Raw genomic sequence first — 57,671 nt, forward strand, 5'->3', positions numbered from 1 at the left:
TCGAAGACATTTAAATACAGACATCACCATGCCCAAGATCACCATCATGCCGCACCCCGAACTCTGTCCCCAAGGTGCCGTGCTTGACGCGCCCAAGGGTCAGAACATCTGCCGCATCTTGCTGGACAACCACATCGACCTGGAGCACGCATGCGAGCTGTCGTGCGCATGCACAACCTGCCACGTTGTCGTGCGCGAGGGCTTCTCGTCGTTGGAAGCGGCCGACGACAACGAAGAAGACATGCTCGACAAAGCATGGGGCTTGTCCTCGACTTCGCGTCTGAGCTGCCAGGCAATCGTGCAAGACGCTGACCTGACCGTTGAAATTCCCAAGTACACGGTCAACCACGCGAGCGAGAAGCATTAAAACGTTTGTTGTCTGTGCCGGATAACGTTGGATCCGGTCAGAAAGTAAGCGTCAAACCTGTGTCATGCTTCATTGGTATGAATGATCAATCGGCTCTTATCGGGCCGATTTGTCGTTTTGGCTATATGAATTGACGCGCTGCCATAGACCAGTCTGTATCATTATGAAACTCCAGAGCCTTGACTGCGTTCCGCGTTTTCGGAACACCGGCATCTGAATCGAGAGGATCGTTTTGGCCAGAAAGAATAAACCCGCCGCAGCCATTGGCTTGGCGGTCATCGCCCTGTTGGGTTTGTTGGGCTTGGTGGCACTGCCTGTCTCGGACTGGTGGTGGTTCAGTATCGCCATTGCAGGGGCTGCCTGGTTGATCTATACGGTAGCAACCAGCATGGGCTCGGCGGCACCGGTTGCCACTGCTGCCAGAACTTCCGCTGCTGCAGGCGCAGCCAAGCCGGCAAGCGTCGGTCCGTCGACCATGCGGCCCGGCCCGTCGGTCAAGCGCCCAGCGGCAGTGCGTGCGCCCCTTGAAGGCTTTGGCCCCGGCATGTGGATTCCGCAAGGGCAGGCCGTGTCGGTCGCTGACGTGACAATTCCCGGCGGCCTGCTGTATTTCGGCACCTCGCTCAAAACCCACAACGGCAGCATCGATCCCTGCCTGATCGATCCGTCCAAGGAAGTTGCGGCCCGTGGCGACTACACCGCCCGCGATCTGGGGTCCTGGCCCAGCTATTCGAACATTTCTCCGATGGCGCGTCGTGCCTACCTGAATTGGCTGGCAGGTGGTCGTTCCGACCCCGCCGCCAACGTCGGCTACGTGTATCTGTTCTTCTACGGCCTGGAACGTCGAGCGCTCATCGACATTACCAACGAACCGGAAAGCCGCAACGACTGGCCGATCATCATCAAGGAAGTCTGGCGTCTGCTGGGCATCTACGGTGGCAAGTCGCCGGCGTTCAGTGCGTCTGCCAGCCAGTTGCTGAATTGGTTGCTGGTCTGCGAACGGCCGTCGAAGATTTACAAGAACCCGGTGCCGCCGTTCCCGAAGACGTCGGAATTGCCCTTGTATATCCGCTTTGCACTGGGCAATGCGGTGGTCGATGGCGTGCCGATCCCGGATCACCTGGCTCTGGCCTGGGCCAAGCTGGACCCGGACGTCCACCTGCGTACGCCGGCGATTCGCTGTGCAGACAAGTTCGATACGCTGTTCATGTCGCATTATTCGAAAGCCCACGGCTTTGGCATGACCGTTCGGCAAAACCGCACGACGCTGAAAAGCAGTTACCGCGCAGCGTCACCCGGTTTCCACGGACTGAGCGAATTCAAACTGAACTTCGGCGAGTTGCCTGACATCAGCGTGATGACAGCGCCACGCCAGAAGATCATCAACATCGTGGATGCCGTCACCAAGGAATTGGAACCGTACAGCCGCGCTATCGGCCGTAACCCCGAAGACTATGACTCGCTTGAAGGGCTGTTGCACCTGCCGGCCAATCTATGGCCAGAAAGCGCACGTAGTCTGCCTGCTCAGGTCGGTGAAGAATTCCTGGTCGCACCCTTCGAGGAATTGCTGGCTTGCCTGGAAGTGACCACTCCCTTCACCAGCGATCGCGGCCCCGCGTTGACGCGTGTGCTGCAAGCGCTGAATCTAGGCATGGCACCGGAAGTGGTGAACGGATCGGATGTCCCAGACGGCAAAGCGCCGATCGTGCTGTTTGCAATGCCCCCGGGCGAACAGATCGCAGCAGCGTCGCCCAACTTCCAGGCCGGGTTGCTGAGCCTGCAACTGGGCGTTGCCGCCGCACATGCCAATGGCAGCTTCGGGGACGCCGAGATCACGCATCTCAGCTCGCAGATCCATGCCTGGACGCAACTGAACGCCAATCACCAGCGTCGTCTGATGGCTTATCTGCGCCTGCTGATCGACGTGCCGGTCTCCCTGGAAAGCCTGAAGGCAAAGCTGTCGCAGCTAGATGCCGCATCCAAAGAGTTCCTGGCGGCGGTCATGAGCAGTCTGCTGCAGGTTGGCAGCACGCCCACGCCTGAAGAATCCAAGATGCTGGAAAAGATCTACGAGGCACTGGCAGTTCAATCCAAGCCAGACCCTGCACGTATTTCGGGTCTGCGCCGCGATACCTCCAAGGTGTCTGCCTTGCTGGCCACCATCTTCAGCGAAGAAGAGCCGCCACCAGTCGTGCGCGCACCTGTCGAACCCGAATACGAAGCGCCGGAACCCGAGCCTGGTCTGTTGGGCTTGGACGCCGAACACACCAGCGTGGCCCGCATGCTGCTGTCGCGCTCGCGCTGGCGTCGGGACGAATTGCACGATGTCGTCACCGACCTGGACATTCGCCTGGATGGCGCGCTGGAACGCCTGAACAACGCGTCCTTCAGCAAGTACGGCATGCGCTTCACTGAAGGGGATGACCCCATCGACGTCAGCCCGATGGTGCGTCAGAAGATCGAGGGCAACGCATCATCTTGATGCATTCCGTTATGGCGCGTCGATGCACTTGCCGGGCTTGCCTGTGCGTTTGGTGTTTCGGCGCGTCCTGAGTCGCATCTGAAAGGCGGGCGGATCAAGGGCGGGCTTCGTTGACCTGCAAAGTGGCCGTTTTCCTAAACTGCCACCGCACAGTTGCCAGCAAGGACGCCACCACAATCAACCCGCCTCCGAGCCATCCCAGTGCTGGAATACGTTCGCCCAGCCACAGGCTGGCGAACAAGGCCCCAAAAGCCGGCTCGCTGCCCATCAACAGCGCCACCCGCGTCGGGCTGCTGCGCTTGATCGCATAGTTCTGCGCGAAGAACGCGAACAGGGTGCAGGCCAGCACCAAGTACGCCACATAAGCCCAGAACGATTGATTGCCCGACCACGCTGGAATTGCCTGCCACTGCTGCGGGGCGAAGACCAGCATCACCAGCACACTGCCCAGCGTGACCACGCCCGCCTGCAGCGCCGTCACGGACAGTGCTGGCAGCGCAGACCCTTGCATTACCCGCTTGGCAACGCAGACCTGTATGGCGCGCAGCAGTGCGGCCAGCAGAATCAGCGCGTCGCCGCGATTGAAGACCAGTTCTCCATCCCCCGTCAGTAGGGCCGCGCCCAGCAGCGACAAGGCCACGGCCAGCCACTCGATGCGGCTGGGCCTGCGCTTGAGCATCGCCCACTCGGCAAGCGGTGTCAGCACCACGCACAGGCTGATCAGAAAGGCGGCGTTGGCTGCTCGGGTCAGCAGAATGCCAAAGGTCTCGGCAAGAAAGATTGCCAGCAGCAGCACCGACATGCCCAGCACCCCGCGCACATCGCGCCAATTGCTATGACGCAGCTGGCGCAGCGCGGGCAGCAATATCAGAAAGGTAATGCCAAAGCGCAAAGCAAGCAGCCCCAGCACCGAATACACCAGCAGCGCGGACTTCACCACGCCGTAGCTGGTGCCCCAGACGATTGCCGTGGCCAGCAGCATCAGGTCGGACACAAGCAGCAGGGATTTGACAGGAGAAGGTGAAGACATAGGGCCTCGCGTGGGTGGGCCGCTATTGTTCATCCGTGCGCACGCATTGATAATCAGGGTTGGCGGAACAACATTTATGCGTTGGGTGCATAACTGAATTTTCAGGACATCTCGTGGACCCCATCGCGCTTTTTGCGTTGTTGCCCGACATGGCGGTATTTGCACGCGTGGTCGACGCTGGCAATTTTTCCGTCGCGGCACGGCAGTTGGGCAGCACGCCATCGACCGTCAGCCGGCAGATCAAACGCCTGGAAGACGCGCTGGGCATCCGCTTGCTTGATCGATCCACACGCGCCGTGCGGATCACTGAATCCGGCAAGCAGGTCTACCAGCATTGCCGCGACATGCTGGCCGCGGCTTCTGCCGCCGTGGACATTGCTGGTCAGTCCGTGGGGCGACCGCAGGGCAAGGTCAGGCTCAGTGCCCCGATCTCGTTTGCCAAGTCAGTCATTCACCCCTTGATCCCGGCGTTTCTGCAGCGCTACGCCCAAGTGGACGTGCAACTGGTATTCACCGACGACGAACTGGATCCGCTGGCAGACAACATCGATCTGGTCATCCGCTTGACCGAGCACCCGCCACCTGGTTTTGCCGGCCGACAGTTGGGATCGGTGCGATGGCTGTTGTGCGCGTCCAAGGCCTATCTGGCGGCACGCGGCACGCCAGCCCACCCGCTGGATCTGGCCGCACACGATTGCATCTATCTGGGCGAGACGGCCGACGACCATCATTGGCGTTTCCGCCGTGGCAGCGAACACCTGGCGGTCGATGTTCGCGGGCGTTATATCGCCAACGACGTTGGAGCGCGGCTGGAAGCGGCAAGCGCCGGCTTAGGCATCGCCATCGTGCCGGAATTCGCCGCCGCCGAGGCCTTGCTGCAAGGTGAGTTGGTGCAGGTGCTGCCGGACTGGGAGCCAGAGGCGCTGGCCTATGTAGGTACCGTCTGGCTGCTGTACCCGCCGAACCGTTTCCTGCCGCCGAAGGTAAGGGTGCTGATTGATTATCTGGCGGAGCAGATGGGGTAAGAGCGGCTCGATACTGATACCGAAGCCGCCTATGAGGCGGCAGGCTTATTACCCCGCCCCATTGATGCTGTTCCCGCTTCAAATATTGAAGCCGCATTCGACGGCAAATTCGTTGTACATGTCGAAGCGCAGCAGCGCTTCTTCCCCCGCCATTACTCGGAAGTGGGCAACCTTGGCGTCGGTACATGCCTGTACCTCCGGGTCTTTGATATCCACAAACCCTTCTGAGATCGCTTGCAGCGCTGCGTTGGACAGTGGACGCTGCACGCGATTCGAACCTGTCGCCGCAACCGGGGCAAACGGCCTGGCGGTGCTTTGGGCTGGTGTTGCGCTTTGAACAGACGCCGTGTTCTGGGCAACAGTCGTGCTTGACGGAGCTGGTTGCGACCCCGTGTTGTAGGTCGGCCGATAATCCGCCACGCTTGCCGCTGGCTGCTCCCCAGTAGAGAAATAGGAAATCGTCTGGTAACCCAGAACCAGCAACAGTCCAATGACTGCCACGCCAATCACGATCTCTTTCGGCTTGGCCGCTGCGCGATCCGGGCTGATGCGCGGCTTTGCCGGTACTTTCTGTTTGCTCGCTGACTTTTTCTCGGCCAATTTCCTGACGTCGGCTGCCCACGTCAGGAAATCTTCAAAGCCGATCTTCCGCGCATATTCAGCCAGAACAGGCAGGTTCTGATCGCAGTCTGCTGGGGTGGCAAGCGGGTAGCTTGCCGCCTGTTTTTTGAAATCCTTCAGCTTCACTGCTTCTGACGCGGCAGCCAGATTCTCTTTGTAGCCAAGATAATTAATCTCTTTGGCATAGTCCCGAAGCGCAAGCAGATGCGATCGGAAGTCGGCCACGGTATTCAGATCAAGCGCCTCTATGCGTGCAGCAAATGCTTTTTCTGCGGCGTCTTCATGTAGAACCTTGGCTTCTTCTTCAAACGCAGTCATGCCAATATCCTGCGCATACTGCTTCAAGGCGGGCAGGTTGGCATTTAGCGCGGCCAATGTAGAAAGATCCACGCCATTGCGTTTCGCATCGAACAGGCGCTTTTTCTCCTCGTCTAGACTCGCCAAACCAAAGTAGCTGACCGCAGCATCAAGCCGGCCCTGATCACCTCCACCATGCTGCAACAGCAACACATAAATGCTGCGGTTGTAGGGGTAGAGCACCAGTGCCTTCAGCAAGGACGCAATGATGTTGGCTTCAGGAATGCGATCCTTCTGCACGTTCTGAACAATGGCCGTGGACTTCGATATGTCGTCGTCCGAATAGCTGTAGACCGCACCGGCTTTGAACACATGCAGCGCGTCTACCAGGGCTGCGAACGCCGCGTCCACGATTCTGGCCAGCCCGTTGCCTACCTGCGAAACCGTCACCGGGCTTTTGAATATCTCGTCTTTCTTGACGGTGTTTCCAATGGCGGTAATGCCCTTGGCCACCATGTTGAAGACGCCATGTCCCACGTTGGAAATCAGGTTCTTCGCATCGGCTTGGTGCACCGCCTGTTCGCTGAAGCCCACCCACTTGGCCCGGTTCTGGCGACGAGCCGTTCGTATGGCATCCAGTTCCTCGGTGCGTTCCACGATCGCCTCATACTTGGTGGCAATCGGCTCGAAGTCAGCATCCCAGGTGTCGTGCGGGTCCATGAAGCGATCAAAGAACGCTTGCTCGGTAAGCTCGTAGATTTCGAACGAAGCCAAGACCCGCATGGCCTGATCGATGCTCTCGCGCCGCAGCTCGTTCGCCACGTCGTCAGCACGCGCGTACACGTCGTCAAGGTTCGAGAATTTCTTGTTCAGCCCACCGCGCAATGCCCGGCGCTGCGCAGCAGCCATCTGCTCGAAGGTGATGCGGATCGCATTGGTACTGACTTTCTGGGCTGAAAACTCAATGCTGGTACCGTACAACTCCAAGTTTTCAACACCCATGGCACCCACTCTCAATTGATGAAGTCCAGCCACACACCGGCTATTTCCAATTGTAAGGGAGGGGCTCTGAATCGTCGTCTGCCGATTTCCCGATGTTGTGCCGGTCGCTTAATCAGTTGCCAATAACCCAGACGTAAAAAAACCCGCATCCGGCAGCGCCGAATACGGGTTTTCAGTTCCTGACATTACTTGGGCAATCCCCCAAGCAGTCAGAAAACTATCAGTCTTCCTTGCGCAGATGCGGGAACAGAATCACGTCACGAATGTTCGCGCTGTCCGTCAGCATCATCACCAGGCGGTCGATACCGATACCGCAGCCGCCCGTCGGGGGCAGGCCGTATTCCAGAGCGCGGATGTAGTCAGCGTCGTAGAACATTGCTTCATCATCGCCTGCGTCCTTGGCTTCAACCTGTGCCTTGAAGCGTTCGGCCTGGTCTTCCGGATCGTTCAATTCCGAGAAGCCATTGGCAATTTCACGACCGTTGATGAACAACTCGAAGCGTTCGGTAATGGCCGGATTTGCATCCGAGCCACGGGCCAGCGGCGAGGTTTCCACCGGGTAGTCGATGATGTAAGTCGGGTTCCACAACAGCGATTCAGCCGTCTCTTCGAACAGCGCCAATTGCAGTGCACCCAGCTTCGCACGACCCAGCACCGGGCCGGTCACGTGGGCACCGCGCTTCTTCAGTTCTGCGCGCACGAAGGCTTCATCATCCAGCTGTTCCTGGGTGAATTCCGGGAAGTACTTGATGATCGCGCCGCAGATCGTCAGACGATCGAAGGGCTTGGTCAGGTCCAGCTCACGGCCCTGATATTCCAGCACGGCCGTGCCGCGCGTGGCGATGGCCACGGTGCGGATCAGCTCTTCAACGAAGTCCATCAGCCAGCGGTAATCCGCATAGGCCGCGTAGAACTCCATCATCGTGAATTCGGGGTTGTGACGCGGGCTCACACCTTCGTTGCGGAAGTTGCGGTTGATCTCGAACACGCGCTCGAAACCACCCACCACCAGCCGCTTCAAATACAGTTCCGGCGCAATGCGCAGGAACATCTGCATGTCCAGCGCGTTGTGATGCGTAATGAACGGCTTAGCCGCTGCTCCACCCGGAATCGAGTGAAGCATGGGCGTCTCGACTTCCAGGAACTTCGAATCCGTCATGAACGAACGCAGGGCAGAAATCGCCTTGCTGCGCGCAACGAAGGTCGAGCGCGTGTCTTCCGACATGATCAGGTCAACATAGCGCTGGCGATAGCGCATTTCCTGGTCAGCCAAACCGTGGAACTTGTCCGGCAGCGGGCGCAGCGACTTGGTCAACAGGCGAATTTCCGATGCTTGCACCGACAATTCACCCTTGTTGGTCTTGAAGACCTTGCCCGTCACGCCCAGGATGTCACCGCTATCCCAGTGCTTGAAGGCGGCGTGCACGTCGATACCGACCGCATCGTTGGTCACGTAGATCTGGATGCGGCCGGTAGCGTCTTGCAGCGTGGCAAAACTGGCTTTACCCATCACCCGTTTAAGCATCATGCGACCCGCGATCTTGACTTCCAGGGCGAGTGCGTCAAGCGCCTCTTTTTCCTCGTCGTCGTACTTGGCGTGCAGATCGGCCGCTTGCGCATTCGGCTTGAAGTCGTTCGGGAAAGCCGGACCGGCTTCACGCAAGCGGGCAAGCTTGGCGCGACGCTCGGCGATGATGGAATTCTCGTCGACGGTGTCGGGCGTGGGCTGCTGAGGTTGATTCATGATGCTCTTGCGGGTTGAGGGGTTTAGCGCTTTAAGTACGCGTTTTTAGCTATCAGTAATTGCGGATGTCGTCGATTTCGATCGAACCGAAATCATCACGCGCGACATAGGCCACAATCTTCGCGGCGACCGAGTCAGGCGTCGCCAGCTTGCCGGTTTCCTTCATGTCCTGGAACGCATTCACGCTGGGGAACTGTTCCGGCGTGGCGCTGCGGATGGCAACCTGCATGTCGGTATCGACCACGCCCGGTGCCAAGGACACGATGCGCGCACCGTGTTCGCCGTGCTCCACTTGTTCCAGCTTGACCGACTTGCTGAACATGTCCACGGCCGCCTTGGTGGCGCAATACACGCTCCAGCCAGACTTAGCCGCGCGGCCAGCGCCCGACGAAATGTTCACGATACGGCGATCGGCGTTCAGTGCTTCCGTGGCCGACAGGAAACGCGAGGTCAACATGATCAGCGCAGTCACGTTCAAGGTAAACGCGGTTGCGACATCAGCCGTCTCGAAATTGCCCGCCTGTGCCACTGGCGCAACAGCGCCAGCATTGTTGATCAGCACATAACGCTCGGCCGCACGCGGCATGGCGGCGATCACGGTGCAGATGTTGCGATCCAGCGTCGCGGCGTCCGAAAGATCGACCACCTGCGCATCCAGCGTTGCGCCCTTCGCTTCGACATCGGCGCGCAACGAGGCATCGGTGCCACGGGCCAGCGTGATCAGGTGCACGCCAGGCGCAGCAAACGCGCGGGCCATCGACGCACCCAGACCACGGGAAGCACCAGTAAGAACAACGACGGTATGCGGCATGCGGTCAAACTCCTTGTTTCAGGCTTGCTTGAATGAACGGGTCCAGATCGCCGTCCAGCACCTTCTGGGTGTTGGAAATTTCGACGTTGGTACGCAGATCCTTGATGCGGCTTTGGTCCAGCACGTACGAACGGATCTGATGACCCCAGCCCACATCCGTCTTCGAGTCTTCCAGCTTCTGCTGCGCAGCCATGCGATTGCGCATTTCCAGCTCATACAGACGCGACTTCAGCATCTGCATGGCTTCCGCACGGTTCCGATGCTGCGACCGGTCGTTCTGGCACTGCACCACAATGCCGGTCGGGATGTGCGTCAAACGAACGGCCGAATCGGTCTTGTTGATGTGCTGACCACCCGCGCCAGAGGCACGGTAGGTATCGGTGCGAATGTCCGCCGGATTCACATCGACCTCGAACGAGTCATCGATTTCCGGGTACACAAACACGCTGGCAAACGAGGTATGACGGCCGCCCGACGAATCAAAGGGGCTCTTGCGAACCAGGCGGTGCACGCCCGTTTCGGTGCGCAGGAAACCGAAGGCGTACTCGCCTTCCAGCTTGATCGTGGCCGACTTCAGGCCCGCGACTTCACCGTCAGACTCTTCCAGAATCTCGGCCTTGAAGCCCTTGCGCTCGGCGTACTTCAAATACTGACGCAACAACATCGACGCCCAGTCCTGGGCCTCCGTGCCACCCGCGCCAGCCTGGATGTCCAGGAAGCAGTTCAGCGGGTCAGCCGGGTTGTTGAACATGCGGCGGAACTCCAGGCCTTCGACCTGTTCCTTCAGCTTGTCCACGTCCGCCACGATCGCTTCCAGCGTGTCGTCATCGCCATCGGCGAGTTCAAACAGTTCAGCGGCATCGGTCAGCGACGCGGTCAAGGATTCGAGCGCCATCACCACGTCTTCCAACGACTTCTTCTCGCGGCCCAAGTCCTGGGCGCGCTTCGGATCGTTCCAGACGGTGGGGTCTTCTAGTTCTGCGTTGACGACTTGGAGGCGATTTGCTTTGTCATCGTAGTCAAAGATACCTCCGAAGTTCGGTCACGCGCGCCCGCAGGTCGTCAATGAGGGCGGACAGGGCGTTGATGCGTTCGGCTTCCATGAGGGGATCCAGGCTGAAAATTGGGGGTAGCCGGGGATTTTACCTGTTGGGGGGGAGTTATGCTGAGCCCTTCAATAAAGCACGCTGTTCATCGAAGGTAAAGCTTCGAACGGTGCGATGCATCTGTCGCTAATCGGCCTGCGGTGACTGGTATTTCGCTAGGTTTGCTTGAGTCTGATGTCTGCGGTGATGTGCAAATTGCCCGTTATGTAAGCCAAGCAGTCGGAAGACTTGATAGGACGAATTGATGCTCACTAGAGGTGTTGTGGCTGTTCTTTTAAGTGAAGAGCGAGTTTTTTTAGAACATGCGCTGAGCGCTCTAGCCTTAGAGCGTTGCCAGTTTTATCTTGAGTGGCCAGGCACGATTCGATATCCTGAATGTTCTTGCTAGAGTTATGTAAGTCAAGTTCGTGGAGTTCGCTAGGCCGTCTTAGGTCAGAGGACAACTTCCTTGAACTAGCGTGCCAGCGCTAGGAGCTTTACATACGAAAAAGTGGAATTCTCTCAGTCGGGCAAGGTGATCTAGCTTTGCTAGATCAGAATTGATGTCAGCTACGTACTCATTGCCCTTTGTTTTTCAAATTTACTGTCGTGATTGCGGATTGCGGCGGAATCTTCGTTCGGTATTCCGGCGTGTCTGCGGGGTATTTCGCGTGCAGCCTAGAAAAACAACAATATTCGTTTATTTATAAGAGGCTCAAGATTAAAAACGTAAGTTGGTTAGGGTGGCGTGGGACTATGATGTGCTGAGGTTTTGTTTTTATTTTTTGTTTTTATTTTTTGTTTTTATCGGTGGGTGGGGTCTGCTTGGGATAATTTTGTCCTAAGGGCGGGGAGGCGTTTTGATTCCTTTTTATTTGTGGTTGATGCATAAATGATGGTTGGCATGAGAGAAATGGTTGGTTTAAAGCTTAAATCAGTGGTCTTGGTAAATATAAAGAATTTTGGTCCTTCTGGGTGTATTTTTAATTTTAATCAGGATGTTGGGGTCCATACTGTTAGTGGTGTGAATGGGTCGGGAAAAACGGCAATATTCAAAGCTATTCAGCTTTTTCAAAAAATATTCTTTTTTTCACAAATGGGTTCTGATGATTATGCGGATAATGTCGAGAAAAGCATAAAATTCGCAGCCGACCAGATTTTGTCTGGTGATGTTGGGGAAATTGATCTTGCATTTGTTTGTGGGCAGGATTTGTTTCAAATAGTTCTTTCTTTCCGAAATTACGAGGGTGATTTTTTTTATACTCTTTTAATGATGCTATTCCTGGATCGACTGAGGCTTTGCGGCAGGAGTGGGATATTTCAGATCCGCAGTCTATTATTGTTTTTTTGGACGCGGGAAAGGCTTTTTCCGATTTTGGTGTAAGTTTTGAAAACGTCGCTTTACGGTCGCGAGCCCAAAAAGCCAAAGAATTTATTTTGGAGTGCATTTTTAATCCTGATGAGGCGCTTCAATCTATATATAAGAAAACTGTGCTAGATCATGTTCAATATCGTCTAGATCCAAGCCGAAAATATGAGTACTTTAAGAATGCTAATGAGGCTGTCCGAATTATCTCAAGAAATATAGAGGTCAAAAATATCAGTGCTACAAAAAAGGATGGGCAGCTTGTTATGCTTGGGCGGACTTCCTCAGAATCCGCTATGTTTGATGTGAAAGATTTTAGCGCTGGTGAGCGTTCTCTGTATTTGACATTGCTGTTTCTTTTTTATCTTCCTAATATTGGGATTCTCATAATTGATGAGCCAGAGAATCACCTTCATGAATCGCTTTTGGTGAGCTTTTACTCATTTCTTCGAGAAGTTATGGGGGCTGGTGGTGTGTCAAACTGGCTCGCCTCGAAACAGGGTGTTAAGCATGCGGAGCATCGATCTAGCGCAATTGACCAGATATTTCTTATCACGCACTCCAAGCCATTGATTTACCAAAATATCAGCTTCGGGGAATGCTTGGTCTTCTCTGATGGGGAATTGAAGCCAATTTATAGTTCGGGTATTGAGCGCGAGCTTCGGTTTGCAGGAATCACTACTGTTTTTTCTCGAGTTTTGTTTGTCGAGGGGAAGGGGGACGTAGAAATTCTCGCAGATGTTCTGGCCGCTCATCGAATAGAAGTTGTTCCTCTCTCTAGTTGTAAGGAGGTCATTGATTATTTTAGAAAAATCGCTAACATCAAAGGAAGCCTTCATGCCTCATCTTATTGCTTTGCAATTGATAAGGATAATAGGAGTGCGCAGGATTTGGCGGAGATCCGGAGCTACGATCCGGAATTTTATGATGACAGCTTTGTTGTTTTAGAGCGTCATGAGATGGAGAATTATCTTATTGATAAAAAGTTGATTATGGATTCGATTAATCCTGCGTTGCAGGCCTTGGGTGTAAAGCAGCATTCGGTGGCATCGCTAAATAAATTATTTAGTGATCAAGCGGAGAGCTTGCGGGGGCAATCAAAAGCGAAATATCTGGCCTCAGTGTTTAAAATGAAGTTAAAGGAGATGATTTTAGATCCTCTCACTAATGTTCGCAGTTTGCAAAGCTCCGTTTCGGAAACTTTGGAAAGTGTTTTTGATTCGGATTTGGCGCACCACATGCAGCTGGAAAGTTTGAGCGCAGAATCTATTTTTGACGAAGAGTGGGTTAAAGGGTGGGAAGCGTTGGTAGACGGTAAAGCGTTTATAGGGAAGATTCTTGTGCAGCTTTCGCAAAGTAGTGGCGGTATTAAAACAGAAATAATTAGAAAGAAGATGGTCGCTCAGTTAATCGGATCTCCTGCAAGCTATGATGCAGGGGTGCTTGTGGACACTATCGTCGAGAAAATTCAGGGCCAGGAGCACTATATTAAGAGAGTGTAGTTTTTTTGTGGGGTTTTTGCCGCTTTGTTTTGCGGAGCGCATGCTTGTGGGATATGCGTGATGGGTTTGCATAAGAATTTTGATGTGGTGCGGACGAGTGCGATTTGGTCGGGGTTGCGCTAAATTTAAAGGTGCTGTTCGCATTTTCCTCATCAGCAGAACCTAGAAAGCTTTTTTCTTAGACCGCCTTTGCATGTTCCCAATCACGGCGAGGCGCACCTGCTACTATGACGCGCTCAGCTTGGGTTGCGACAGAGAGTATCGAAAGACAAAGTACAGGAATCGTGTGATCGGGCAGAGCGTTATTAACAGGTTGGGCTAACTACGCCAATTGGACTTGGCTCAACCTCGTGCTGTTGAGTTGCCGGGGCGCTCACTGCCTTATCTGTTGGCCTATCCTCGATATCCAACCCCTCCCAATTTCCCACGGTATACCAATCATCGCCCAAAGTCTCGACCGGATGTTGAACACGCTCCGTGCCGTTCCCGCAGGCTAGGTCTTTACCAAAGCAGTAACGATCACAACCCCAGCAGATGCGCTCGGGATGTGGAGGGTGGATGGGGAATTTCTTGGCCATCTTCTTGCCCCTTGATGCAGCAGTGTCCTTTCACGGTAGGCCTGCGCGGGCGAGGTGGTATTGAGGCGGATCAAGAACGTATATGGATGCGCAAGGGTATAAAGCCAGCACCCGAAGTAACGCCAAGAGCGGATGCAAGGCCTGCATCGCTCTCGTAAACAGCTTCCTGAAGCGGCGTTCGCTCAAGCCGCCGTCGCGTGCTCCACAATCAGCTGCACCGAGATCACCCCATTCCAGCTGTTCTTCGACAGCCGATAAGCCACCTCGACAAATTCAGGCAGCTGTTCCGCATGCCCGAACCAGATCGCATCAAATCGCTGATGCCGGCGTTCCAGCACCAGCTTCAAGTGCTTTTCACCAACCAGCCGCTGATTACGAACGGTGAAGGTGTCGCGGAACACCGGCCCAGGGAAGCCTGATCCCCATACGTGCTCGTCCAGCATTTCAGCAACGCCAACATTGGCATAACCGTCTTCAAGCGATCCATCTGTAGCCAACTCGGGATCGAACTGCGTCCGCCCAGTCAGGTCTTGCACGGCCTTTTCAAAGGCAACCTGAAACTCCGGCAAGTCCTGTTCTGCCAGCGTCAGACCCGCCGCCATCGCGTGCCCACCAAACTTCGGAATCATCTGCGGATGCCGTTTGGAAACCAGATCCAGCACATCCCGCAGATGCACGTCTGGAATCGACCGGCCTGAACCACGCAATTCACCATCACCCGCATTCGCGAACGCCAGCGTAGGCCGCCAGTACTTTTCCTTCAGCCGAGACGCAACCAGCCCGACGACTCCTTGATGCCAACTCTCGTCATACACACACAAGGTTGCACGCGGGCGGGCGTCCAGCGCGTCCACTGCCGCCAGCGCCTGCTCCCGCATCGTCGTTTCGATCTCCCGACGATCACGGTTCATCGTGTCCAACTCGCGGGCCAGGGTCAGGGCTTCGTCTTCGTTGTCAGTGGTCAGGCAACGAATGCCGATACCCATGTCTGCCAGACGCCCAGCAGCGTTAATCCGGGGACCAACTGCAAATCCAAGATCAAATCCGCCGGCTTCCCGGAACGACCGCCCTGCAACCGAGAACAGCGCCGCAACTCCAGGCTGCATCCGACCCGCCCGCATGCGCTTCAAACCCTGTGCAACCAACAGCCGATTATTGGCATCCAGCTTCACAACGTCGGCCACGGTGCCAAGCGCAACGAGATCGATCAAGGCATCCAAGCGAGGCCCACCGTTCGCCGAATAAACATCCCGACGCCGAAGCTCAGCGCGCAGTTCCAGCATCAAATAAAAAATAACCCCCACACCCGCCAGATTCTTCGACGGGAAATTACATGCCGGGTGATTGGGGTTAACAATCGCCAGGGCATCCGGCAAAGTATCGCCAGGCAAGTGGTGATCGGTCACCAGCACACCGATCCCAGCCGCGTTCGCCGCAGCAACGCCTTCCACGCTGGCAATGCCGTTATCCACCGTCACCAGCATGTCGGGCTTACCGGCATGATGGTTCACCGCCAACGCAACCACTGCGGGCGACAAGCCATACCCCGTCTCAAACCGATTCGGCACCAGGAAGTCGACAACCGCGCCCATCTGCGTAAGCGCACGCAGCGCGACTGCACACGCAGTCGCACCATCGCAGTCGTAGTCGGCAACGACCAACAGCCGCTTACTCGCAGCAATTGCGTCCGCCAGAATCCCCGCCGCTTTCGTAGCCTGGGTCAGATGCGCAGGCGGCAGCATGGCAGTCCAGTCGGACACCGTATCCGCTGTGCAAGTCACACCACGCGATGCCCACAGGCGCGCCAATAGGGGGTGTACACCGTCGCGTTCCAGCGCGGCGCGTGCCGTCGCGTCTACGCGGCGGGTCAGGAGTTGGGGTTTGACCACCAGCTAGTCCAATCGTGTTTAGGGGTGGGCAACAGGCGAGCCAGTCCGCGTTTGGACGGGATGACAAGCTGGGCGATGCGGTCGTGGCCGGTCAGGATCAGTTCGATGCTGTCTACGCGGCCTTCGGCCAATGCTTGTTGGGCGGCGGTGAACAGGCTTGCGTCCAGGCGCGCCATTTCTATCAGCCAGCGGCCCCAGTCTTCTTCGCGGTGCGCAGTTTCCAGCGAGTCGATGCTGGCGATGGTGCCGGGGGCGATGGCTTGTTCGTTCAGTGGTGCCCAGGGCAGGCCGGCGGCTTGCGCTATGCCTTGTACCCATGCGGGGCCGCCTGCCAGGCGGGCTGCGTTTAGTTTGGGCTGCCAGGGGGCGCTGCCGCCGAATAGCCACAAGGTGTTGATTTCGGGCTGGCCGCGGTCGCGGCGGGCTTCGTTGACGGGGTGGGCATACCACTCCATCTGGATTTCGTTGACCAGCCGGCGCCAGGGGCGGGCGACTGCGCCTTGCGGCCACCAGGCGTCGATGTCGCGGTCTACGGCTGCGGCGGGCGTGGCACCGGATATGCCGGGGTGCCCGGCGCTGACCGGGACGACGCGCCAGTCTTGCGCCGACAGGCGGTGCAGCGCGAAGCCGTCCAGCTCGAATACGTTCTGGGCCGCGTTGGCAAGCTCAATGGATTCTTCTTCCGTGACCTGTAATTCGTCCGGGTTGGCCAGTGCCAAATGGTCTTGCGAGATGCGGATGTGCGCCAGTCGGCCTATCCAGACCGGATCGGTGCCGGTGGCGGACGGTGCCAGCAGGGGCGCGAGTCCGGCACCGAACACGGGGGCGGGGGCTTCTGGCGGGCGGTTTGTCTGCGCGGCTTGAATGTTGTACCCGGCTCGGGTCAGCCACCAGCCTTCATAGGGCGAACAGCCTTGCTGCGAGATGTCGAATTCGCTGACGACGGGCTTGGCGCGTGACAACCATGCGCTGAACACGGGCGAGCTGCCGGGCGTGGGCGACACCGGGGCGTGCAAGGCTTTTGCCAAGTCGCCAGCGATGTTGGGCGGGGGCAGGGTGCCGGGTAGCACGAGGGTCAGGGTGGACGAGGTTGGCACGGGGAGCCGAGAGCAATGATGTGCCCAGATTGTACCGGTGCGCTAACCGCAGTCGCCCAGCCCGTGTCTGTGCTGGAAATGGTCGTCCTTGCTTGATATGTAGCCTTGTGGCTACAGTGTGTCGATGTCCGCGACCGATATGCAGTCACCCAAACACGAAACCCGCGTTTTTCCGTGACAGCGCGTCGCCACAACCGGGAGCCCTCATGACCAAGACCTCAACCCGCCCTTACGACATTGCCGAACACCTTCGTACCCCGGAAGAAATGGCCTTGTACCTCGATGCCTGCATTGCCGAAAGTGATGGCGATGCCGCGTTCATCGCCAAGGCTTTAGGGGATATCGCCCGTGCACAAGGCATGACCAAAGTCGCGAAGGAAACCGGTCTTTCGCGTGAAAGCCTGTACAAGTCGCTGTCAGGCGAGCGTGAGCCGGATTTCTCCACGATCCTGAAGGTCATCAAGGCGCTGGGATTGCGGTTTCACGCGACTGCTGCCTGAGCCTGCGCGCGCTATCGCTTACACACAGCCGCTAACACCTACGCCCCGCCTGCTAAGCTCCAGCACCTTGGCCATCTGACATAATCCGCACGTGCTCAAAATACCTTACGAATTCTGGGTGGGCTGGCGCTACACCCGAGCCGGACGCGGAAGGCGGGACCGGTTCATTTCCTTTATTGCTGCCAGTTCAATGGCGGGCATTGCCCTGGGCGTCGCGGCGCTCATCGTGGTCTTGTCTGTGATGAACGGCTTCCAGAAGGAAGTGCGCGATCGCATGTTGTCCGTCTTGCCGCACATCGAGCTGTTCGCCTACAGCGGTGGCGGTGGGCCGGCTGTCGATCCCGTTTCTCAATGGCAGTCTTTGGTCGCATTGGCCAAGCGCAATCCTGAAGTGCAGGGCGGCGCGCCGTTTGTCGCGGCGCAAGGCATGCTGGCGCGTGACCAGGTGTTGCGCGGCGTGCAGGTGCGCGGTATCGATCCGAAGGCGGAACGTGATGTGTCTGGCTTGGCCGGGCAGATCAAGCGTGGCTCGCTCGACGCCTTGGTGCCTGGCAGCTTTGGTGTGGTGCTGGGGCGTGCCTTGGCCGATGGCCTGGGCGTGACCGAGAACGATACGGTGCTGATGATGGCCCCGCAGGGTTCTGTCAGCCCGGCCGGGTTCTCGCCGCGCATGCGTCAATTCACGGTGGTCGGCATTTTTGAAGCCGGGCATTACGAGTACGACTCGGGCATGGCTTTCATCAATGTGGACGACGCGCAGCGTCTGTTCCGTGACAGCGGTTCGTCGGGCGTGCGTTTGCGCATTACCGACATGCTGGAAGCCCCGCAGGTGGCGCGTCAGCTTGCGCAGACTTTGCCGCAGGGCTACATGGCCAGCGACTGGTCGCGCAACAATCGCACGTGGTTTGCGGCTGTGCAGACCGAAAAACGCATGATGTTCCTGATCTTGACGCTGATCGTGGCGGTGGCCGCGTTCAACTTGCTGTCGTCCTTGGTGATGACGGTGAATGACAAGCAGTCGGACATCGCTATTTTGCGCACGCTGGGTGCAAGCCCGGGGGCGGTCGCGCGGATATTCGTGATTCAGGGTGCGCTGATTGGCATCATCGGTACCGTGATCGGCGTGGGTGGCGGGGCGTTGATTGCGTTCAACATCGATGTGATCGTGCCGGCCATTGAAAGCGCGTTGGGCATTCAGTTCTTGCCCAAGGAAATTTATCTGATCAGCAAGTTGCCGTCGGACCCGCAAATGCGCGACATCATCACCATTGGTGTGGTGTCCCTGGTGCTGTCGTTTGCCGCGACGCTGTATCCCAGCTGGCGCGCCTCGCGTCTGCAACCGGCCGAGGTGCTGCGTCATGACTGATTTTTCTCATCGTCCGGTGGTGCTGGAAGGCCGGGGTGTGTCGAAGACTTATTCCGAAGGCGGCCGAGAACTTCAGATATTGCGCAATGTGGATCTGACGGTGCACGAAGGTGAGATGGTCGCGGTGATTGGTGCGTCCGGCTCGGGCAAAAGCACGCTCTTGCATGTGATGGGTTTGCTCGACCAGCCGACGTCTGGGTCGATGACGATTTCCGGCACCAGCACCGCAGGTTTGTCGGAAGCCAAGCGCAGCGAACTTCGCAATCAGCGTCTGGGGTTTGTGTACCAGTTCCATCATCTGCTGCCGGAATTCAGCGCGCTGGACAACGTGGCCATGCCGCTGATCATCCGCCGCATGGATCGCAATGCCGCGCGTGAGCAGGCGCGTGCCATGCTGGAACAGGTTGGCATGGGCAAGCGCAGTTCGCATGCGCCTGGGCAGTTGTCGGGCGGCGAGCGTCAGCGGGTAGCCTTGGCTCGCGCGCTGGTCACGCGACCTGCGTGTGTGTTGGCGGATGAACCAACCGGCAATCTGGATCGCCACACGGCGCGTGAAGTGTTTGCGCTGCTCAAGCGTATCAATCAGGAAATCGGCATGGCCTTTGTGCTGGTGACGCACGATGCAGAACTGGCCAAGCTGGCGGATCGGCAGTTACAGATGACCGATGGTGTGCTGACCTCGGCCACGGCAGATGCGGGTGTGGTGGCCTTGGCTCCGGGGCTGACTGAGGCGGGATGAAAGATGTGATGGAGTGGATCGACGTTGGTCGGTCCATTCTGTTCACCGGGGGCGGCAGGGCATGCGAGGTTTTGCGTTGCTCATCCGAGCCAAATAAACGCTTCAGCATTTCATGCAGTTGGTTCCGTTTCTTCGCATGCGCTTCATCTGCCAAAACAAGCTCTAGCAAATCGTTCTGGACCCAAGCCCCGCATTTTCGATGCGGGCGCTCACTCCCCCGAAGCCCGCGTCAATAAAAGGAGAAAAGCATGCTGATCGATACGCACTGCCATCTCGACGCATCCGAATTCGACCACGATCGCACGGCCGTTGCCGACCAGGCAATCCAGTTCGGTGTGCGCGCCATCGTCATCCCCGCCATCGGCCGGATGAACTTTTCTACCGTCCGCGACTTGGCTCACACCTTTGCGGGCGGCACCTACGCGCTTGGCATTCATCCCTTGTTCGTCCGGCAAGCGGCCGATGAAGACTTGGACCACCTGCGCCACGCCATTGAAGCCTCATTGGACGATCCTCGTTTTGTTGCCATCGGTGAGATCGGGCTGGACTTCTTTGTGCCGGAGATCTCATCCGGCGAGCCCCGCGCGCGTCAGGAACGCTTTTTTGATGCACAGCTAAAACTGGCTCGTGAGTATGGTTTGCCGGTGCTGGTGCATGTGCGCCGTTCGCAAGACATTGTGCTGAAGTACTTGCGCCGCATCGACGTGCCGACCGGCATTGCGCATGCGTTCAATGGCAGCCACGAACAGGCGCAAGCCTTTGTCGACCGGGGTTTTGCGCTCGGCGTGGGCGGCGAGATGACGCACGAGCGTGCCCAGCGCATTCGCCGTCACGCCACGGGTTTCGATCTGTCGCACCTAGTGCTGGAAACCGATTCGCCGGACATTCCGCCCGCGTGGCTGCACAAGCCCAATCGCCGCAATACGCCCGGTGAGATTCCGCGCATTGCCCAGACCTTGGCCGAGTTGCGTGGAGTAAGCACTAGCGTCGTGGCAGAGGCCACAGCAGCAACTGCTTTCCGTGTCATGCCACGCCTGGCACGACTGCTGCAGACACAGACTGTCTGAATCTCTGCTGTTGATCAGCAGGTGATTCACCCCACATGAAAAGCAGACAGCTTGCGGGATCGTTGCCGCAGGCCTTTGCATTGCTCTGACTGACATAAGGAAATCACTGATGACCGAACAGACCAGCCGCAAGATCGTTCTCGCTTCCCGCCCCAAGGGCCGCCCCAGCGCCGAAAACTTCCGTCTAGAAACCGGCCCGGTGCCCACGCCCGCCGATGGCGAAGTGCTGGTGCAGGTCAAATATCTGTCGCTGGACCCATACATGCGCGGCCGCATGAGCGACGCCAAGTCTTACGCAGAACCGACCAAGATCGGCGAGGTGATGGAAGGCGGCACGGTAGCCGAGGTACTGGAAAGCCGTCACGCGAACTTCAAGAAGGGTGACTTGGTGCTGGCACGCGGCGGCTGGCAGACGCATGCCGTGGTCAAGGGTGACGCCATCCGCAAGATCGACACTGGGTCCGAGCCGATTTCGACGGCGGTGGGCGTGCTGGGCATGCCTGGTTTCACGGCATACGCAGGCTTGTTGACCATCGGCCAGCCCCAGGCAGGTGAAACCGTGGTGGTGGCGGCAGCGACTGGCCCGGTTGGCTCGGCCGTTGGCCAGATCGCACGCTTGAAAGGTGCGCGCGCTGTGGGCATTGCGGGCGGCGCAAAGAAGTGCGCGTTGCTGCGCGACAAGTTTGGCTTCGACGTGGCGATCGACCACCATGCGCCTGACTTCGCCGAACAATTGAAGGCAGCGTGCCCGGATGGCATTGACGTGTATTTCGAAAACGTCGGCGGCAAAGTGTGGGAAGCGGTTTCGCCCTTGTTGAACAACTTCGCACGCATCCCCGTATGCGGTTTGGTGGCCGAGTACAACGCCAGCGGCCAGGCCGAAGGCCCCGACCGCCTGCCGCGATTGATGCGCGATGTGCTGTCCAAACGATTGACGATTCGCGGCTTCATTCAGATCGATTTCAAGGACCAGATGCCGCAGTTCGAAAAAGAGATGAAAGCCTGGCTGGCCGATGGCAGCGTGAAGTATGTGGAAGACGTGGTGGACGGTCTGGAAAACGCACCCGAAGCTTTCATTGGTCTGCTGGAAGGCAAGAACTTCGGCAAGCTGGTGATCAAGGTTTCTTGATGGTGTGCTTTGCATTAGCGACGCCCTCGTTCATCTGCACTGACCGCAGGCCCTGACACGTTTCTGGCGGGTGTCGTAAGCTCTCTGGCTTGCGGCACCCAGCCAATCCGTGTGGAAGGAAACCTGTTCGATGACTGATCTGCTTCTGAAAAACGTGCGCCCGCTTGGCGGCGCTGCGGTCGATGTGCTGGTGCAAGACGGACGCATTTCGCAGCTTGGTGCCAACCAGCAGGCACCGGCAGGCGTGGCGCAGGAAGACGGGCAGGGTGCCTTGCTGCTGCCCGGTTTGGTCGAAGGCCATACCCATCTGGACAAGACTACCTGGGGTGATGCCTGGTACGTGAACAACGTCGGGTCGGCGCTGACTGACCGCATCGACAACGAACGCCAATGGCGAGCCAAGACTGGCCACGACGCTCGCACGCATGCCAAGGCACTTGCGCTGGCCTTCCTGAAAGAAGGCGCAACCTGTATCCGCACGCATGTGGATGTAGACACCGATGCAGGTCTGAAGCACCTGGAAGGTGTCAATGCAGTGCGCGATGAGCTGGCCGATCGCATGCGTATTCAGACGGTGGCGTTTCCACAGTCTGGCTTGTTGAAACGCAGCGGGACGGCAGAACTGTTGGACCAGGCATTGGCCAGCGGCGCAGATGTATTGGGCGGACTCGACCCCAGCGCAATTGATCGAGACCCGGCACGGTCTTTGGACGTTTTGTTTGACTTAGCCAACAAGCACAGCAAACCGGTGGACATTCACCTTCACGAGCCAGGCGACCTGGGCGCGTTTTCCATGGACTTGATCCTTGACCGCACCGAGGCGCTGGGCATGCAGGGCAAGGTGACGATCAGCCACGCCTTCTGTCTGGGCGCGCTGGAAACGCCGCGTTTGAATGGCTTGCTTGAACGCCTTGCACACCTGCGCGTTGGCATTCTGACTACCGCGCCGGCGTCTCGCCCGGTGCCCAGCGTGCGCGCCTGCCGCGATGCGGGTGTCACGATCTTCAGCGGTAACGATGGCGTGCGCGATACCTGGACTCCGTACGGCGACCCGGATCTGCTGATGCGCGCCCGGCTGGTCGGTCTGCGCAACGACTTCCGCCGCGATAGCGAATTGGCGTGGGCCTTGGCGTGTGTGACGGGCGCAGCGGCAAAGGCTTGCGGCTTCACCGATTACGGCCTGCATGTCGGTGCGCGTGCCGATCTGGTGTTGGTGGATGCGAGTTGTGTGGCAGAGGCCGTTGCGCAGCATCGGCCAAAGACCTTGGTGGTCGCGGCGGGGCGGGTCGTTGCCAGGAATGGCGCGGCGGTTTGAGGGGGTTGCACTGAGCGGATGTCGGCTTTTCAAGCATCTGGATAAGCCGACGTCTTGCGGCTAGATCCGCGTTTTCAACACGCACTGTGTTCAAAATGTCCCTGTGGATTCTCCGCACGGACATTCCCATGCCGCAGCATGCTTTCCTTGAACCCATCCACGTAGCCTAGTCGTTTCCCTTCCAGGCTTTCCGCCGATGGGCCGACTGAGCCTTGCCGCTTTTGTGCTGGCGGCTGCCTTGGTGCAGATGCTGGCAGCACTTCCCGGTTTCACCACGATTGTTGGGCTGCTTATTGCATCCATCTTCGCGATGGCCGCCGCGATATGGCAGCGCGCGCGGCTGCGAACATGGCGCATAAAAATACTTGTCTGGCCCCTGCTGGCCTTCATGTTTGGCGCATCGCTTGCGATGTTCCGCGCCGACCTGCGCTTGGCCGACGCGCTCGATCCTGAACTGGAAGGCGGCAGCATTCCTGCGGTGTTTCGCATCGCCAGTCTCAGCACGATCGGCCAGCAAGGCCAGCGGGCCGAGGTCGATATTCTGGAATCCCGTGCGGGTATGCCGTCGCGTATTCAGCTTGCCTGGTTTGGCGATACGCGCAGGCAGGAAACCTGGGCACCGGGGCAACGATGGCAGGGATATTTGGTTCCCAAGCGTCCGCATGGCGGCATCAACCCGCATGGGTTTGATTACGAAGCGCTGTTGTTCGAGCGCGGCGTGCGAGCCACCGCATCCATCCGCAATACGCCGGTCTTGCTGGATGACGACCCCTATGCCACGCCGCTGATCGCCATCCAACGTCTGCGGCACTACCTGCGCGGCACCATGCAGCAGACGCTGGGCGACACGCGTTATGGCGCGGTGTTGATTGCGTTGGCAATGGGTGACCAAGCGGGCATTGCACGCAACGACTGGGTGGTGTTCAACCGCACCGGCATCACACATTTGGTCTCGATCAGCGGCATGCACGTCACCATGTTGGCGGCCATGGCGGGGCTTGCTGTGTTGCGGGTGTGGTCACGCGCAAGGTGGCGGGGCGTGGCCTTGGCCGAATACAGCCCCGCGCAGGTGATTGCGGCCGGTGCCGCCCTGTTCACGGCCTTGTTGTATTGCCTGTTGGCAGGCTGGGGCGTGCCGGCGCAGCGCACGTTTTTCATGCTCGCGGTGCTTGCCGTGGCGGCGATTGCACGCCTGCCCTTGTCCGGTTCTCGGGTGCTGGTGCTGGCCGCTGCGTGTGTGGTTGCGCTCGATCCCTGGGCGTCGCTGTCGCCCGGTTTCTGGTTGTCGTTCGGTGCAGTAGCCGTGTTGATGATGGCGGGCTCTGGCCGTTGGCGGCTGGCCAAACCCGGTGAAAAGCCGGCGCGCTTGTCGCGCTGGCAGCGTTGGCGACGCGGTTTCATTGCGGCGTGTCAGCTGCAGTTGGCGATCACCATCGGGCTGGTTCCGCTATTGGCGCTGATCTTCCAGCAGATATCGCTGGTGTCACCGCTGGCCAATGCCATTGCCATTCCGGTGGTCAGTTTCATCGTCACGCCACTGGCCTTGTTGGTGATGTTGCTATCGGCCATCCCTGGTTTGGAAACGCTGGCAGGGTGGATTGGCTTCGTTGCGCACGAAGCCTTTGCGTGGTCGATGCGACCCATCGAGGCCATGTCGAACTGGCCGGGTTCCAACTTCGCGGTGGCAGCGGTGCCTTGGCCGTGGATTGCGGTGGCGATGTTTGGCATCGTCTGGTCACTGCAACCGCGCGGGCTGCCGGGTCGCATGCTGGCTTTGTTGCTGGTGCTGCCCGTGCTTGTTTTCCGCCCCGAGCGGCCGGCTCACGGGGAATGGCGCATGACCATGTTGGATGTGGGGCAGGGCGGCGGTGTGGTGATCGAAACTGCTGAGCAGACGGTGGTCTTCGACGCCGGCCCGCGCTACAGCGATGATGCCGATGCAGGTGACCGGGTTGTCTGGCCATATCTGCGCGCGCGTGGCGTCACACGCATTGATCAATTGATCGTGTCGCATGGCGATGCCGACCATGCTGGTGGGCTGGCATCGTTGCTGAATGCGCTGCCCGTCGATACCTTGCGTGCGCCGTCTAGCATGGCAGGTCAGGTCGATGCCGCACGCCCCGCCGATCGGGCCACGCCGCCGCTGACGCCGTGTGTGGCGGGGCAGGTCTGGGAAACGGGCGGCCTAACCTTCACCATGCTGGCACCACTTCCCACTATGGTCGGTGCCAAGGACAAGAACGCGGGTGGCTGCGTGTTGTTCATGCAAGGTCGCACCCACAATGCCATGTTGATGGGCGACGTGGGCATCGCGCAGGAAGCGGCGCTGCTGGCCGAGCCATCGTGGCCAGGCCCGGTGGATGTGGTCGTCGCCGGGCATCATGGTTCACACACGTCTTCGGGGCAGGCGTTTGTCGATGCCACCCAGGCTGTGCACGCGATCATGCAAGCGGGGTATTTGAACCGCTACCGACACCCCAATCAGCGCGTGTTGAAACGCTGGGAACAAAGCGGGGCTGTGGTGCATCGATCCGATCATCACGGGGCGATCATCGTTGAATCGGTGAAAGGGCAGTTGGGCGCGGTGCGCGCTCGGGATGCGCAGCGGCGTTATTGGCATACCTCGGCAGCATCGTGATGGCAGTCAGTGTCGTCAGGCCATACAGAATCGATTTTTCTGCGCGCTTCGATCCCCATCCGCGTGTTTGTCCTGACATGGCGCAACGCTTTTCGATGCCTTTCTTCAGTACGCTTCATGAAGGCAGGGAACTGGTCTTGTCCCTTGATGCGAGGACCAAGAAACGCATCGTCCAAAAATTTTATTTTTCGCGACCATCTTGGTGCGGCAAGCCTCGTAACGGTGCGGGCCTGACCTTGCCCGATTCGGTATGCCTGTGGCTGCGAGCAGGGCGGTGCGCCGAAACAGTGCATGCTTTATCTCATCCTCTCGTAAGCCGCGTCAGCACTGGTTAAAACCTAGGCTCAAGCGCTGGCAGACAATCTTGCCGATTGCTATGCTGACCAAAAAAAGGGAGTTTGCATGCGCGTTCAAGCATTCGATGAAATGATGGGCGCCAACGGGGATGTGCGACAGCATTACCAAGGCTTTGCCAAGTGGTTGTCGGAACAGTCTCCCGAAGTGATCGCCACCAAGCGTGCCGAAGCCGACCTGAGCTTCCGCCGCGTGGGTATTACCTTCGCCGTCTACGGTGACGAAGCCGGCACTGAACGTCTGATTCCCTTCGACCTGGTGCCGCGCGTCATTCCCGCGGCCGAGTGGCGGCGTCTTGAAGCCGGACTGAAGCAGCGAGTCCGCGCGCTCAATATGTTCATCCACGATATCTATCACCAGCAGAACATCGTTCGCGCTGGCATCGTGCCGCCGGAACAGATTTTCCTGAACTCCCAATATCGCCCTGAAATGCAGGACATCGCGGTTGCCCGCGATATCTATTGCCATATTGCCGGCATCGATATCGTGCGGGCGGGCGAGGGCGAGTTCTACGTGCTGGAAGACAATCTGCGGGTGCCATCGGGCGTGTCCTACATGCTCGAAAACCGCAAGATGCTGATGCGCCTGTTCCCCGACTTGTTCGCACGGATCAAGGTGGCACCGGTTGCCCACTATCCCGACTTGCTGCTGGAAAACCTGCGCTCGGTTGCGCCGGGTGGCCATGGCGAGCCGCGCGTGGTGGTGCTGACGCCTGGCATGTACAACTCGGCTTACTTCGAACACGCCTTCCTGGCCCAGCAGATGGGTGTGGAACTGGTCGAAGGCAAAGACTTGTTCGTGGATGCCAACGCGGTGTGGATGCGAACCACGCGCGGTCCGCAGCGGGTCGATGTGATCTATCGCCGTGTGGACGACGATTTCCTTGATCCGCTTGCCTTCCGGGGTGACTCGGCGCTGGGTGTGCCAGGGCTGTTGTCGGTGTATCGCGCGGGTGGCGTCACGCTGGCCAACGCGATCGGCAGCGGTATCGCCGACGACAAGGCAACCTATCTGCACGTGCCCGAGATGATCCGGTTCTACCTGGATGAAGAGCCTTTGCTGAACAACGTGCCGACTTGGCAGTGCAGCCGCCCGAACGAGCTGTCGCACGTGCTGGCCAATATGCACGAGCTGGTCGTCAAGGAAGTGCACGGCGCGGGTGGCTACGGCATGTTGGTGGGCCCGACCTCTTCCAAGGCCGAGGTGGACGCTTTCAAGGAGCGTGTGAAAGCCAATCCCAGCAACTACATCGCCCAGCCAACACTGGCCTTGTCGACGGTGCCGACTTTTGTCGAATCCGGTGTGGCACCGCGCCACATCGACTTGCGGCCTTACGTGCTGTGCGGCAAGGACATCACGATGGTTCCCGGCGGCCTGTGCCGCGTGGCGCTGACCGAAGGTTCGCTGGTGGTCAACAGCAGCCAGGGCGGCGGGACCAAAGACACCTGGGTGCTGGAACGATGAGCAAGGACACTTCATGCTGAGCCGCACCGCTGACAATCTGTTCTGGGTATCGCGCTACGTCGAGCGCGCCGAGAACACCGCCCGTATGCTGGACATCAATCTTCAGATGGCTTTGTTGCCGCATGGCAAGAAGTCCCTGGAGCAGACCTGGCGCGCCAGTCTCGCCATTTCTGAATTGCAGTCCCGCTACGACGAGCGTTATGACACCCTTTCGCCGCGTGATGTGCTGGCGTTCATGGTGACCGATCCGAAGAATCCTTCGTCGATCTATTCCTGCCTGAGTTCGGCACGTGAAGCGGCACGCGCAGTGCGCGGCAGCCTGACCACCGAGGTCTGGGAAACCCACAACACCACGTGGCTGGAACTTCAGCGCCTGGTGGCCAACGACTTGCCGCAGCGCGATCCGTCCGAGTTTTTCGAATGGGTGAAGTTCCGTTCCCACCTGTCGCGTGGGGTGACGCGCGGCACCATGCTGGACGACGAGGCCCTGCATTTCCTGGGCATCGGCACCCACCTGGAACGCGCCGACAACACCGCACGCCTGCTGGATGTGCGCTTCCACGAGTATGTGGACGACGACGAACCCGATCCGGAAGCCATCGATTCCTATCGCGAGTTCTATCACTGGGCGGCGATTCTGCGCTCAGTGTCCGCCTTCGAGATCTACCGCAAGGTGTACCGTGACGTGGTGACACCAGCTCGTGTGGCCGAGTTGCTGATCGTGCGCAAGGACATGCCGCGTTCGCTTGCGTCGTCGGTGCATGCAGTGTTGGGCGACCTGAACCGCGTCAGCAACGACCGGTCGGGTGAAACCGAACGGCTTGCCGGGCAACTGGATGCCGATCTGCGTTATGGCCGTATCGACGACATTCTGGCGGCCGGCCTGCACCCTTGGCTGACGCAGTTCCTGCGCCGTATCAACGACCTGGGCAATCGGGTGTCTGCCGATTTCCTGGTTCCGCTGTCTGTCTGAACTGTTGACCTGAATCCCGCGAGGCTGCTGCCAGTTTTTCCTGCACAGCCCCGCGGTGCCAGTCCAGTTCCACCTATTTCCGAGACCGCCAATGCGTTACATCATTCGCCACACCACGGTCTACCACTACACGACGCCGGCGAACTACACGATCCAGACGCTGCGTCTGACGCCGCGTGCCGACGCCCATCAGCGAATCATCCGCTGGCGACTGCACACGCCGGGTGGCCTGCAGCCCAGCATCGACGCCTACGGCAATCAGACCCACACCCTGACCATCAACCAGCCGCACGCCGCCATCGAACTGCGGGTAGATGGCTTGATTGAAATGTCGCCGCTGACCGAAGGCCGCATCATTGAAGAGTCTGGTTTGCCGGTCCAGGCTTTCCAGGTAGCCACGTCATTGACCCAGGCCGATTCTCGCGTTCGCGCCTTTTTTGCCCGGGTATTGCCCAACGGCATTCGTGCGCCGGAAGATGCGCTGGCACTGGCGCACCACATTTGCGACGCGGTGTCCTACGAGCCGGGCACCACCGACGTGACCACTGCTGCAGGTGAGGTGCTGGAATTGGGCCACGGTGTTTGCCAGGATCACGCCCATTTGTTCCTGGCCTGCGTGCGTGGCATGGGCCTGCCGGCGCGCTATGTCAGTGGCTACCTGTACACCACGGCCGAGCACGCTGCCAGCCACGCTTGGGTGGATGTCTGGCTGAAAGACCACGGTTGGATCAGCATCGACGTGACCAACCGCCAATATGCGTCGGAACAACACTGCCGCCTGGCGGTGGCGCGCGACTACGATTCGGCCTCGCCCGTACGGGGCGTGCGCACTGGCGGCGGTCATGAATCGATGGCCGTGCATGTGCACGTACAACAGCAATAGCGCGAATAAGCAAGGAAAAATCGGGCCGGCAAGCACGTCTTGCCTATGCCCGATACAATCCTTGATTGCGTTGTGCTGTTGTATCGGTTGAATCGATGACTTATTGCGTCGGCTTGCGTTTGCACCGCGGCCTGGTCTTCCTGGCAGACTCCCGTACCAATGCAGGGGTCGATCACATCAGCACCTTCCGGAAGCTGACGGTGTTCGAACGTCCTGGCGAACGGGTCATGGTCTTGATGTCCGCAGGCAATCTGGCGCTGAGCCAGGCTGTTGCGAACGTGCTGTCCGAGGACTTCGCCAAGCGTGCCGAGACTTCCATCTGGCAAGCGCCCAACATGTTCGAGGCCGCCCGCCGCGTGGGCGAGGCTGTGCGTCTGGTGCATCACCGTGACGCCGAGCCTTTGGCTGAGCATGGTGTGGATTTCAATGTGAGTCTGATCTTCGGTGGTCAGATCGGCAATGAGCGCTGTCGATTGTTTCAGATCTACTCGGCTGGCAATTTCATTGAGGCGCTGGACGAGCAGACGTATTTCCAGATTGGCGAGTCAAAGTACGGAAAGCCGATTCTGGACCGCGTGGTCAGTCCGGATACCGAGTTGGATGAGGCGGCGAAGTGCGCGCTGATTTCGATGGATTCGACCTTACGTTCGAATATTTCGGTTGGTTTACCCTTGGATTTGCTGGTTTATGAATCTGGCAGTCTGCGGGTGACGCGTTTTGCCAGTATTGATGAGCACAATCTGTATTTCCGGATGATCCGCAATACGTGGGGTGAGCGTTTGCGCCAGGTGTTTGCCGAGATCGCGGACCCGGAGTGGGTATCGTCTGCGTCGCCGGATTCGCTGGTTCCGCAGGGCTTGTTGCATGAGCCGGTTCGGGCCAGGGCGCTGACGGGCGATGAGGTCGAGTCTGTGGCTAAGCAGACCTTGGCGGAAGGGCATGGTAGCGGTACGCCTCAGTAAGGCGGTTTTGATCTGCATTTGAGATGGCACCCCTTGTGGTGCCATTTTGCTTTTGTGGCTGTGCTGGTTTGGTTCTTGAGTCAGTCGCGGGTGGTGGGGCCGGCTCGTCTGCCCCGCTTGACCTAGGCGTCGGGTCTCCGCCCTCCACCTTGTCCAGAAGGGCAGCCAACCCGGCCCCACCACCCACGCCTTCAAAACGGCTTTGGTTAAAAGCAGATCCCGTCTTTGGGCGTCTGCCGTTCTACTAGCTGCTTGGTGCTGGACACGGTTCTCGGCATTTGTTGGCCACCGTTCTTGACCGCCACGCGGCTGGCCTTCGGGACTGGCTGGCCAGGTCGCCACGAAGCGATTCAACGGCTCACGTTTCAGGCCGTATGTCAGCTGCCTTTTACGCCAGCGCCACTCAAGAAGACTTGCGCGCCTGCTTGATGGTGGGGTGACACCGAAGCGGGTGGCCGCCGCGTCACGGCATGCGGAGAGTGGCCGCGGTCATTGTGACGCTGGCGGCTGATTTGCGTACAAACGCTTCCGCTGCGCGTTGGTCGAGGTACCTGCCATGCAGCGAGAGCAACGTATCGGGGCGTCGGCGGTGTGGCCTGCTCAGCAGTTTGCGATTCATGCGCCTTGAACGCAAAAATTCTGACAGTCCCCCCTCATCACTGTTCTTCACCGCCTCGAACATTGATGATCGCTCCAAACGTTCAGTGCGCAGCCTTCAATACGCCAACCGTCAACGCCCCGCCTTTTCGTCGCATTACCTGATGCGCGGCCACCCGCTTCCAAGTCACCCCACCATCAAGCAGGCGCGGAAGTTTTCTTGCGTGGCACCGCCCTGAAAGGCCTCTAAAGAACGGCCCGAGACGTGAGCCGCTGAGTCGCTTCGTGGCGACCTGGCCAGCCAATCCCCCAGGCCAGCCGCATGGCGATCAAGAATGGTAGCCAACGCATGCCGAGAACCAAGTCCAGCACCAAGCAGCCAGAAAAACAGCACACGCCCAAAGGCGGGATTAGCTTTTAACCAAGCCGTTTTGAAGGCGTGGGTGGTGGGGCCGGATTGGCTGCCCCGCTGGACGAGGTGGAGGGCGGGAGCCCCGACGCCAAAGTCCAGCGGGGCAGCCGAGCCGGCCCCACCACCCGCGACTGACTAAAGAACCAAACCAACAGCCACAAAAGCAAAATGGCGCTCATAAAAAGCGCCATTTTTCCGACCAACAAAGCTCAAAAGCTCACATCACCTTAGTCAATCCGATGGTCTTCTCAATGATCACCAAAGCAATCACCGCAATCGCAATAAACACCACCGACACCGCATTCACCGCCGGATCAAACGTCTGATCCACATACGAGAAAATCCGCACCGGCATCGTAATCGTCGACGGCGCGCTCATGAACAAGCTGACCGACACTTCCCCAAACGACGTCACCGCCGCAAACACCGCCCCCGCCACAATTCCCGGCTTGATCAACGGCAAAGTCACATGCCGGAAGGTATACCAAGGCCCCGCGCCCAGGTTCATCGACGCCGACTCCAACTGCCGATTCACCGCCGCCAGACTCACACTGGCCGTGCGCACCGTATACGGCAAGGCGACCACAATGTGACCCGCCGCCAACCCCAACAGCGAGCCAGCCATGCCCATGCCGGCCATCACATACAACAACGCAATGCCCAAGACTACCTGCGGAATCATCAGCGGTGACAGCACAAATGCCAGCAGCGCCTCACGCCCCCGAAAGTCCAGACGAGCCAAGGCATACGCCGCCGTAGTCCCCAACAGCACCGTCAACGGCGTCACGATCACCAGCAACAACACGCTGTTCTTCAGCGCCGCCATCCATGCCGGATTCGCCAACAAGGCATCGAACCAGCGCAATGAAAACCCACGCGGCGGGAACTGCGGGTACGACTCGGGGCTGAAGGCCGACAGGACGATCACCAACACTGGCAAGGTCAAAAACACATAGACCAAACCACCGGTGATCCACGAAAACCACTTCAAGCCATCCGGCCGCTTGCGACGGCGCGCCGCAGGGGCTGGGGGCAGGCCAGCCGGTCCGCGTGCCGCAACCGATGCTGCCGCTTGCTTGCTCACATCAGCCATAGGTTCGTTTCTCCCAGCGTTTCAGTACCGCGCCCAACAGGAACACGACGATGCCGGTGATCAGCAGCAGGCTGAACGACAGTGCGGCAGCCAACGGCAGGTTGGCGATCTGCACTGCCTGCTGGTAAATCGTGATCGGCAACAGCGGTTGCAGACGTCCGCCAATCAGCAGCGGGGTGATGTAGCTGCCCGCAGCCAGCGCAAACACAATGATCGCGCCTGTCAACATGCCCGGCAGCGTAAGCGGCAGGGTGACATGGAAGAACGTGTGAATGCGTCCTGCGCCCAGGCTCATTGACGCTCGCGACAGGCTTTGCGGGATTTCGCCCAAGGACGTGGCCAGCGGCAGCACGGCGAAGGGCAGCATCACCTGCACGTAGGCGATGATCACCGCGTTCATGTTCCACAGCATGCGCAGCGGCGTATCGATCAGCCCCAAGTTGCGCAGCGCATCGTTGATCAGCCCGTTCTGCGCCAGTAGTACGATCCACGCAAAAGTGCGGATCACCACGCTGGTCAGCAGTGGCGACACCAGCAGCACGTACAACACCGTGCGCACAGTACGCGTGGGTGCGTTCACCAGTAGCCAGGCTGCCGGATAGGCAAGCAGCACGCACAGCAATGCCGTGCCCAGCGATACCCACAAGGTCGTGAACAGTGCGTTGGCGTAGGTGGTCGACCCGAACACCAGGATGTACTGCGACAGCCCGTATCCGGGCTGTATGTTGAGCATGCTGTCGACGTTGCGCAGGCTCAGGCCCGCCAGCAAGATGCCGGGCACCACCAGGAACGCAATCAGGAACAGCAGCGTGGGTGACAGCAGCAGCCAGGCAAAACCACGACCGCTGGCGGGCAGACGCGCCCGGGTTGCACCGGCACTCACGCAGGCACCTCTTCCTCGGCAGGTAGCGGCACCACATCTTCAATGCGCCAGGTGAGCGCCAGTGGCTGGCCAATCACTGGCAGTTCGTTGAACTGCGCGTCTTCTGCCTGTGCGACCAATTCCCCGCCGCCGTACAGCGCAATCACCAGGCGGATCGAACCGCCGCTGTAGGTCAGTTCACGCAAGGTACCGCCGGTGCGGTTCGGTGAACGAATCACCGGGCGACCGGTGGGGCGTGGGTCGGGGGCAGGGGCGGGCACGACACGAATGCGCTCGGGGCGCAGCACAAAGCGCAGCGGCTGCGTGGCAGTGATGTCCAGCTCGGTACCCAGCAGCAAACCCTGGCCTTCGTTCTCGAAGCGATCCACTGCTTCGAAGACGCCGGCGACTGATGTCGGTTGTGCCTTGATCAGATTGGCCTGGCCAATGAACTCTGCCACAAACCGATTGGCTGGCTTGCGATACAGCTCGAGCGGCGTGCCGACCTGTTGCAGGCGGCCCGTACCCAGAATGCCGATGCGATCAGACAGGCTGAGCGCTTCTTCCTGGTCGTGCGTGACCAGCACCGTGGTGATGCCAATCCGCTGTTGCAGGCTGCGCAGTTCGGACTGCATGTCCTTGCGCAGCTTGGCATCCAGATTGGACAGCGGTTCGTCCAGCAGCAACACCTGCGGTGAAATCGCCAGCGCACGCGCAATCGCCACACGCTGCTGCTGTCCGCCAGACAACTGGTGCGGCATGCGCGAGGCGTAGCCGGGCAACTGCACCAGGTCCAGTACCTCGGCCACACGCTTCTTGATCTGCGCGGCGGGTACCTTGCGCACCTTCAGGCCGTAGGCAACGTTGCCGGCGACATCCAGATGCGGGAACAAGGCGTAGTTCTGGAACACCATGCCAATGTCACGGCGATAGGGTGGCAGTGCGGTGACATCACGATCGCCCACATACACCGAGCCCTCGCTGGGGTCGAGGAAACCGGCGATGATGTTCAACAAGGTGGTCTTGCCGCAGCCGCTGGGGCCCAGCAGCGAGAAGAACTCACCGGCGCGGATGTGCAGGTCCACACCCGCCAAGGCCAGGTGGTCGCCGAAGCGCTGGACCACCCCTTCGATGCGAATGTCGGCGGGCGCGACGGCCGAAGCCGTTCCCCTGGGTGCGCTACTCATTACGTGTTCTCTCCCGCGCATCGCGCCGCACCGGGGTGCAGTGCACCCCGGAGATAGTTCAATCGGCTCATTGGCCGCCCAGCGCCTGACTCCAACGGGTCGTCCAGTCGGCGATCTTCGGCGTGGCGGTAGCGTAATCGATCCAGATCAGCTTTTTGTAGGCTTCTTCACCCACCTGGACCTTGCCCTTCAGCGCATCGCTGTACTGCACGTCGCGGTTGGTCATGCCATACAGCGACTTGTCCGAGAAGTTCTTCTGCACTTCGGCACCCGACAGGAAGTCCAGCAGCTTGTAGGCGTTGGTCATGTTGGGGGCACCCTTGGCGATCACCCAGTTGGCTGCGCCCACCACCGGGCCATCCGACGGGTAGACGAAGTCGATCTTCATGCCGTCTTTCTGCAACGCGAACACGCGACCGTCCCAGAAAGGAACCACCCATGCATCGCCGCGTTCAAGCAGGGTTTGGATGGCACCCGGGCTGTCGGGGAACGCCACCGCGCTGCCCTTGAGTTCTGCCAGCTTCGCGAAGGCGCGATCAACGGCAGCTTCGTCTTTCAGCTCACCGCCCAACGAGTGCACCAGGCCAGCGAAGAATTGCAGGCCGGCTGCATAGGTGGGCGACGAGATCGCCACGTGGCCCTTGTATTCAGGCTTCCACAGGTCTTGCCAGCTGGTCGGCGGCGTCTTGACCAGGTCGGTGCGATAAGCCAGGCCCAGTTGGCCCAGGCTGAAGCCGGCTGCATAGGTCTTGCCGTCGGTCACGAAACGTTCTTGCACCGAGGAAGACAGCTTGCTCAGATTCGGGGCACGAGCGGCATCGAGCGGCTCCAGCACGCCGGCTGCAACGGCGCGCTGCACGGTGTCGGGCTGGAAGACCACGATGTCGTACGGCGGGTTGTTGCCGTTGCTGGCGCGCAGCTTGGCGAACCATTCAGCATCGGCACCCGGCACAACTTCAACCTGAATGTTGTTGTCCTTGGCGAACTTGTCCAGGCCGGCTGCGCGAACGTTGGCTTCCCAGCCGCCGCCGTACACACCGATCACGACCTTGTCGGTAGCAGCAGCTGCTACCGGGGCTTTGCCGGCAGCGCCAGCGGCGGGTTCAGCGGGCTTGTCCTTGCACGCGCTCAGGCCAAGGCCGAGCGCCAGTACAACGGGGGTGAACCATAGCTTGTTCATCAGAAACTCCTGGGTGTTGCGCCGTGGCCCTGATCAGGCCGCGGTCGTGAATAGGGTGTTGACGGTGTCCTGCAGCAGCGAGCGTGCCGCAGTCAGGTCGGTGTCGGTCGCATGGCTGGCAGGGAAGTCCTCGGGCAGGGTGGCCAGCACCTTGGCATAGGCTTGCTGACGCAGTCGTGCACGCACGGCGGCCGGGCGGGTGAACAAGGCTTCGCTCAAGCGATCGAGCACGGCAGGCTCAAAAACCTGATCCCAACGATCGCGCTGTTCGCCACGCTCAGAACCGGCGGGCGTGTCTGCGCGCAATTGTTCAGTGGCGTCGTGGTCAATGCCCTGATCGGTAATGAGCACACCGTAGGCCTCGCGCGCCGTGGCAATCGATACCAGTCCGCGCACCACATCCGCATGTACCGCTTCAGGCGGACGCGCAAATGGCGAACCCCAACCGCCGCCGCCGGGGGTCTGCAAGGCAATCACGTCGCCGGTATTGACCGGCAGCACGTCAATCTTGCCAAGCACACGCGCGTCCGGCGTGCCGGGGTTGAGCACCAGTTGCGTACGCGCACCCGGACGCCCGCCTTGCGCGCCCCACGGGGCAAAGCGCAGGCGCTCCATGCCGCGTGCCAGCACACGCACATCGTTTTGCAGAATGCGGAAATGGATTTCCTGGCCGCAGCCACCGCGCCACTGGCCCGGGCCGCCCGAATCTTCACGTAGACCGTAGCGCAGCACTTCAACGCCGGTTTCTGCTTCCACGGTTTCGACCGGGTTGTTGGCCAGATTGGAAATGCTGCTGTCGCGGCCATCGGCACCGTCGAAACCACGTCGGGCACCCGTGCCGCCCACCATCGGTTCGACCACTTGCACGTTCTGGCCGGTACCGTGGCGTGCCGGTTCGGCAACCACCACCGGGATGATCGTGCCACCGCTGGCAGCGGGCATCAGGTCGGGCACGGCTTGGCCCAGCACACCGTTCAAGGCGTCGTTGACGCGCACGGCAGCCGCATGGCGCACGCCAACGGCGGCAGGCGGCAACGGGTTCACCAAAGTGCCTGCCGGCACCGTCACGCTTACCGGGCGCAGCAAGCCCGCATTCAGCGGCACGGTCTTGTCCAGCGTGCACACCAAGGCCAGAATGCGCAGCGTCAGCCATGCGTGGGCCTGGCCGTGGCTGGGGATGTTGATCGCGGCAGCAACCTGGGGGTCAGTGCCGGTGAAATCCAGATGGATCTTGCCGTCAGACAAGGTCACGCTGAGCGCCAGGCGCACGGGCAGGCCGCTGCCAGCCTCGTCGTCCAGATAGTCGCTGAAGCGGTAGGTGCCGTCCGGTACTTGGCGCAACACGGCAGCGGCGCGTGCGGCGGCGTAGTCGGTCAGGTCTTGCTGGGCATCCAGGAAAGCCTGTTCGCCGTGCTGGGCAATCACGCGTTCCACACGCGAACGGCCGGTGGCCAGCGCGGCCAGCATGGCACGAACATCGCCCATGTTGGCGTCGGGCGTGCGGCTGTTGGCAGCCATGAACAAGGCCACGTCTTCGTTGAGCTTGCCAGCCCGCATCAGCTTCACGGGCGGAATCTGCAAGCCTTCCTGGAAGATGTCGGTGTTGGTGGGCGAGATGCTGCTGGGCACCTTGCCACCCACGTCGGACGCATGCAGGAATGCCCAGCCATAGGCAACGATCTTGCCTTCGTGGAAGTAGGGCTCGATGGCCTGCAGATCGGGCAGATGGGTGGCCAGACCTTTGGACCGATACGGGTCGTTGGTCAGGATCACATCACCCGGTTCAAGCGGGCCGACAGCGTCAATGGTGGTCTGGCAATCCAGGCCCACAAAACCCGACACACCAATGGCGCGCGGGTAGGCGAAGAAGCGGCCATCCAGCCCGGCCAGCGCGCAGGCAAAGTCGGCGGTTTCTTTCACGTACAGCGTGCGGCCGGTGCGCTGCAAAGTCAGGCACATTTCCTCGGCCAGTGCAGACACCTTGTTGCCAAGAATGGCGAGGGTAACGGGATCGAGTTTCATCAGCGTGCCTCCCCGGTCACAGCAGTGGGTGTTGTGTCAGGCGGCACAGCATTGGCAGCGTCAATCGGCGTTGCGTCGATCAAGGTTCCTTCCGTCAACGCCGTCTCGATCAGTTCAACCGGCAGGTCCGATGCCTGCGCGTAACGCAGCAAGTGCAGATTGCCGAAGTCGTCGGTGTCGGCATACCAGCCAGGCAATACCACCACGGTGGTGTCATCTTGCTCAACGATGGCCGGGCCATCGAAGCAATCACCGGCACGCAATGCGCTGCGGGCATACACCTCGGCGTCGTGCCAGCGGCCGCTCAGGAATACGCGGCGAGTTCCCTTGGGTTCGACCGCTTGATCGGAGCTGGACAGACGCGTTGCGCCAATGCTGGGCATGCGACCGATGATCGCAAGGCGCACCGTGCCCAGTTCAATCGGAGCATGGGTGTCACGGAAGCCGTAGATGCGTGTGTGGGCCGCATGGAATGCCTCGGCCACTTGTTCAGGTGTCCACGGGCGTGTGGCGGGCAGGTCAACCTTCAATTCATAGGCTTGGCCACCGTAGCGCATGTCGACGGCGTAGCTGGTTTCCACAGACTGGCTCAGCGCTTCGCCTTGCGAGGCCAGCCAGGCATGGGCTTCCAGTTCCAGGCGGTCGAAGGTTGCGCCCAGTTGTTCCATGGCTTCCGACTGCTGACCCGGCTCGCCCAGCGGACGACGCAGGCCACGCACGAAGTCGCGGCGCAGGTCGGTGGTGACGGCACCCATGGCGCAGAACGTACCCGGTCGCAGGGGCACGACGATGCGCGGCAGACCCGCATCTTCTGCCAGCAAGTTGGCGTGGGTCGGACCTGCGCCACCAAACGGCACAAGCGTGAAGTCGCTGGGATCGAAGCCCCGTTGCGCCAGGGCTTTCAGCAGCTCGGATGCCATCTGTGCCGTGGCAACCGACAGCGCGCCACTGGCAGCCTGGGCGGCGGCATCTTCACCATGCAGACCAAGCGCGCTTGCAACGGTGGTCAAGGCTTGTCCAGCCAGCGCGCCGTTCAGGGGCATGCCGCCGCCCAGGAACGCAGCAGGGTCAAGCAAGCCCGTCATCAGATAGCAGTCGGTCACGGTGGCCACCGTGCCGCCACGGCCGTAGGCAACCGGGCCAGGATCGGCACCCGCGCTTTCCGGGCCGACCCGCAACACGCCATGCGCATCGACCGATACTTTCGAACCACCACCCGCACCAATCGCAGATACACCAACCACCGGCAGGATCAAGGGCAGGCCACCGATGTCGGTGCGGGTCGCGAGTTCAGCCTGACCGCCGACGGATACGGCAATGTCGCTGCTGGTGCCGCCCATGTCGAAGCTCACCAGTCGTTCCACCGGCGGCACGGTGGCCAGTCGTGTGGCAGCAACCGCACCTGCGGCAGGGCCGGACAGCACCGTGTCGATAGGACGGGCCAACGCGGACGCAAGCGACAACGATCCGCCGTTGGACGCCGTGACAAGAATCGGGGCATCGACGCCGATCTCGCCGACCAAGGCCGTCAGGCGCGCAAAGTAGCGCTGCATCAACGGTTGGATATAGGCATTCAGGCCGGCTACCAGCGTGCGCTCGTATTCGCGGATCTCGGGCCACAATTCAGCCGCAGACAAGATGGTGGTGTCTGGCACCTGCGCCTGCAGCAATGCGGCCAGTTCGGCTTCCGCATCAGGGTTGGCGTAGCCGTTGATCAGCATCAGCGTGATGGCTTCCACACCCAGCGCTGCAATCGCAGCCGCGCTGCGTGCGATCTCCGCCTCGTCGGGCCAGCGTGTGCGATTGCCTTGCGGGTCCAGGCGCGCGCCGATTTCCAGTACCCGTTCGCGCGAGATGAACGGCGTCTCGCGGGTGGCGTGGAAGTCGAAGGAAGAGGGCATGCGCGCGCGCCCGATTTCCAGCACGTCGCGGAAGCCCTCGGTGACCACCAGGCCAACCTGTGCGCCGCGGCGCTGAATGATGGCGTTCAAGCCGATGGTCGTGCCGTGCATCAGCAGGGCGACATCGCCAGCGGCCAGCGCGCTTTTTTGCAGCAGTGCAGCCAGGCCCTGTTGCACGGCCAACGCCGGATCGGCTGGTGTGCTGGGTTGCTTGTGGTGGAAGAACGCATCGCGTTCCGGGTCATACAACGCGAAGTCGGTGAATGTTCCGCCTACGTCGATGCCAATACGTGCACCCTGTCCCGCCTTGCCTACAGCCACAACAGCCACTACCACCGCTCCCGGAATACTTGCCTGACGCAAGCGAACCCCGGATTTTACGAACAATCCGGGCTATCCCTTAAGCTTATCTCGATGTTTTCTTATTTCAAATAGTATTTAAGCTATGTGCTCAAAGACCGTTATTCGCATAAGGATTTACGGTGCGTACCTTATTCTGGCTGTGCGGTGGTCGGCGCAGGCAGTTCGATGATCTGGCGAATGCAGGTCGTGAGATAAGTCGTCAGTGCGTCGCGGTCCATTTCTGCCAAGGGGCCCATACCGATCACGTAGCGGTTGAAGGTCACACCAATCAGCAGTGCGTAGGCGGCGTCCAGATGCAGGGCACCGCCGGGCGAGCCCAGAAAGTCTTCATAGATTTCCGCGCCACGTGCTTGCAGTGCGGCATACAGGCGCTTGGCGGCATCGACGTCCGACGCTGCGCTGCGAATCAACGCCATCAGCGGATCAAGCCCGGCCGCCTCTTCCATGCGCGCCACAAACATTTTCGCAATGCGCTCCGGCAGGTCTGCCGGGTCGCCGCCAATCATATTGTCCCAATGGCGCGAGGCCGGAACGGCCGCCAGGAACAAGGCTTCCTTCGAGCCAAAATGACGTTGCACGAGGCCGTGCGTGACGCCTGCGCGCTGGGCAATATCGCGCATGGTTGCCCGGGCGTATCCACGCTCGGCGAAGGCGGCAAGGGCGGCATCAAGAATGGCTGCGCGGTGCATGTCCGGGTTGCGGATGCGTCGGCGTGGGGGAGTGGTGGGTGGCGTGAGCACTTCGGGCGTGGGCAGTGAGGTCATTCATATAGTGTACGAATTACCGGAACATTCCTGATTACATTTTTGACAGCTGTGGTGCCCCAATCACCATATGCCACGCGCCTATCGTGCTGATCGGTGACTTGTTTCAGGCGTGATGTGACGTTCATGTCCTACTTCAGGTTCTACATCACGTCCTACAATCGTCAAGCAATCCTGTCATCGTCAGGTCGGTGCGAAATGCACCTCGACTTGCAATGGAGCCGTTCATGAACCGTGCATTGCCTGAATCCCTGTCCGAGCCGCGCCTGGACCACGTGTTGTGCCTGAGCCCTTCCGGTTTGCATCGCATGGCGTATTGGGAGTGGGGCGATCCTGCCAACCCGCGTGTGCTGCTGTGTGTGCACGGACTGACACGTACTGGCCGCGATTTCGATCGGGTCGCGCAACGCCTGTCCAAGCACTATCGTGTCGTGTGCCCTGACGTAGTCGGGCGCGGTGCCTCGGACTGGCTGCAGAACCCGGCTGGCTACACCATTGCGCAGTACGTGGCCGACATGGTGACCCTGATCGCGCGCCTGCAACCTGCGGTATTGCACTGGTTCGGCACGTCCATGGGCGGGCTCATCGGCATGGCATTCAGCAGTCTGCCCCGTGCACCGACCAGCCGTCTGGTGCTCAATGACGTCGGTCCGCGACTCGATGCCGCCGCGTTGCAGCGCATCGGCACCTATCTGGGTCAGCCGATTTCCTTCGACAGCTTCGAGGCAGGCGTAGCCTACGTGCGCCAGGTGTCGCAAAGCTTCGGGGCGCACGACGATGCGCAGTGGCGCGAGTTCTCGCAATACACGTTGCGCGAGATCGATGGCAGTTGGCGCTTCCATTACGACCCCGAGATATCGGTGGTATTCAAGCAGACGACGCCCGACATGGTGGCTGCAGGCGAACATGTTCTGTGGGCTGCCTACGACGCCATCGCGTGTCCGACCTTGCTGGTGCGTGGTGCTGATTCCGACTTGCTTAGCGCCGAGACGGCTCGCGAGATGACCACACGCGGCCCGCATGCAAGCCTGGTGGAATTTGCAGATGTCGGTCATGCACCCAGCTTCTTGCACGACGCGCAGATCGACTTGCTGGCGTCCTTTCTGCTGGAAGACGGGCAGTTTGCGGCGTCTGCGAAGCTGGCAGACATCGCGTAAGCTTGTGCCCCGAATTCAGGCCAGCATCAACCGATGGGCCTGCTGATTTTTTCCAAGGAAACCGAATGAGCATCCAACGCTTCCACGTGGGCAACCGCCTGTCCGAATCCGCCGTGTACAACGGCGTGGTCTATCTCGCCGGTCAAGTACCGGAAGATGGCACGCTGGATATCGTCGGCCAGACCCGTCAAGTGCTGGCAGCCATCGATGCGCGCCTGGAAGAAGCCGGTTCGGACAAGACCCGTATCCTGAGCACGCAGATTTTCATCGCTGACATGGCCGACTTCCAAGGCATGAATCAGGCTTGGGACGAATGGGTTGCCAAGGGCAACACGCCGCCGCGCGCGACGGTTCAGGCGCTGCTGGCCGATCCGACCCTGAAGGTCGAGATCGTCGTCACGGCTGCAGTGGGCTGATCTTCGCGATCAGGGGCGGCGTGTGGGTTTGGGCATGGCTCCGAGTTTGGTCCCGAGTTTGACCCGATCTACGCCGCACCATCCCCCATGCCGGGCGGCCAGCCAAGCAAGGCGCGTCCGGCCATGGCGGGTTGGCGTCTTGCCACCGTGTCTTGGCGGTAAAACGCTTTAAGCAATGCATACCATTCAGGCAATGCAGCAGCCAGCGGCTCCGGGAAGACAAAAAATGCTTCGGAACTGACCGCAAAGAATTCAGCCGGATCGGTCGCGGCATAGGGATCGAGCGGCAATTCCGCATACCAAGCGTCAGCATCGGTCGATTCCGGGTCCACGGTCGCTGGAATGGCAGCTTCCACTTGCTCCAGTTGATCGCAAAAAGCGTCATAACTGGCTTCCAGTACACGCATCCAGACGCGCGCCGATAATTCCGGGTGGGCATGCAGCCCTGGCATGCCGTCGGCACCATTACCATCTGCCAGATCAAGCTTGTGCGCAAATTCGTGGATCACCACATTGAAAGCTGAACCGGGTTCAGCTTCCTGAATGGGGTCGGCATCTTCCCAGGACAGAATCAGCGGCCCGCCTTCCCAGGCTTCACCAGCCGCTTCTTGTACATATTCGTGCACCACACCGTCTTCATCGACCTCGGTGCGCGGAATCAGAAAACCGCCGGGATATACGATGACTTCGTTCCAGCCCTCATAACGGCTGGGTTCCAGGTGCAGAATCGGCAAACACGCCTGCGCAGCAATCGACAAGCGAATGTCGTCATTCACTTCAAAACCAGCGGCACCATTAATGCTCTTGCTGGCCAGAAACCACGCAATACGCGTGCGCAACTGCAATTTGTCGTCGTCGGATAGCTCGTGCACAAACGCGTGGCTATCCACTACCCATTGCCATTGGGCACTGGTAATGCGCGCGTCCATGTCGGTAACGTCTGCATCGCGTGCACCGCGACCGGTCAACCAGCGGAACATGATGAAACAGATTCCTTTGCCAAAATAGGGCCACGGGGCGGCTGTCTGACGCTGCGTTTCCCTGCGATGGCCCAAGATTGGCTAAAGTGTACGGTGTTCCCCGAGTTTCCGATGTCACCGACCGCCACTACCCCTATTTTTGACGATACCTGGTTCCGTCTGGCCTGCCGCGACTTGCCGCTGCGGGCCTGCGACCGTTTGCTTGCCGCCTCTGCCTGGGCGCAAAGCCAGATGGGCGATCGCACCTTGCCTTCCGGCGAGCCGGTGGCCGAGCACGCCGCTGGGCTGGTCACGCTGTTGGCCAGCCTTCAGGTCGACTTGCCCACCCGTATTGCCGCGCTGGTTGCCAGCGCCTTGCCGGAAGATGCACCGCCCACCTGGCGCGAAGGCATTTCTGAGCGCTTCGGCGAAGACGTGGCGCGCTTGGTTACTGGGTATCGTGGCTTGCTGCGCCTGGGTGCTGTCACCCGGGACGCCAGCGACGCCAGTGCGGGCGGCGGCGCGCAGACGGAAATGCTGCGCAAGATGCTGCTCGCCATGGCGGCCGATCTGCGCATCGTCTTCATGCGCCTGGCATCGCGGCTGCAAACCTTGCGTTGGCACGCGCTGACCAAGATCGCACCGCTCGACGCCGTGGCCACCGAGGCGCTTGAACTGTATGCGCCGCTCGCCAGCCGTTTGGGCATTTGGCAGGTCAAGTGGGAAATGGAAGACCTGGCGTTCCGGTTCCTGGAACCCATCGAATACAAGCGCATCGCCAAGCTGCTGGAAGAAAAGCGGGTCGAGCGTGAAGCGTTCATCTCCGACACCTTGGCGCGCCTGCAGGACTCGCTTGCCGCCGAGGGCATCAACGCCGAGGTCAGCGGCCGACCCAAGCACATCTACAGCATCTGGAACAAGATGCGTAACAAGGGCCTGGCGTTCACCGATTTGTACGACCTGCGCGCCGTGCGCATCATCGTCGAAGATATCCGCAGTTGCTATGCGGCGCTGGGCCTGGTGCATCAGCTGTGGGCCCCGGTGCTGGCCGAATACGACGACTACGTGTCGCGACCCAAGGCCAACGGCTATCGTTCGCTGCATACGGTCGTGGCCGACGATGCTGGCCGTCCGTTCGAAGTGCAGATCCGCACGCGCGAAATGCACGAGTTCGCGGAATTCGGGGTGGCGGCTCACTGGCGCTATAAGGAAGCGGGTGCGCATGGCTCCAAGGCCGTGGCCGACGGTGAATACGATCGTCGCCTGGGCTGGATTCGCCAATTGCTGGCCTGGAAGTCCGACGTTCATGTGGAAGGCGAGGCCAACGAGGACATGGACTTGTCCTCGCTCGATGATCGCGTCTATGTATTGACGCCGCAGGCGAGGGTGGTTGAACTGCCTTCGGGTGCGACGCCGGTCGACTTTGCCTATCAGGTGCACACCGATCTGGGCCATCGCTGCCGTGGTGCACGGGTGGACGGGCAGATGGTCTCGCTCAACAGCCGCCTGGCCACGGGTCAGACGGTGGAAATCATTGCGGCCAAGGCGGGCGGGCCGTCGCGCGACTGGCTCAATCCGCAACTGGGCTACTTGGCCAGCCACCGCTCGCGCGCCAAGGTGCGTCAGTGGTTCAACGCCATCGAGATGCAACAACGCATCTCGCAAGGGCAGACGCTGGTCGAGAAGGAGTTGCAACGCCTGGGCAAGACGGCGGCAAATCTGGAAAATCTGTCCGGGCAACTGGGCTTTGCGTGCCCGGAAGACCTGTACGTTGCCGTCTCTAAAGAAGAGTTCAGCGTTCGTCAGATCGAAAACGCATTTGCTGCGCCGGTTGCCGAACCCGAGGTCACGCCCGAATCGGTTGCGCGGGAAAGCCGTGCCGACAGCGTGGCGCGCAGTGGCAAGAGTGGCGTGCTGGTGGTGGGCGTCGATTCTCTGTTGACCCAACTGGCGAAATGCTGCCGTCCGGCACCGCCTGACGATATCCAGGGCTTTGTCACCAAGGGCCGGGGCGTGTCGATTCACCGGGCCGATTGCCCCAGCATGGCTGCCTTGGTGGAACGTCACCCCGAGCGCGTCATCGATGTCACCTGGGGTGATACGCAAGACGCGGTATATCCGGTGGATATCTTTGTGCAGTCGGGCGACCGTGCCGGTTTGCTGCGTGACATCAGTGATGTGTTTGCGCGTCTGCGTATCAACGTGGTGGGTGTCAATACGCAAAGCAAGCAGCAGGTAGCGCGTATGCTGTTTACCGCCGAGGTCAGCAACTCGCAGCAATTACATAAGGCATTGCTTGCATTGCGCGAGGTCGCGGGGGTGACGGAAGTGAGTCGGCGATAAAAAAACAGGCCAAGTTGAAAAAACTATCGCCTGTCGTTTGACACACGCAAAAAACTAAACCTATAATAGCTTTCTTTGCAGCAGGCGCGTAGCTCAGTTGGTTAGAGCACCACCTTGACATGGTGGGGGTCGTTGGTTCGAATCCAATCGCGCCTACCACTGTACTGGAAGTGTGATTTAAGGCTTACAAGATAAAGTCTTTCGTCTTTGTGGCGGAAAACTTGGATGTAAATTTAGGCCGGATGATTTTGCTGTAGGCGCGTAGCTCAGTTGGTTAGAGCACCACCTTGACATGGTGGGGGTCGTTGGTTCGAATCCAATCGCGCCTACCACCGATCTTGAATCAGGTTTTCAAGATTTGTGGTCTGGTAAGTGGTTTTAGATTGTCAAAGCAAGTGTTGTGCAAGTAGTTGAAGTAAAAGTTGGTCCACGATTCAACCGGTAAATACCGTTTATATGTCGATGATCGTAAGCAAGTTTGCACGAACTACCACCTGGAATGCCGTCGCCTGAGTTGCACGGGTTTCCAAGCTGTTCGTCGGTCAGAAGCAGGATCGAGCAGTAACCCAGAAAAACGCGGCCCAGGCCGCTTTTTTTTCGTCCATTTTTTGCCATTCCCGTTTTTCTCTTGCCGGTGCCATCGGTCGATGAGCAGCGCAGGGTCTCAGTCGGGGGTGTGCACGCCACGTATTTCAGAGGTTGTACATGATCCAGGTCACCTTGCCTGACGGCTCACAGCGCGAATTCCCCGGCCCGGTCACGATCGCCGACGTCGCCGCATCCATTGGTGCAGGTCTGGCCAAGGCCGCTCTTGGTGGCCGCGTGACAACCCCGGGCGTGGGCTCGCGTGTGGTCGACACCTCGTTCCTGATCGATCAGGACACCCAGCTCGCGATCATCACGGGCAAGGACGAAGAGGGGCTGGACCTGATCCGCCACTCCACCGCCCACTTGCTGGCATACGCCGTCAAGTCGCTGTTCCCCGATGCCCAGGTCACGATCGGCCCGGTGATCGACAACGGCTTCTACTACGATTTCTCGTACTCGCGTCCTTTCACGCCGGAAGACCTGGCCGCCATCGAAAAGAAGATGGCCGACCTGGCCAAGCTGGACGAGAAGGTCACCCGTGAAGAGTGGGATCGCGACGAGGCGGTCAAGTTCTTCCACTCCATCGGCGAGAAGTACAAGGCCGAGATCATTGCGTCGATCCCGACCAATGAAAAGATCAGCCTGTACCGTGAAGGCAATTTCATTGACCTGTGCCGCGGCCCCCACGTGCCCAGCACCGGCAAGCTGCGTGTGTTCAAGCTGATGAAAGTGGCTGGTGCCTACTGGCGCGGCGACAGCAAGAACGAGATGCTTCAGCGCATCTACGGTACTGCCTGGGCCAAGAAGGAAGATCAGGACGCTTACCTGCACATGCTGGAAGAGGCAGAAAAGCGCGATCACCGCCGTCTGGGCCGCGAACTGGATCTGTTCCACTTCCAGGAAGAAGCGCCGGGACTGATCTTCTGGCATCCCAAGGGCTGGACGGTCTGGCAGCAGGTCGAGCAATACATGCGCGCGGTGTATCGCGACAACGGTTATCAGGAAGTGAAGGCACCCCAGATCCTGGACCGCACGCTGTGGGAAAAGACCGGTCACTGGGAAAACTACCGCGACAACATGTTCACGACCGAGTCGGAGAACCGTTATTACGCGCTGAAGCCCATGAACTGCCCGGGTCACGTGCAGATCTTCCGTTCGGGCCTGCGTTCGTATCGCGATCTGCCGCTGCGTTACGGCGAGTTCGGCCAATGCCACCGCAACGAACCCTCGGGTTCTTTGCACGGCATGATGCGCGTGCGCGGTTTCACGCAGGATGATGGCCACATCTTCTGTACCGAAGACCAGATTCTGGCCGAATGCGCTGCCTTTACCGAGCTGCTGCAGAAGGTGTATCGCGATTTCGGCTTTTCTGAGGTGCTGTACAAGGTTGCCACGCGCCCGGAAAAGCGCATCGGTTCCGACGAAGTGTGGGACAAGGCCGAACACGCGCTGATCGAAAGCCTGCGTGCCTCGGGTTGCGACTTCACGATCGCCGAAGGCGATGGTGCCTTCTATGGTCCGAAGGTGGAATACACCTTGAAGGATGCCATCGGTCGTCACTGGCAGTGCGGCACGATCCAGGTGGACTTCTCGATGCCGGCACGTCTGGGTGCTGAGTTCGTCGATCAGGGTGACCAGCGCGTCGTGCCGGTGATGTTGCACCGTGCAATCCTGGGTTCGTTCGAGCGCTTCATCGGCATGCTGATCGAAAACCATGCCGGCGCGATGCCTGCATGGCTTGCACCGACCCAGGTGGTGGTGTGCAGCATCTCGGAAGGCACTGCCGATTACGCGCATAGTGTGGCGCAAACCCTGAAAAAGCAGGCCTTCCGCGCAGAGGCAGATTTGCGTGGTGAGAAGATCAACTATAAAATCCGAGAGCATAGCCTGCAAAAATTGCCGTACATCCTTGTCGTAGGCGACAAGGAACGACAGGCAGGTGCTGTGGCGGTACGTGCACGCGGCGGCGTCGATCTTGGTGTGCTCGCACTCGATGCATTCATCGAGCGTCTGACGACCGAGGTGGCCGAGCGTAAGGACACGGTTAAAGATGCAGCCAATGCATCGGCTTCCGGTTCGACTTCGGCAGGCTCCACTCCCGCGTAAATCACGTTTTTCCCAGGCCCCCGGATCGACTGCATGCTTGCAGTCGACCGCCGGTCAGGGCGTGGCATTCGTATCGCTTTCCAATTGAAATTCAGGAGACGTAGACATCGCAACCGAAAAGCCGCATCGCATCAACGGTGAAATCAATGTTCCCGAGGTGCGCCTGATTGGGGTCGAAGGCGAACAGCTCGGCATCGTCAAGATTGCCGAAGCCTTCCGACTCTCGGAACAAAACGACGTAGATCTGGTTGAAATTGCCCCCACCGCGCAGCCTCCGGTCTGCCGCCTGATGGACTACGGCAAGTTCAAGTACCAAGAGCAGAAGCGTCAGCACGACGCCAAGCTCAAGCAAAAGATCATCCAGGTCAAGGAAGTCAAGTTCCGCCCAGGCACCGACGAAGGCGACTATCAAGTCAAGCTGCGCAATCTGCGCCGCTTCCTTGATGATGGCGATAAGGGCAAGGTGACGCTGCGTTTCCGCGGTCGTGAAATGGCCCACCAGGAAATCGGCATGCGCGTGCTTGAGCGCGTGCGTGACGATCTGCTGGACATCGCACTGGTCGAAGCCATGCCGAAGCTCGAAGGTCGGCAAATGGTGATGGTGCTTGCACCGAAGAAGAAGGCTGTGCCGGCTGCCGCCAAGGCCGCCGACGGCGAGTAATTTCCGGCAATACCTTTTTCAAGGTATACTCTTTGGCTTCGCGTTCGAAATGGGCGCGAAGCTGAAGTGCGGAAAAACGGTTGTGGTCGGTTGGTGTTGCTGCCATCTGGCCAAGCCGTGGGCTTCAACGATCGGGAATTGATCCGTGGTCGGAATTTGACCTGTGGTCGGATTTGACCCATTCAGATTCCGGTCGTGTTGCCTTGTACTGATTCCGATACGCTGCCGCCTTAAAACTCGTGCTGCTGCCTGTGGTTTCGACCCGGCCGTCTTGTCGAAGAATTTCTCAAGATGAAGCACGGTGCGTCAATGTTCGGGAAAAGTGCAGAACCCGTGTGCGCGTGGGTAATCAAGTCTGCCAGCCGGTGTTATGCGTGTAGGTCTCCCGGCCCAGCACCCCCAAACATAATCCAGGAATTTTCATGCCTAAAATGAAGACCAAGAAAAGCGCTGCCAAGCGCTTTAAGGTCCGTGCAAGCGGATCGATCAAACGGGGCCAAGCGTTCAAGCGCCACATCCTCACCAAGAAGACGACCAAGACCAAGCGCCAGCTGCGCGGCTCGACTGCGGTGCACGAAGCCGATGTCAAGTCCGTGCGGGCGATGATGCCCTTCGCCTGATCCCCAAGATCGCTGACACTAGGAGTTTGAGATATGCCGCGAGTTAAACGTGGGGTCACTGCCCGGGCCCGCCACAAGAAAGTCATTGCCCAAGCCAAGGGTTATCGCGGTCGCCGCGGTAACGTCTTCCGTATCGCCAAGCAAGCAGTCATGCGTGCTGGTCAATACGCATACCGCGACCGTCGCAACAAGAAGCGTACGTTCCGCGCACTGTGGATTGCCCGTATCAACGCAGCAACGCGTGAACATGGCCTGACCTACAGCGTGTTCATCGCTGGCCTGAAGAAGGCTGCGATCGAACTCGATCGCAAGGTGCTGTCTGATCTGGCTATCCGCGACAAGGCTGGTTTTGCAGCCATCGTGCAGCAGGCCAAAGCAGCCCTGGGCGCCTGAGTCCGGATGCAGTTGCCGGCTTGCCGGCAATGTTAGGACCCGTCCCGGTGTAAACCGGGACGACGCATCACCCGAACGGGGCTTCTTAGGAAGCCCCGTTCGCGTTTGTGCTAGCTGAATTTGCTGACTGAATTCGCTCACCGAACCTGCTCATCGAACTTGTCAGCAGGCGAGGTGACCACCCCTGTAGTCCACCCCCATTCGTGAAGTCGCCATGTCGCAGAATCTGGATGATCTGATCCAACAAGCCAGGCAGGCGTTCGCCGGCGCCGCCGACCCCGCCACGCTGGAAAACGAGAAGGCCCGGTTCCTCGGCAAGCAGGGCGCACTGACTGCCTTGTTGAAAGGCCTGGGCGCATTGACGCCCGAGCAAAAGCGCACCGAAGGCGCGCGCATCAACGAGGCCAAAACCGCCATCGAAGGGCACCTGAATGATCGTCGGCAAGCACTTGCCGACGCCAAGCTGGAAGCCCGTCTGGCCGAAGAAACCATTGACGTGACCTTGCCCGGTCGTGGCCGCAGCGTGGGTGGTATTCACCCCGTGATCCAGACCTGGCAGCGGGTCGAAGAGATCTTCCGCTCGATCGGTTTCGACGTGGCCGATGGCCCGGAAATCGAAAACGACTGGACCAATTTCACCGCCTTGAACAACCCGGAAAACCATCCGGCGCGTTCGATGCAGGACACCTTCTACGTCGACATGAAGGACGCGCAAGGCTTGCCGCTCTTGCTGCGCACCCACACCAGCCCGATGCAGGTGCGTTATGCGCGCATGAACAAGCCGCCGATCAAAGTGATCGCGCCGGGCCGAACCTATCGTGTCGACAGCGATGCCACGCACTCGCCGATGTTCCATCAGGTCGAAGGCCTGTGGATCGCCGAAGACATCTCGTTCGCTGACCTGAAGGGTGTCTACACCAACTTCCTGCGCCGCTTCTTCGAGACGGATGACCTGGTGCTGCGTTTCCGCCCGTCGTTCTTCCCGTTCACGGAACCGTCCGCAGAAATCGACATGATGTTCACCTCCGGTCCCAACAAGGGCCGCTGGCTGGAAATCTCGGGCTCGGGACAAGTGCATCCCAGCGTCGTGCGTAACTTCGGCCTGGACCCGGAACGTTACATCGGCTTTGCGTTCGGCTCCGGCCTGGAACGCCTGACCATGCTGCGTTATGGCGTCAATGACCTGCGCCAGTTCTTCGAGGGCGATCTTCGTTTCTTGAAGCAGTTCAACTGACGTCGGTTCGCCGACCCCTTGTCACGATGCGCCTGCGGATTGCTCGCGGCGCTACCTGAATCCGACGCTGGACCCCTGAACATGCAAATCCCTGAATCCTGGCTGCGGTCGTTCTCCGACCCGGCGCTTAGCACCGACGAACTGGCACACCGCCTGACCATGGCCGGCCTGGAAGTCGAAGATGCTGCCCCTGTCGCCCCGCCGTTCTCGGGTGTTGTGGTCGCGCACGTGCGCGAACTCGCCCCGCACCCGAACGCAGACAAGCTGCGCGTCTGCCAGATCGATGATGGCTCCGGCCAACTGCTGCAGATCGTCTGCGGCGCACCGAATGTCGAAGTCGGCATGAACGTGCCGCTGGCTCGTGTCGGTGCCGAACTGCCTGGCGGCATCAAGATCGGTGTCGCGAAAATGCGCGGCGTCGAATCCGCCGGCATGCTGTGCTCGGCACGTGAGCTTGGCCTGTCGCAAGACCACGCCGGCCTGATGGTGCTGCCGGCTGACGCCACACCTGGCCAATCGGTGCGTGACACGCTGTCGCTGGACGACACCGTATTCACCTTGAAGCTCACCCCGAACAAGGCTGACTGCCTGTCCATTCTGGGTGTTGCCCGTGAAGTGTCGGCATTGACCGACGCGGAACTCAAGGTCCCGGCCTTCACGCCGGTGGCTGCCACCATTGAAGACCGCCTGCCGGTATCGGTGCAGTCGCCCGACCTGTGTGGCCGTTTCAGCGGCCGCGTTGTGCGTGGCGTCAACGCCCACGCCAAGACCCCGGACTGGATGGTGCAGCGTCTGGAGCGGGCAGGGCAGCGCTCGATTTCGGCCCTGGTCGATATCTCCAACTACGTCATGCTGGAACTGGGTCGTCCCAGCCACGTGTTCGACCTGGACAAGGTCAGCGGCGGCCTGCAAGTACGTTGGGCCAAGGAAGGTGAAAGCCTGTTGCTGCTGAACGGCCAGACCGTGCAGTTGGACGGACAGGTTGGCATCATTGCCGACGACCGTGGTGTGGAATCGCTGGCGGGCATCATGGGCGGCGACCACACCGCCGTCACGCTGGACACCACCAACGTTTTCCTGGAAGCCGCTTTCTGGTGGCCGAATTCGATCGCTGGTCGCGCACGTCGCTTCAACTTCGGCAGCGACGCCAGCTACCGTTTCGAGCGTGGTGTGGACTTCGCCACCACGGTCGAACACCTGGAATACCTGACCCGCCTGATCATCGAGATCTGCGGCGGCAATGCCGGTCCGGTCGATGACCAGACGCTGAGCCTGCCCGCGCGTGATCCGGTGCAATTGCGCGTGGCGCGCTGCCATCGCGTGCTGGGCGTGCCTGTCGACCAGGCCGAGATCGCCCAGATCTTCTCGCGCCTGGGCCTGGCCTTCACCTTCGATCAAGATGCAGCGGTCTTCACGGTCACGCCGCCTTCCTATCGTTTCGACATCGAAATCGAAGAAGACCTGATCGAAGAAGTGGCCCGCGTCTACGGCTTCGAGCGTATTCCCGATCTGCCGCCGGTTGCCCCGGCCGCCATGATCGCGCAGCCGGAAGCCCAGCGCAGCGCCCACGCGCTTCGCCACGCCACCGCTGCGCTCGATTACCAGGAAGTGATCAACTTCAGCTTCGTGGAAGCCGACTGGGAAAAGAACTACGCCGGCAATGCCGACCCGATCACGTTGCTCAACCCCATCGCCAGCCAATTGTCGGTGATGCGCAGCAGCCTGATCGGCGGCCTGGTGGCCAACGTGCAGTACAACGTCAACCGCAAGCAGCCGCGCGTTCGGGTGTTCGAGCTGGGTCGCATCTTCCGCCGTGATGCACAGGTCGCTGATGGTCCGCTGTCAGTGGCGGGTGTGGATCAGCCAGTGAAGCTGGCCGGTATTGCTTACGGCCCTGTGGTTGAAGAGCAGTGGGGGCAGGCCGCTCGTCAGGTCGATTTCTTCGACGTGAAAGCCGACGTGGAAGCATTGTTCGGCAGCCGCACGCCGCGCTTCACGGCGGCACAGCATCCCGCCCTGCATCCCGGCCGTTCTGCCGCAGTCGAAATCGACGGCAAGGCAATCGGCTGGATCGGTGAACTGCACCCGCGCTGGGTGCAGCAAGCCGAACTGCCGCATGCGCCAGTGGTCTTCGAGCTGGATGTTGCCCTGCTGGGTGAATATGGTCTGCCGACCTTGCACGAAGTCTCGCGTCAGCCGGTTGTCATCCGCGATCTGGCCCTGTGGGTGGACGAATCGGTCAGCGCGCAATCGTTGCTCGATACGGTGGCCAAAACCATCGCTGCCGATACTGAGTTGGCGGTCGTCCGGGATGCACGCATTTTCGATGTTTGGCGAGATAAGTCCTTGTCAGCAAAGGAAAAAAGCCTTGCCTTCCGCTTCTGGGTGCAGGATACTTCGGTGACTCTCGACGATGCCCGAGTCGACGCTTGCATCACCAAATTGCGTGATGCATTGATCTCCGGGCATGGTGCCCGGCAACGGGCCTGACGCGGGGTTCGCGCCTCACCGGCGCGCGGCGCCTCCCTGCTGTCGCGGGCCGGGTCCAGTATCCGGCCCTTCCGAGGTTGAACGTTTTAGGTCTATGCACTCCCTCCACTCCGACGCTGACTCCCTCTTGCTTTCCGGCCACGATGAGCTGCCTGCGCCCGCAGCTCCTCGCGACGACGATGATGCCCACACCTTGACCAAGGCTGAACTGGCTGACCTGCTCTTCGAGCGGGTTGGCCTGAACAAGCGCGAGGCCAAGGACATGGTGGAGACTTTCTTCGAAGAGATTCGCGACGCGCTTGAGCGCGGCGATATGGTCAAACTGTCTGGCTTCGGAAATTTTCAGGTCCGCGACAAGCCCCAGCGGCCTGGCCGCAACCCGAAAACCGGGGAAGAGATTCCCATCACGGCACGTCGTGTCGTGACTTTCCACGCCAGCCAGAAACTCAAGAGCATGGTCGAGCAGGTCGCCCTGCGCGATCATCAGCGTCAGTCTTGAAAGGCTGAATTGTCATGGCGCGTACTGAATCCTCCGTTATCCTGCCGCCGATCCCGGCCAAGCGTTACTTCACGATCGGCGAAGTCAGCGAGCTGTGCGGTGTAAAGCCCCATGTGCTTCGCTACTGGGAACAGGAGTTCAACCAGCTCAAGCCTATCAAGCGACGCGGCAACCGGCGCTATTACCAGCACCACGAGGTTCTGCTGATCCGCCGGATTCGCGAGTTGCTTTATGAGCAAGGCTTCACCATCAGCGGCGCACGCAACCGCCTGGACGATGGCCGCGCCAATCGCCACGGCGATACCGTGCCCGACGATGCCTTGCCACCAATCAACGACGACGTCGTGTTCAAGCGCGAAGAAGTCGAAGCGCTGCGCACTGGCCTCACCGGATTGGCGAATTACATCGTCACCGCACTGAAAGTCTGAAACCTGCTATAATTTTTTTCTGTTCGGGGCGTAGCGCAGCCTGGTAGCGCACTTGCATGGGGTGCAAGGGGTCGTGAGTTCGAATCCCACCGTCCCGACCAAAGAATAGCAAGACCAAAAACGGGTTACGCCGCAAGGCGTAACCCGTTTTTCATTGCTGGTGAAAATTACGTTGAAAACGCAAATTACGATAAAAATGCGTCTTCTGTCGCAGCGGATTTATTCAGAACTGTTATACTAGCGCCTGCAGTTTTCAGTCGGGGCGTAGCGCAGCCTGGTAGCGCACTTGCATGGGGTGCAAGGGGTCGTGAGTTCGAATCCCACCGTTCCGACCAGTATTGAAAAAAGCCGTTGGTGAATTAATTCACCAACGGCTTTTTGTATTGGTTTTTGAAGTTCATTCTGCGATTGGCAAACTGAATCGCAACCAAGCTGCACGTATGCCGCACGTCGGCATGCATGTTGCTATTCTCTGTCGCTGGGATTCCCCCGCAAGACTGGAGATACGTATGGCTGACGGCACGACCACATCCACGAACACCCCAGGCACCAAGGCCAAGACCAAGGCGAAAGCTGCCACTGCCGAACGTACCAAAATCGACCTGAGCGATGCAGACGACTTGCGTTTCTGGACAGACAAATTTGGTGTGACTGCCGTTCGGATAAAGGACGCGGTGTCGTCGGTCGGTACCTCGGCGATCAAGGTCGAGCAATACCTGAAGAAATAATGATTTTCTGCTGCCCGCGTAATGCAGGGGCAGACGACATGCATGAAAAAGGGCCCGCATCTGCGGGCCCTTTGGCTTTCTAGCGAACCAGCTTGATTTCGAAATAGGCCTCGGGCGCTTCGCCCAGGCCATTGAAGCCTTCTGTCTGTGCCTTCATGGCTGCCTTCTGCCAGCGCAGCGCCTGCGTCCGGTCATCAGCCGACAATTCATCTTCCGACGAGTCTTCGGCATTGGTCCAGGCGCGGTAAGCTATGCCAACTTCGTCGGCACCTCCCAGTGCTTTTTCCAATGTCTTGCCATAACGGCGTTCCGCCTGCTGGCGAACATCGGCGGGAATCTCGGGGAAGTCTTGCAGGGCGACGGTGTACTGCATATCGGGCTCCATGGTCATGATGACCAAAGTTTGAGTGCTGTATATTTATACAGTACCAATGCCGAGTTTTGCAATGGGTGGTGCCCTGCGCATAGTCAATATGTGGGTTTGAACAACTTCGCACGTTCGTCTGCGCGTCCGGCAATCATGCCGGCCAGCAGATGTGCACTGCCGGTCGCCAAGGTGAACCCGAGTGCGCCATGACCGATATTCATCCACAGGTTGCGCACGCGGGTAGGTCCGATCAGTGGCACGCCTTCGGGTGTCGCGGGTCGCAGGCCAGCCCAGGTGGTCGGTGCGCCAGATGCCGACAGACGCGGGAACAGTGCCTCGGTCTGGCGGGCAAGCGTGGCAATGCGTTCAGGACGAATGATGGTGTTGTCGTCACCCATGTCCACAATGCCAGCCACCCGCAGGCGGTCGCCAATGCGGGCGTAGACCACCTTGTTCTGCAGGTCTGTCACGCTGACTGTCGGGGCGTTGCTGACCGGCACCAGCGGGTAGGTCAGGCTGTAGCCTTTCAGCCCGTACAACAAGGGTCGAATACCCAGCGGGCGGGTCAGGCGGGGCGCATCGACGCCTGTCGCGAGTACAAAGGCATCGGCTTCAAGCAAGTCGCCATCGACTTCTACTGCGCTGATCTGGTCACCACGGGTAATCAGTCGCGTCACGTTCGCGCCAAAGCGGAACACCACACCTTGGGTGCGCAAGCGTGCGACCAAAGACTCGCACAACTGACGGCAATCACCGCTGTCTTCGCTGCGGGTGAAGATGCCACCGGCGATCTCGCCACGAACGTCTGCAAGTGCGGGTTCGATGGCCACGCACTGGTCGGCGTTCAGCACTTCCTGGTGGCAGCCCAGCGTGGCTTGGTAGTCAGTCTGTGCGCGCGCATCGTCAAACGACTTGGCCTCACGGTGCATCACCAGTTTGCCGCTGCGCGCAAACTCGAAGGGCACGCCTTCCTGCTCTGCCAGCTCGTGATACAGGTCACGGCTCAAGAACGACAAGGCCAGCAATTTTTCAGCCGTCTGGCGGCTTTTTGCCGCATTGCACGCAAGCACAAAAGCCGCGCTCCAGCGCCACTGATTCGGGTCCAGGCGAGGGCGGAAGCGCAGCGGGGAATTGCGATCCAGCAGCCAGCCCGGCACCTTGCTCAGGACACCCGGCCCGGCAAGCGGGGCCACAAAGCTGTAGCTCAGTTGGCCACCGTTGGCAAAGCTGGTTTCTGCTCCTGCCGCGTCGGCCCGATCGACAACCGTGACCTGGTGTCCGTCGCGCGCCAGATAGTAGGCGGTGGTCATGCCAATGATGCCAGCACCGACGACAAGGATTTTCATGCTGCGATTCCGTGGGTGGGCGCGTGACGTGCGCCCCGACCATCAAGATAGGCGGCCGTTCGCCTAAGCGCCAATACCTGTTCGTGCAAGAATATAGCTTCAGGCTATACCCCCTTCGGACGGTTCCATGCGGCTGCGCCAGATAGAAGTCTTTCGTGCCGTGATGCTGATGAAAACCGTCAGCGAAGCGGCGCGTTACCTGCATGTCTCACAGCCGGTCGTCACCCGTGTGCTGCAGCATGCCGAACAGGAACTTGGCTTTGCCTTGTTTGAACGCGGCCGTGGTCGCATGATGCCCACGCCCGAAGCGCTGGTGTTGTTCGAGGAAGCCAATCGTGTCTACGGTGGCATTGAACGCCTTCGAAAAGTGGCTGGTCACTTGCGTCATCATGGCGCGGGTGTGCTTCGCGTGGCGGCCACGCCCAGCCTGGCGCAAAGCGTGTTGACCGGCGCGGTGCAACGCTTCGGACAGCGTCATCCCGACGCCGGCTGCCGCATTCTCAGCCACCACTCGCACGACATTCTGCAAGGCCTGCTGGCCCACGATTTCGATCTGGGATTCGCAATAAACCCGCCCGAACACGAGGCCATCCGTGCGGAAGTCGTGGGACACGGCCGCATGGTGCTGGCCGTGCCGGCCGGCATTGCGCCACCCGCTGGCAGGCCGCT

General features: G+C 59.7%; 49 protein-coding genes and 4 tRNA genes (2 of these 53 running past the window's edge). 35 read left to right on the forward strand and 18 right to left on the reverse strand.

The features are described 5' to 3' along the window. The 3 genes from hscA to FXN63_RS08730 form a co-directional block, all read left to right on the forward strand. A protein-coding gene (hscA, locus tag FXN63_RS08720; RefSeq protein ID WP_148814299.1) for a Fe-S protein assembly chaperone HscA crosses the window boundary here: on the forward strand, positions 1–14 show its 3' portion. The gene continues 1,882 nt to the left of window position 1, outside the view; 14 of the gene's 1,896 nt are visible here — the last part of the coding sequence; its start codon lies beyond the left edge, outside the window; the stop codon is at positions 12–14. Between the two features lie 14 nt (positions 15–28). Continuing rightward, positions 29–367: an ISC system 2Fe-2S type ferredoxin gene (gene fdx, locus FXN63_RS08725; protein WP_148814300.1), complete on the forward strand. Its 339-nt coding sequence runs from the start codon at positions 29–31 to the stop codon at positions 365–367. Positions 368–599: 232 nt separating this feature from the next. Further along, positions 600–2,849 (forward strand): tellurite resistance TerB family protein, encoded by a 2,250-nt coding sequence (locus FXN63_RS08730; RefSeq protein WP_148814301.1) that lies wholly within the window; start codon positions 600–602, stop codon positions 2,847–2,849. Between the two features lie 94 nt (positions 2,850–2,943). Here FXN63_RS08730 and FXN63_RS08735 read toward each other — a convergent pair whose 3' ends face one another. Then, positions 2,944–3,879, reverse strand: coding sequence for a DMT family transporter (locus FXN63_RS08735; protein ID WP_148814302.1), 936 nt, complete (start codon positions 3,877–3,879; stop codon positions 2,944–2,946). Positions 3,880–3,992: 113 nt separating this feature from the next. Between FXN63_RS08735 and FXN63_RS08740 the strand changes: the two genes are divergently transcribed. After that, the gene (locus FXN63_RS08740) at positions 3,993–4,904 is read left to right on the forward strand and encodes a LysR family transcriptional regulator (RefSeq protein ID WP_148814303.1); all 912 of its coding nucleotides are present in this window, start codon (positions 3,993–3,995) and stop codon (positions 4,902–4,904) included. A 78-nt stretch (positions 4,905–4,982) separates the two neighbouring features. On the opposite strand, the gene FXN63_RS08745 is transcribed toward FXN63_RS08740, so the two are convergent. Continuing rightward, complete coding sequence (locus tag FXN63_RS08745) at positions 4,983–6,338, reverse strand: hypothetical protein (RefSeq protein ID WP_187395151.1); 1,356 nt, start codon at positions 6,336–6,338, stop codon at positions 4,983–4,985. A gap of 12 nt (positions 6,339–6,350) precedes the next feature. Between FXN63_RS08745 and FXN63_RS08750 the strand changes: the two genes are divergently transcribed. Then, positions 6,351–6,779 (forward strand): hypothetical protein, encoded by a 429-nt coding sequence (locus FXN63_RS08750; RefSeq protein ID WP_187395152.1) that lies wholly within the window; start codon positions 6,351–6,353, stop codon positions 6,777–6,779. A gap of 265 nt (positions 6,780–7,044) precedes the next feature. Here the strand turns inward: FXN63_RS08750 and lysS are convergent, their stop codons facing one another. The 3 genes from lysS to prfB all read right to left on the reverse strand — a co-directional run bounded on the left by lysS (position 7,045) and on the right by prfB (position 10,482). After that, positions 7,045–8,568: a lysine--tRNA ligase gene (gene lysS, locus FXN63_RS08755; protein ID WP_148814306.1), complete on the reverse strand. Its 1,524-nt coding sequence runs from the start codon at positions 8,566–8,568 to the stop codon at positions 7,045–7,047. 52 nt (positions 8,569–8,620) lie between these two features. After that, positions 8,621–9,379 carry an SDR family NAD(P)-dependent oxidoreductase gene (locus FXN63_RS08760; RefSeq protein WP_148814307.1) on the reverse strand — a complete coding sequence of 253 codons (759 nt, stop codon included), beginning with the start codon at positions 9,377–9,379 and terminating at the stop codon, positions 8,621–8,623. Positions 9,380–9,383: 4 nt separating this feature from the next. Next, positions 9,384–10,482 (reverse strand): peptide chain release factor 2 gene (prfB, locus tag FXN63_RS08765; protein ID WP_148814308.1). Its coding sequence is split into 2 segments (ribosomal slippage): positions 9,384–10,400 and positions 10,402–10,482, totalling 1,098 coding nucleotides; the frame shifts between segments, so codons are not numbered across the junction. A gap of 886 nt (positions 10,483–11,368) precedes the next feature. Here prfB and FXN63_RS08770 point away from each other — a divergent pair. Together FXN63_RS08770 and FXN63_RS08775 are read left to right on the forward strand one after the other, a co-directional pair. Continuing rightward, on the forward strand, positions 11,369–11,848 hold the full coding sequence (locus tag FXN63_RS08770; protein ID WP_148814309.1) for an ATP-binding protein: 480 nt from the start codon (positions 11,369–11,371) through the stop codon (positions 11,846–11,848). Further along, positions 11,764–13,332, forward strand: a complete 1,569-nt coding sequence (locus FXN63_RS08775) for an AAA family ATPase (protein ID WP_187395153.1) — start codon at positions 11,764–11,766, stop codon at positions 13,330–13,332. The genes FXN63_RS08770 and FXN63_RS08775 overlap by 85 nt, the downstream gene beginning before the upstream one ends. A 305-nt stretch (positions 13,333–13,637) precedes the next feature. Here FXN63_RS08775 and FXN63_RS08780 read toward each other — a convergent pair whose 3' ends face one another. The 3 genes from FXN63_RS08780 to FXN63_RS08790 all read right to left on the reverse strand — a co-directional run bounded on the left by FXN63_RS08780 (position 13,638) and on the right by FXN63_RS08790 (position 16,896). Beyond that, the gene (locus FXN63_RS08780) at positions 13,638–13,910 is read right to left on the reverse strand and encodes a DUF3079 domain-containing protein (protein ID WP_148814311.1); all 273 of its coding nucleotides are present in this window, start codon (positions 13,908–13,910) and stop codon (positions 13,638–13,640) included. 182 nt (positions 13,911–14,092) lie between these two features. Continuing rightward, entirely contained in the window at positions 14,093–15,799 is a 1,707-nt protein-coding gene (gene recJ, locus FXN63_RS08785) for a single-stranded-DNA-specific exonuclease RecJ (RefSeq protein WP_148814312.1), read from the reverse strand. Further along, complete coding sequence (locus FXN63_RS08790; RefSeq protein ID WP_148814313.1) at positions 15,778–16,896, reverse strand: hypothetical protein; 1,119 nt, start codon at positions 16,894–16,896, stop codon at positions 15,778–15,780. The genes recJ and FXN63_RS08790 overlap by 22 nt, the downstream gene beginning before the upstream one ends. Before the next feature lie 206 nt (positions 16,897–17,102). Between FXN63_RS08790 and FXN63_RS08795 the strand changes: the two genes are divergently transcribed. From FXN63_RS08795 to FXN63_RS08845, 11 genes are all read left to right on the forward strand, one after another. Continuing rightward, positions 17,103–17,396 carry an addiction module antidote protein gene (locus tag FXN63_RS08795; RefSeq protein WP_148814314.1) on the forward strand — a complete coding sequence of 98 codons (294 nt, stop codon included), beginning with the start codon at positions 17,103–17,105 and terminating at the stop codon, positions 17,394–17,396. A gap of 91 nt (positions 17,397–17,487) precedes the next feature. Further along, on the forward strand, positions 17,488–18,762 hold the full coding sequence (locus FXN63_RS08800; RefSeq protein ID WP_148814315.1) for a lipoprotein-releasing ABC transporter permease subunit: 1,275 nt from the start codon (positions 17,488–17,490) through the stop codon (positions 18,760–18,762). After that, entirely contained in the window at positions 18,755–19,501 is a 747-nt protein-coding gene (gene lolD, locus FXN63_RS08805; protein ID WP_148814316.1) for a lipoprotein-releasing ABC transporter ATP-binding protein LolD, read from the forward strand. The genes FXN63_RS08800 and lolD overlap by 8 nt, the downstream gene beginning before the upstream one ends. Positions 19,502–19,749: 248 nt before the next feature. Beyond that, complete coding sequence (locus FXN63_RS08810; RefSeq protein WP_148814317.1) at positions 19,750–20,568, forward strand: TatD family hydrolase; 819 nt, start codon at positions 19,750–19,752, stop codon at positions 20,566–20,568. Between the two features lie 109 nt (positions 20,569–20,677). Beyond that, complete coding sequence (locus FXN63_RS08815) at positions 20,678–21,697, forward strand: NADP-dependent oxidoreductase (protein ID WP_148814318.1); 1,020 nt, start codon at positions 20,678–20,680, stop codon at positions 21,695–21,697. Between the two features lie 130 nt (positions 21,698–21,827). Beyond that, positions 21,828–23,012 carry an amidohydrolase family protein gene (locus tag FXN63_RS08820; RefSeq protein ID WP_148814319.1) on the forward strand — a complete coding sequence of 395 codons (1,185 nt, stop codon included), beginning with the start codon at positions 21,828–21,830 and terminating at the stop codon, positions 23,010–23,012. A 196-nt stretch (positions 23,013–23,208) separates the two neighbouring features. After that, a complete protein-coding gene (locus tag FXN63_RS08825; protein ID WP_148814320.1) occupies positions 23,209–25,650 on the forward strand; it encodes a DNA internalization-related competence protein ComEC/Rec2 in 2,442 nt (813 codons plus the stop codon). Positions 25,651–26,052: 402 nt separating this feature from the next. Then, complete coding sequence (locus FXN63_RS08830) at positions 26,053–27,468, forward strand: circularly permuted type 2 ATP-grasp protein (RefSeq protein ID WP_148814321.1); 1,416 nt, start codon at positions 26,053–26,055, stop codon at positions 27,466–27,468. Between the two features lie 13 nt (positions 27,469–27,481). Further along, positions 27,482–28,441 carry an alpha-E domain-containing protein gene (locus tag FXN63_RS08835; protein WP_148814322.1) on the forward strand — a complete coding sequence of 320 codons (960 nt, stop codon included), beginning with the start codon at positions 27,482–27,484 and terminating at the stop codon, positions 28,439–28,441. Positions 28,442–28,532: 91 nt separating this feature from the next. Continuing rightward, entirely contained in the window at positions 28,533–29,324 is a 792-nt protein-coding gene (locus FXN63_RS08840) for a transglutaminase family protein (protein ID WP_148814323.1), read from the forward strand. A 95-nt stretch (positions 29,325–29,419) separates the two neighbouring features. Then, the gene (locus tag FXN63_RS08845; protein ID WP_148814324.1) at positions 29,420–30,286 is read left to right on the forward strand and encodes a proteasome-type protease; all 867 of its coding nucleotides are present in this window, start codon (positions 29,420–29,422) and stop codon (positions 30,284–30,286) included. A 1,226-nt stretch (positions 30,287–31,512) separates the two neighbouring features. Here the strand turns inward: FXN63_RS08845 and FXN63_RS08850 are convergent. The 7 genes from FXN63_RS08850 to FXN63_RS08880 all read right to left on the reverse strand — a co-directional run bounded on the left by FXN63_RS08850 (position 31,513) and on the right by FXN63_RS08880 (position 40,667). Then, positions 31,513–32,388 carry an ABC transporter permease gene (locus FXN63_RS08850; RefSeq protein ID WP_148814325.1) on the reverse strand — a complete coding sequence of 292 codons (876 nt, stop codon included), beginning with the start codon at positions 32,386–32,388 and terminating at the stop codon, positions 31,513–31,515. Then, entirely contained in the window at positions 32,381–33,271 is an 891-nt protein-coding gene (locus FXN63_RS08855; RefSeq protein ID WP_222864012.1) for an ABC transporter permease, read from the reverse strand. The genes FXN63_RS08850 and FXN63_RS08855 overlap by 8 nt, the downstream gene beginning before the upstream one ends. Beyond that, a complete protein-coding gene (locus tag FXN63_RS08860) occupies positions 33,268–34,437 on the reverse strand; it encodes an ABC transporter ATP-binding protein (protein WP_148814326.1) in 1,170 nt (389 codons plus the stop codon). Before FXN63_RS08860 ends, FXN63_RS08855 begins: the two co-directional genes overlap by 4 nt. A 67-nt stretch (positions 34,438–34,504) precedes the next feature. Continuing rightward, positions 34,505–35,617 carry an ABC transporter substrate-binding protein gene (locus FXN63_RS08865; protein ID WP_148814327.1) on the reverse strand — a complete coding sequence of 371 codons (1,113 nt, stop codon included), beginning with the start codon at positions 35,615–35,617 and terminating at the stop codon, positions 34,505–34,507. A 33-nt stretch (positions 35,618–35,650) separates the two neighbouring features. Continuing rightward, complete coding sequence (locus FXN63_RS08870) at positions 35,651–37,639, reverse strand: hydantoinase B/oxoprolinase family protein (RefSeq protein WP_148814328.1); 1,989 nt, start codon at positions 37,637–37,639, stop codon at positions 35,651–35,653. Next, positions 37,639–39,870 carry a hydantoinase/oxoprolinase family protein gene (locus FXN63_RS08875; RefSeq protein WP_246165076.1) on the reverse strand — a complete coding sequence of 744 codons (2,232 nt, stop codon included), beginning with the start codon at positions 39,868–39,870 and terminating at the stop codon, positions 37,639–37,641. Before FXN63_RS08875 ends, FXN63_RS08870 begins: the two co-directional genes overlap by 1 nt. A 161-nt stretch (positions 39,871–40,031) precedes the next feature. Continuing rightward, positions 40,032–40,667: a TetR/AcrR family transcriptional regulator gene (locus FXN63_RS08880; protein ID WP_148814329.1), complete on the reverse strand. Its 636-nt coding sequence runs from the start codon at positions 40,665–40,667 to the stop codon at positions 40,032–40,034. A 227-nt stretch (positions 40,668–40,894) separates the two neighbouring features. On the opposite strand from FXN63_RS08880, the gene FXN63_RS08885 reads away from it, so the two are divergent. Together FXN63_RS08885 and FXN63_RS08890 are read left to right on the forward strand one after the other, a co-directional pair. Next, positions 40,895–41,824 (forward strand): alpha/beta fold hydrolase, encoded by a 930-nt coding sequence (locus FXN63_RS08885; protein ID WP_187395154.1) that lies wholly within the window; start codon positions 40,895–40,897, stop codon positions 41,822–41,824. A 65-nt stretch (positions 41,825–41,889) separates the two neighbouring features. Then, entirely contained in the window at positions 41,890–42,240 is a 351-nt protein-coding gene (locus FXN63_RS08890) for a RidA family protein (protein WP_148814330.1), read from the forward strand. 68 nt (positions 42,241–42,308) lie between these two features. On the opposite strand, the gene FXN63_RS08895 is transcribed toward FXN63_RS08890, so the two are convergent. Then, positions 42,309–43,220: a M90 family metallopeptidase gene (locus tag FXN63_RS08895; protein ID WP_148814331.1), complete on the reverse strand. Its 912-nt coding sequence runs from the start codon at positions 43,218–43,220 to the stop codon at positions 42,309–42,311. A gap of 111 nt (positions 43,221–43,331) precedes the next feature. Between FXN63_RS08895 and FXN63_RS08900 the strand changes: the two genes are divergently transcribed. From FXN63_RS08900 to FXN63_RS08965, 14 genes are all read left to right on the forward strand, one after another. Beyond that, positions 43,332–45,542 carry a RelA/SpoT family protein gene (locus tag FXN63_RS08900; protein WP_148814332.1) on the forward strand — a complete coding sequence of 737 codons (2,211 nt, stop codon included), beginning with the start codon at positions 43,332–43,334 and terminating at the stop codon, positions 45,540–45,542. 82 nt (positions 45,543–45,624) lie between these two features. Next, a tRNA-Val gene (locus FXN63_RS08905) sits at positions 45,625–45,701 on the forward strand. A 96-nt stretch (positions 45,702–45,797) separates the two neighbouring features. Then, a tRNA-Val gene (locus tag FXN63_RS08910) sits at positions 45,798–45,874 on the forward strand. Between the two features lie 373 nt (positions 45,875–46,247). After that, on the forward strand, positions 46,248–48,236 hold the full coding sequence (gene thrS / locus FXN63_RS08915) for a threonine--tRNA ligase (protein WP_148814333.1): 1,989 nt from the start codon (positions 46,248–46,250) through the stop codon (positions 48,234–48,236). A gap of 106 nt (positions 48,237–48,342) precedes the next feature. After that, entirely contained in the window at positions 48,343–48,897 is a 555-nt protein-coding gene (gene infC / locus FXN63_RS08920) for a translation initiation factor IF-3 (protein WP_148814334.1), read from the forward strand. 422 nt (positions 48,898–49,319) lie between these two features. Beyond that, positions 49,320–49,517 carry a 50S ribosomal protein L35 gene (gene rpmI / locus FXN63_RS08925; RefSeq protein WP_148814335.1) on the forward strand — a complete coding sequence of 66 codons (198 nt, stop codon included), beginning with the start codon at positions 49,320–49,322 and terminating at the stop codon, positions 49,515–49,517. Positions 49,518–49,550: 33 nt separating this feature from the next. Then, positions 49,551–49,910 (forward strand): 50S ribosomal protein L20, encoded by a 360-nt coding sequence (gene rplT, locus FXN63_RS08930; RefSeq protein WP_148814336.1) that lies wholly within the window; start codon positions 49,551–49,553, stop codon positions 49,908–49,910. Between the two features lie 214 nt (positions 49,911–50,124). Further along, a complete protein-coding gene (pheS, locus tag FXN63_RS08935; protein WP_148814337.1) occupies positions 50,125–51,144 on the forward strand; it encodes a phenylalanine--tRNA ligase subunit alpha in 1,020 nt (339 codons plus the stop codon). An 81-nt stretch (positions 51,145–51,225) separates the two neighbouring features. Next, positions 51,226–53,634 carry a phenylalanine--tRNA ligase subunit beta gene (pheT, locus tag FXN63_RS08940; RefSeq protein WP_148814338.1) on the forward strand — a complete coding sequence of 803 codons (2,409 nt, stop codon included), beginning with the start codon at positions 51,226–51,228 and terminating at the stop codon, positions 53,632–53,634. A 148-nt stretch (positions 53,635–53,782) separates the two neighbouring features. Further along, positions 53,783–54,133: an integration host factor subunit alpha gene (locus FXN63_RS08945; protein ID WP_148819098.1), complete on the forward strand. Its 351-nt coding sequence runs from the start codon at positions 53,783–53,785 to the stop codon at positions 54,131–54,133. 14 nt (positions 54,134–54,147) lie between these two features. Beyond that, positions 54,148–54,561: a MerR family transcriptional regulator gene (locus FXN63_RS08950; protein WP_148814339.1), complete on the forward strand. Its 414-nt coding sequence runs from the start codon at positions 54,148–54,150 to the stop codon at positions 54,559–54,561. Between the two features lie 24 nt (positions 54,562–54,585). Further along, positions 54,586–54,662: transfer RNA gene (locus FXN63_RS08955), tRNA-Pro, on the forward strand. Between the two features lie 157 nt (positions 54,663–54,819). Next, positions 54,820–54,896, forward strand: a tRNA-Pro gene (locus FXN63_RS08960). Between the two features lie 3 nt (positions 54,897–54,899). Next, positions 54,900–55,289, forward strand: a complete 390-nt coding sequence (locus FXN63_RS08965; RefSeq protein ID WP_148814340.1) for a DUF3606 domain-containing protein — start codon at positions 54,900–54,902, stop codon at positions 55,287–55,289. Between the two features lie 79 nt (positions 55,290–55,368). Here FXN63_RS08965 and FXN63_RS08970 read toward each other — a convergent pair whose 3' ends face one another. Beyond that, complete coding sequence (locus tag FXN63_RS08970) at positions 55,369–55,662, reverse strand: hypothetical protein (protein ID WP_148814341.1); 294 nt, start codon at positions 55,660–55,662, stop codon at positions 55,369–55,371. A 95-nt stretch (positions 55,663–55,757) separates the two neighbouring features. Further along, positions 55,758–57,002: a D-amino acid dehydrogenase gene (locus FXN63_RS08975; protein ID WP_148814342.1), complete on the reverse strand. Its 1,245-nt coding sequence runs from the start codon at positions 57,000–57,002 to the stop codon at positions 55,758–55,760. A 127-nt stretch (positions 57,003–57,129) separates the two neighbouring features. On the opposite strand from FXN63_RS08975, the gene FXN63_RS08980 reads away from it, so the two are divergent. Then, positions 57,130–57,671 carry the 5' portion of a LysR substrate-binding domain-containing protein gene (locus FXN63_RS08980; protein WP_148814343.1) on the forward strand. It continues 430 nt past the right edge of the window, so 542 of the gene's 972 nt are visible here — the first part of the coding sequence; the start codon lies at positions 57,130–57,132; the stop codon falls past the right edge of the window.

It is taken from the genome of Pigmentiphaga aceris, from assembly GCF_008119665.1.
Taxonomy (GTDB): Bacteria; Pseudomonadota; Gammaproteobacteria; order Burkholderiales; family Burkholderiaceae_B; genus Pigmentiphaga; species Pigmentiphaga aceris.

Bases quoted from the DNA above. Each gene is read 5' to 3' on its own strand.
- fdx (WP_148814300.1), top strand. From the start codon at position 29: ATGCCCAAGATCACCATCATGCCGCACCCCGAACTCTGTCCCCAAGGT.
- FXN63_RS08735 (WP_148814302.1), bottom strand. From the start codon at position 3,879: ATGTCTTCACCTTCTCCTGTCAAATCCCTGCTGCTTGTGTCCGACCTG.
- FXN63_RS08745 (WP_187395151.1), bottom strand. From the start codon at position 6,338: ATGGTGGCCAAGGGCATTACCGCCATTGGAAACACCGTCAAGAAAGAC.
- FXN63_RS08750 (WP_187395152.1), top strand. From the start codon at position 6,351: ATGTCCCACGTTGGAAATCAGGTTCTTCGCATCGGCTTGGTGCACCGC.
- lysS (WP_148814306.1), bottom strand. From the start codon at position 8,568: ATGAATCAACCTCAGCAGCCCACGCCCGACACCGTCGACGAGAATTCC.
- FXN63_RS08760 (WP_148814307.1), bottom strand. From the start codon at position 9,379: ATGCCGCATACCGTCGTTGTTCTTACTGGTGCTTCCCGTGGTCTGGGT.
- FXN63_RS08770 (WP_148814309.1), top strand. From the start codon at position 11,369: ATGAGAGAAATGGTTGGTTTAAAGCTTAAATCAGTGGTCTTGGTAAAT.
- FXN63_RS08780 (WP_148814311.1), bottom strand. From the start codon at position 13,910: ATGGCCAAGAAATTCCCCATCCACCCTCCACATCCCGAGCGCATCTGC.
- FXN63_RS08795 (WP_148814314.1), top strand. From the start codon at position 17,103: ATGACCAAGACCTCAACCCGCCCTTACGACATTGCCGAACACCTTCGT.
- lolD (WP_148814316.1), top strand. From the start codon at position 18,755: ATGACTGATTTTTCTCATCGTCCGGTGGTGCTGGAAGGCCGGGGTGTG.
- FXN63_RS08810 (WP_148814317.1), top strand. From the start codon at position 19,750: ATGCTGATCGATACGCACTGCCATCTCGACGCATCCGAATTCGACCAC.
- FXN63_RS08815 (WP_148814318.1), top strand. From the start codon at position 20,678: ATGACCGAACAGACCAGCCGCAAGATCGTTCTCGCTTCCCGCCCCAAG.
- FXN63_RS08820 (WP_148814319.1), top strand. From the start codon at position 21,828: ATGACTGATCTGCTTCTGAAAAACGTGCGCCCGCTTGGCGGCGCTGCG.
- FXN63_RS08825 (WP_148814320.1), top strand. From the start codon at position 23,209: ATGGGCCGACTGAGCCTTGCCGCTTTTGTGCTGGCGGCTGCCTTGGTG.
- FXN63_RS08830 (WP_148814321.1), top strand. From the start codon at position 26,053: ATGCGCGTTCAAGCATTCGATGAAATGATGGGCGCCAACGGGGATGTG.
- FXN63_RS08835 (WP_148814322.1), top strand. From the start codon at position 27,482: ATGCTGAGCCGCACCGCTGACAATCTGTTCTGGGTATCGCGCTACGTC.
- FXN63_RS08840 (WP_148814323.1), top strand. From the start codon at position 28,533: ATGCGTTACATCATTCGCCACACCACGGTCTACCACTACACGACGCCG.
- FXN63_RS08845 (WP_148814324.1), top strand. From the start codon at position 29,420: ATGACTTATTGCGTCGGCTTGCGTTTGCACCGCGGCCTGGTCTTCCTG.
- FXN63_RS08850 (WP_148814325.1), bottom strand. From the start codon at position 32,388: ATGGCTGATGTGAGCAAGCAAGCGGCAGCATCGGTTGCGGCACGCGGA.
- FXN63_RS08860 (WP_148814326.1), bottom strand. From the start codon at position 34,437: ATGAGTAGCGCACCCAGGGGAACGGCTTCGGCCGTCGCGCCCGCCGAC.
- FXN63_RS08865 (WP_148814327.1), bottom strand. From the start codon at position 35,617: ATGAACAAGCTATGGTTCACCCCCGTTGTACTGGCGCTCGGCCTTGGC.
- FXN63_RS08870 (WP_148814328.1), bottom strand. From the start codon at position 37,639: ATGAAACTCGATCCCGTTACCCTCGCCATTCTTGGCAACAAGGTGTCT.
- FXN63_RS08880 (WP_148814329.1), bottom strand. From the start codon at position 40,667: ATGACCTCACTGCCCACGCCCGAAGTGCTCACGCCACCCACCACTCCC.
- FXN63_RS08885 (WP_187395154.1), top strand. From the start codon at position 40,895: ATGAACCGTGCATTGCCTGAATCCCTGTCCGAGCCGCGCCTGGACCAC.
- FXN63_RS08890 (WP_148814330.1), top strand. From the start codon at position 41,890: ATGAGCATCCAACGCTTCCACGTGGGCAACCGCCTGTCCGAATCCGCC.
- FXN63_RS08895 (WP_148814331.1), bottom strand. From the start codon at position 43,220: ATGTTCCGCTGGTTGACCGGTCGCGGTGCACGCGATGCAGACGTTACC.
- FXN63_RS08900 (WP_148814332.1), top strand. From the start codon at position 43,332: ATGTCACCGACCGCCACTACCCCTATTTTTGACGATACCTGGTTCCGT.
- thrS (WP_148814333.1), top strand. From the start codon at position 46,248: ATGATCCAGGTCACCTTGCCTGACGGCTCACAGCGCGAATTCCCCGGC.
- rpmI (WP_148814335.1), top strand. From the start codon at position 49,320: ATGCCTAAAATGAAGACCAAGAAAAGCGCTGCCAAGCGCTTTAAGGTC.
- rplT (WP_148814336.1), top strand. From the start codon at position 49,551: ATGCCGCGAGTTAAACGTGGGGTCACTGCCCGGGCCCGCCACAAGAAA.
- pheS (WP_148814337.1), top strand. From the start codon at position 50,125: ATGTCGCAGAATCTGGATGATCTGATCCAACAAGCCAGGCAGGCGTTC.
- pheT (WP_148814338.1), top strand. From the start codon at position 51,226: ATGCAAATCCCTGAATCCTGGCTGCGGTCGTTCTCCGACCCGGCGCTT.
- FXN63_RS08950 (WP_148814339.1), top strand. From the start codon at position 54,148: ATGGCGCGTACTGAATCCTCCGTTATCCTGCCGCCGATCCCGGCCAAG.
- FXN63_RS08970 (WP_148814341.1), bottom strand. From the start codon at position 55,662: ATGCAGTACACCGTCGCCCTGCAAGACTTCCCCGAGATTCCCGCCGAT.
- FXN63_RS08975 (WP_148814342.1), bottom strand. From the start codon at position 57,002: ATGAAAATCCTTGTCGTCGGTGCTGGCATCATTGGCATGACCACCGCC.